Origin of the sequence: Paenibacillus oceani (assembly GCF_014705615.1) — a bacterium.
GTDB classification, from domain to species: domain Bacteria; phylum Bacillota; class Bacilli; order Paenibacillales; family NBRC-103111; genus Paenibacillus_AB; species Paenibacillus_AB oceani.
Genome location: NZ_JACXJA010000020.1, coordinates 57,672 through 115,342 on the forward strand (window position 1 = coordinate 57,672; position 57,671 = coordinate 115,342).

Sequence of the window (57,671 nt, forward strand, 5' to 3'; positions counted from 1 at the left end):
CGCAATCCATCGACAGACTCAGCTTGAAGCCGTGACGGTGGAGCGTATCGATAAACGTCAGCGTTCCTTGCTGGCCTTGCTGGGAGACGACGAAACGGCGGGGATCCCAGCTTATGGGAGCGGAACTCTCTTCACCCGAAGCCATCCATCCGCCTACGAGCCCAATCAGGTCGCACGGAATCCCCTCCTGGCGGAACTTCAGCGCATCCTCAAGTACTTGGCGTCCCCCGGTCTCCACCGAGCAATAATAATGAAGCCCGTACGCCCATATCGGCAAAAGACGCGGTTTACCGGCAATCCCAGTGTACCGGTTCAGCAGCTCCGCATACGTATCGCCGCTGATCAGATACACGTCCAGGCCGCCCTCGGGGCCTTCGATCCGGATCTCGCCATGCGCTTCGTGCGCGATGTCGATCGTATGCCTCCACGTCGTGTTCATCAGCAGCGCCCAGCCCCGGTTGCTCATCATGAAAGGAATCGGCGCATGATAGTTCGTGCCGGACACCCACATGTCCACCTTCTGCCCGCGCCGCTCGATCTGGTCGGGGGCGACGTCCCCCAGTCCGTATATACACTCGTCGCCGTCTAAGACGAGCCGCAAGCCAAAGCCGCCGCCCGGATGCGACCAGGGCGGAGACGCCGTCTCCGTGCGGACTCGCTCCCCGCCGCCCCAGCTAAACAAACCGTCTGCGAGCGCGACACGCAGCTCCGCTTCTTCGGTGCGGACGTGCACCGTCTCCCCGTCCATACTGGTCGTATAAGGACAGCGTTCCCCGGGCTGCCGAATCATCCCGTAACGAATCAGTCCCGACTCGGGAAACTGGCCGGAGCCGCTGTATTGAATCCGGAACGTATGGGGCGAGACCGGACTGATGCGTACCCAGCCGCCTTGATGCAATTCAAATAAAAAGCTGTTCGGTTGCTTGCCCAGCGTTCTCACCTCCGTTATCCCTCATCATACCATCGGGGACTCGGAAGCGGACGAAAAAGTTTCGAAAAGTCATGAAATTTGAAAAAGTGTTTATCTGAGTCCATGAAAAAGTCATCCCGCTCCCATATACGGCTTGTCGGAAAATTGTTAACCTGTTGTTGTAAAGAGAGTTAGCACTCTATCGGCTAAAGGGGGACGAAGAGCGACATGTCATTTCGGTTTGCGATTATCGGATGTCGCCACGGGCATATCTCGACATTTATTAAAGAGATGCTGGATGCCGGTCATACGTGCGTCGGTATATACGATCCGGAAGATTGGAAACTGGCGAACCGGTACGCCGAGCTGTACGGGATCCCGCTCGCGGGTAACAGGGAGGAGCTGCTGGCGTCCTCTGTGCAGATCGTAGGTTCCTCAGCGGTGAATAATGAGAAAATCGAGCTAATCGAAGCATGCGAACGAAGAGGCATCCATATCATGCTCGACAAGCCGGCCGTTACGGACCGGGATGGCTTGCAGAGGCTCGAGGCGGTCGCGGAGCGGGGAGCGATTCAGATCGGACTGATGCTGCCGAAGCGGTTCAGCGGAGCGATGACGGTGCTGAAGCGGGAGATCGTTGCCGGTACTTTGGGCAAAGTGGTTCATATCCATATATCCAGTCCTCATAAGCTGATGCCGTCCGCCCGGGATACGTGGCATTTCTCCAAGAAGCAGAACGGCGGCGTGCTGATCGACCTGCTTATTCACGATACGGACTTGCTGCGCTGGCTGACCGGGCGAGAGATCGTCTTGACGCAAAGCGTTCTGGCCAAAAATATATTGCCGGAGTATCCGGACTTTTATGACGTTGCCTCTGTGCAGGCGGTGCTGGACAACGGGACGACCGCACAGCTGTATGCGGATTGGCATACGCCGGATTGCAATACGGACGGGCGGTTTAGCCGGATCGTCGTGGCCGGTACCGAAGGATATGCAGAGTGGAGCGTAGGCTACGATGCCGCGGACGGAAAAAACAGGGCGCAGCTGCGGATTACCAGGGGAGACGCGTCGGATCAGCTGGGTACGGTCATGACGCCGGTTGCGGTGGCCGCGACTTCCGTATCCGATTTTCTCGATCGCGTGGCCGGCCGTCCCGGCACGTTTACGCACCGCGATATCATAGAGGCCAGCAAAGCCGTCATTGAGGCGGACGAGAGTGCCGTAGTCAGGAACAGATTCGGGTAAGTATAGTTTGCAATCCAGGCTTCACAGCCAGCCATTCCGGAGAGGAGAACACAATCATGAACAAAAAGCGCGATAAGTCCAATGTAGGCGCCGCGGTAGTCGGACTGGGGAGAGGTCAGACACACGTAAACGGGCTGCTGCGCGCCAAAGGCGCGGAGCTGCTCGCGGTATGCGACAAAAACAAGGAAGCGGCGGACCGGTTCGCCTCGCAGCACGGGATCGACGCGTATACCGATCTCAGTTCGCTGCTGGAGCGCGAGGATATCGATCTGATTCACGTCTGCACCCCGAGCGGGCTGCATACCGAGATGCTGCTGCAGATCGCCGAAGCGGGCAAGCATGCGATTACCGAGAAGCCGCTCGATATTACGCTCGAACGAATCGACATGGCGGTTGAAGCGTTCGCGAAGCGCAATTTGCAGTTCGGCTGCATATTCCAGATCCGGCTTATGCCCGCGATCCGCCATATGAAGCAGGCCGTCGACAGCGGACGTCTGGGCAAGTTGTTCATGGCGAACGCCCACATTCATTTTTACAGGACGCAGGAATACTACGAGCAAAACGGCGGCTGGAGAGGAACGTGGGCTTGGGACGGAGGAGGCTCGCTGATGAACCAGGCGATTCATACGATCGACCTGATGCAGTGGATGCTGGGGCCGGTCGAGTCGGTCATCGGACATACGCAGGTCAGCACGCACCGGATCGAGACGGAAGATACGGGAGTAGCGCTGCTGAAATTCGCAAACGGCGCCTGCGGAACGATTGCCGGTACGACCTCGGCGTATCCGGGCTTCGGCACGTCGCTGGACATCTACGGCGAAGACGGCGGAATCGGGATGAGAAACAATCAGATTACGAACTGGAAAATCCGCGGCGACCAGATGGCGGCGGAAGAAGCGGCCGTAATCGGAAACGTCGAGCTGAACGTGACAAACGATACGACCGGCGAGCAAATTCAGGATATGGTCGACGCCGTCCGCAACAACCGTCCGCCGCTGATTACCGGCAAGGAAGGCCGGGACGCGGTCGAGATCGTGCTCGCGATCTACGAATCTTCCCGCACGGGCAAGGAAGTCCGGCTGCGCTGACCAATCAGCGGAGGAGAAGTACGCCTACACGTAGCAGCAGAGATGCGGGCTTTAAAACGCAATACGGCTCTAAAGCACAATGTGGCTCTAAAGCATAATGCGGCTCTAAAGCATAATGCGGCTCTAAGACACACTGTGATCCTAAAACAAAATACAGCTCCATAACACCATGCGGCCCTAAACACAATAAGAGTCCCTGGCACCCTTTATTTTTTTCGGCATATTGGCACGATTGAAGCAAATAGGAGCGGTTTGCGCCTCTTATTTCATCCGTTGGGTTCGTTCTGTACCCGTTTCACGGATAATAAGGGCTTCAAACCGCTCTTATTTCTCTGTCCGAGCCGGTTCCAGGCAAAATAAAGGGTGCAAACCGCTCTTATTCAAACGAATTCTCGTCCAAGAGTGGGTGGCTCGGGCTCCGGACCGGACCCCGAAACCGGACCCCGAAGCCGCCCCCGAACCCGATCGCGGTCCCTGGCCCTACAACATCTCGATCTCAACCTGCCCGATGCTGGGGTCCTTTAGCACGATCCGCCCTTCGACAGGCGTGCCGGCCCGGTCGACCAGCTTCAGCTTGCTCGTGCGGCCTTTCTCGATCAAGCTTTTGATCATCGCAGGCGTGAGCGTTTTGCCGAGGCTTTGTTTCCAGATGACGAACTTGCAGCCGGTTTTATAGTTGCTGCAGCCGTAGCCTTTGTTGCCCATAAAGATACGGCCCCCGCAGTCTTCGCGCGGGCAGTCCGCGATATATTCGCGCTCGCCGGTCTGGGCTGCCGCGCCGCCGGACGCGCCCTGCGCGCTTCCGCCTGCGCCGCTGACGTTGCCGCTGCGCGCGGCACCACGCGTCTTCGCTCCCGCCGCAGCCGCAGCGCCGTTTTCACCGCCCGCCGCTTTCGCACCCCGGGCGGACTTGCCCTTGCCTTTGCCGCCGCCCTTGCTTCCGGCAGGCGGCTCGGGCGCTTCGAAGGCGGCTTTGGCCGCGCGCGGCTGGATGCGTACCTTCTCGACGATCGAACGGGTGAACTTCTTCACGTTCTCCATAAACATGGCGTCCGACGCCTGGCCGCGGGATATTTCGTGAAGCCGCCGCTCCCATTGCCCGGTCATCTCGGGCGAGGTGAGCAGCTCGATGCCCGCGCCGCGGATCAGCTCGACCGCGGACCGCCCTTTCTGCGTGATGGCGATCCGTTTGCCCTGCATCGTCACATAGCCGACGTTTTTCAGCCGCTCGATGATCGCGGCCCGCGTCGCCGGCGTGCCGAGGCCGCCGTCCTTCATCGCATCGCGCAGCTCCTCGTCCTCAAGCTGCTTGCCGGCGCTTTCCATCGCCTTCAGCAGCGTCCCTTCCGTATACGCCTTCGGCGGCTGCGTTTCCTTTTCCTTGGCCGCCGAATCGCGGCAATGCACCGGATCGTCCGCGTTCAGGACGAACGGAGTCTCGACCAGCTCTTCCTCCGGCTCGTTCGAATCGCCGCCTTCCCCGTCTTTTCCTTCGGCGTTTTTCCCGCCTTTGCCGCCCGACTTTTTGCCGGTATCCTTGGCGCTTGTTTTGTCGTCTTCGTAAATGACTTTCCAGCCGAGACTGAGCAGCTGCTTGATCGTCGTCTTGAACGTTTCCTTTTCGACCTCGGTTAAGATCGAATGCACCTTGTACTCCGCAGGCGGGTAAAAGTGCGACAGGAAGCGCCGGATAATAAGATCGTACAGCTTCTGCTCATCGGGGCTCAGCGAACCGGCCCGTTTGGCCGTCGGCAGGATGGCGTGGTGATCCTCGACCTTGGCGGGGTTGCAGACCGCCTTGTTGTTTTTGTGCACCAGCCGCTTCTCGGCCCCGCCGGCCAGCTTCTCGTACGGTGTGCCCCGCAGCGCGTCGAGCGCCCGGTGCATCTCGGGAATATTCTGCTCGTTCACATAGTTGGAGTTGGTCCGCGGGTACGTGATGACTTTATGTTTCTCATACAGAGCTTGGGCGATGTCGAGCGTCTTTTTGGCGGGGAAGCTGAATTTGGCGTTGGCCTCCCGCTGCAGCAAGGTCAAGTCGTACAGCCGGAACGGATATTCTTTCGTATCCTTGACCTCGTAGCTGGCGACAGCGCCGGGCTTGCCCTTCACCTTGGCGGCGAGCGCTTCCGCTTTCTCCCGGTCCGTAAGCCGAACCCCCTGCCACAAGCCGCGATAGGACGTCTCCTGCTGGTCGAAAAACGCCTCGACCTCGTAAAACTTCGCAGACGTAAACGCCTCGATCTGCTTTTGACGGTCATACAACAGCGCGAGCACGGGCGTCTGTACGCGTCCGACCGACAGCAGCTCGTTATGCTTCGTCGTGAAGGCGCGCGAGCCATTCATCCCGATCAGCCAATCGGCTTCGCTCCTGGCGCGGGCCGCCCGGGTCAGCGGCTCGTACTCGCTGCCGTCCTTCAGCTCCGCAAAGCCGCGGCGGATCGTCTCCGGGGTCAGGTCGGAGATCCACAGCCGCCGTACGGGCTGGCGCAGCTTCAGATGCTGCTGGATGTAAGCGAAGATCAGCTGGCCTTCGCGCCCGGCGTCGCATGCGTTGACGATATCCCCGCAGTCTTTGGCCAGCGTCTGGATGACCTTGAGCTGATCCTTGGTTCTCGGGTTCGGCAGCAGTTTGAACGAATCGGGTACGATGGGCAGATCGTTGAAGTTCCATTTCTTATATTTTTCATCGTAATGGTCAGGTTCCGCGAGTCCGATCAGATGGCCGATCGCCCAAGTAATGACGTAACGCTCTCCTTCGAGATGCGTGCGCTTGTTGGCCGCTTTCGGTTCGATGGCGGCGGCGATATTGCGGCCCATGTCCGGCTTTTCAGCGATAATTAATGTTTTCAATGCATGTCCTCCGGTACGGTAGTAGCTTGTCCCGTCATCTTCGATCAACCTCCATACTATCATAAACCGGGCGGATGCGTCAGGGGGAGATGAGCGTGCGCACGTGAAGACAAGCAGCCACAAAAAAATTTGCTGACAGGGATAAGAGGCCACTTCTGCCTGTTGGTTTCCGTGTACAATGAAGGGAGTCACTCGAAAGTCAGAGGAGGACGTCCTAGTGAAGCGGTACGATTACTTGATTGCAGGCGGCGGCATTATCGGACTGACGATTGCGCGGGAATTGAAGCGGCGTTATCCCGAAGCCCGGATCGCCGTGATCGAGAAGGAGCCGGATGTGGCGAAGCATTCCAGCGGGCGGAACAGCGGCGTTTTGCACGCCGGGTTTTATTATACGGCCGACAGCCTGAAGGCGAAATTTACCCGGGACGGCAATGAAGCGATGCAGGCGTATTGCCGGGAGCACGGTCTGAAGCTGAACCGGTGCGGGAAACTGGTTGTAGCGACGGACGAGTCGGAGCTGGCCGGACTGGAGGAGCTGAAACGGCGCGCCGAGCGTAACGGCGTCGAGCTGATCTGGGTCGATGAAGAGGAGACGGTGCGAATCGATCCGAACGTGAAGACCTTTAAGAAAGCTCTCTATTCGCCGAATACGGCGTCGGTCGACCCGGTGGAAGTGTGCATGTGCATAAAAAAGGAAGTTGCTTCGCAAGGCGTCGACTTTTTCTTCGATACGGCTTACGCGGGGCATAAAGGCGATACGATCCTGACGAACCGCGGACCGTTCGGCTGCGGCTATTTCATTAATTCGGCCGGCCTGTACGCGGATAAAGTGGCTCACGACTTCGGCTTCGGCAGGAAATATACGATTATACCGTTTAAGGGTATCTACTTGAAATACGCCAAAAACAAGTCGGATGTCCGCACAAACATTTACCCGGTGCCGAATCTGAACAATCCGTTTCTCGGCGTCCATTATACGAAGACGGTGGACGGAAGCATCAAGATCGGGCCTACGGCGATCCCCGCCTTTTGGCGGGAAAACTACAAAGGGCTTCACCGGTTCAAGATGTCCGAGTTTTTTCAAATTTTATTTTATGAAGCTAAGCTGTTTTGGACCAACTCGTTTCATTTCCGGAGGCTGGCGGTGGAGGAAATGAAAAAATATAACAAAGCGAACTTTATCGGGCTCTCGCTAAAAATGATCAAGCAGCTCGACCCTAAAGGGTTCGGAGATTTTCTGCGGCCGGGCATCCGCGCCCAACTGCTCGACAAACAAACGCTGGAGCTGGTTCAGGATTTCGTGCTGGAAGGCGACAGCCGGTCGATGCATATTTTGAATGCCGTATCGCCGGCCTTCACCTGTTCGCTGCCTTTTGCCGCCTACGTGGCGGATCAGATTGAAGAGAGACGGGCCGCCGCACCCGCTGCGCCGTCTTCACAAGGAACGCCTGTGCTGCGCTAGCGGTTTCGGTGTAAAGAAGAGGAAAGCGGGCTGCGGTCTCCGGAGCTCGGGTAATCTGGCGGCGGCATCCGGACAGCCGAGCACCGGCGTTACCGCAGCTTGTATATGTAATGCTCCGATCCGGCTTCCAGCTTCGGATACCGCTCTTCGAGCGTCCGTCTGAGCAAGCCGTCCGGATCCCCGTCGATGTAGCCTTTTAACGGCACGAAATAAACGGCTCCCTCCCTTACGAAGTAATCGAGCTCCGCGACCGTGTCGCCCGGGATCGAATTCGTCACCCGCCAGCCGGCTCTGTGGGAAGCGTTCAGCAGAGAAGGATCATCGGTACCGGTGACGATGAGATCGTCGGGTTCGGTCAGGCGCTCTACGACCTCGGCTTGGCGAATAAGCTCATCGTTCTGGATGCCGATGACTGGCGCGACCTGACGGTAACTTTCCGCGCTTATGACGGCTAAGACTGCCACCGCACACAAGCCCGCTGCGAGCCGGGAACGGTTGGAAAAACCTCTCCCATTGCCGCCCCGCCGCCTCCGGTTCGGGTCACGGCTGAGCGTGATCCATAGCTCCAGCACCCCCGCAGAAAGCAAGGCGATCAGCGGTCCGGCAAAAATCATATAATAAGGGAAGCGGATGACCGCTACAATCGTTGCGAGCTCGGCGGCGATCGCCAGTGTCCAGATGAGCAGGGGGAAGTCTCTTCTACGGACAAGGAGCAGGACCAGGCCGGCCGCAGCGACAACCAGACCGGTCCACGTAAACGCTTTCGGTATCTCGGTGGCAAAAAACTGCCGAGCTTCCGACGACCACGCCGCCGTCGCAAATCGCGGAACGATATGTTTGGAGGCGATGCCCGAGACGAACGTCGATTCGGCTAACGTTCCGAGCCATGCGTAATAGACGTATGGCGGCAGCAGCGAGAGCAGGGCAAAGCCCCATAGCTCCAGCCGCTTGAACACGCCGCCTCTGTACTTGGCGATCACCATAGCCAGCATCGGGACACAGACGAACATTGTCGGAATTTTCTCGCATATCGCAAGTGATGTGAACAGGGCGGCGGCCAGCAGCAGGCTCCGCTTTTCTTTGGCGATCCATTCCGAGAACCAGTAAAACGCCCCGGTATAAAAAAACAACGCCGCCGATTCGGGCATAATCGCCCGCGAATACAACAGATTCAGGGGCAGCAGTCCGTATAGCAGCAAAGCGAACAGAGCTGCTGCAGCCGAATAACGCCTCGCCGCGATCCGGTATACGAACCAGGCCGACCCGATGAAAAACGCGACCGGCACGATCCGGGCCGCAATATAACTGTAGCCGAACAGCTTGTACAGAATGGCGATCAGAAACGTCGTAATCTGCAGCTCCAGCTGCGCATAGTTGGGCATTGGCCCCTGGTAATTCAGTTGGGGATACAACACGTTAAATCGACGCTCGACGAAATTGCGGGCCATTGCTTCCGTATCGGATTGGCGCCAGGAATCGTAGCCGAACGGCGAGTCGCCGATGTGCGGCAGCCGGATCGCGAGCAGGAACAGAAGGACCATCACCGTCAAAGTCCGATGTGTGAAGAGCAGCTCCCATAACGAACGAACGTTCATTTGTTTCACGGTAGGACGAAGTGGATATTCCGCCGCTTTCAGCGCTTCCGAAGGAGCGAGGGACCGCCGGTCCGGATCAGACCTGGCGTCCGGGTAACGGATGGATGCGGCCTGTCCGGTATGTTCGGTATGACCGGTCTGCCTGGTGTGTCTGGCCTGCTTGGTGTATCCGGCCTGTCCGTCGTGTCTGGTTCCATTGGAAGGCAGTTTATGTTCGTTGTTCTCCACTTTGCTCCGGCACCCCCGTGAACTCCGGTCCGGTTTCGGCTGATGGCAGCCTGACGGCGCGCACAAGCCGGAAATAACCGGCGACGGTTTGCTTCACGTTCATTTTGCTGCGGCCTTCCTTCAAGAAATATTCCAGCGTAAGCGGCACTTCCCCGGCTTTCACCCCGACGCGGCCGAGCTTGGCGATAATTTCGGCGGTGCAGGCAAAACCGCTTAACGTAATCAGACGATCGTGATACTCCCGGATCGCCTTTCGAATGATCCCGGCTGTGTAAGCGCGGAAACCGCTCGAATAATCGTTCACTCCGTCGATCGGGAAGAGCAGCCTGAAAAAGAGCCGGGCTCCCCGGCTGTACAGCTTGCGAAGCAGCGGCAATCCGAGCTCCCGTCCTCCCGGGACGAATCTGGAGGCGACGACGAGATCGAGCTGCTCGTTTTTTAGCTTTCGGACCATCGCCATGATGAGATTCGGGTCGTGCGTATTGTCCGCATCCAGCGTCACGAGAATGTCGCGGTCTTCATAGTGTCGCACCATATGCCCGAACATCGTGTTCATCGCTTCGCCCAGACCGCGGTTGGCTTCGTGAACGAGCAGGCAAGCTCCCGGAAACTTGCCGGTGAAGTCGGACAGAAGCGTCCTCGTCTGGTCTGTGCTCCCGTCATCGACGAAGACGAGATGCAGCGAATCGCCGAGCTTTATATATAGCCGTTCCAATTTGACAAACAGCTTGGGCAGTGCTGAAGCTTCATTATAAACCGGCATGCCGACAACGATTTTACAGCTCATGTGCAGGGCTCCCGAGGTCGTTGATATGCCACAAACAAGCCGTTTCCTTAAGGCTGTAAACGTTTCATGGCATTCATAACCAGAGTTCCCCAATCCGGAAGGAACTAAACTTATCACCATCTTGCGTGGAAGTTCAACTCAACATGAGAGGCGCGCCAAACTACAGATCGAGCGTCAACTGCTCATGCGTGTTGCGATCTGCGTCTGGACGACGTACGTTTCCGTCGGCATCGATATTCAGCAGCTGCAGCCGGGTCAAGCGGACCGACAGCGCAGAGATCGATACGCGAAAACATTCGGCGAGCCCGTATAAATGGGAGAGGTGAATTTTCCCCATTTTGCGCAATTGACCGACGGTACGTTCCATCATCGGGCGCGGCATGAGCAAACATTCGGCGAATAGGTCGGCCTGGACTTCCTCGGGCGGTTTTCTGGAGGTGCTCCGGCAATAGTAGGGGCGGACCGGCTCAAGCCTTGCTGTCGCCGTTTCGTGTAACGCTCCGTCTGTGTTCAAGCTGCCGGACCGACCGGTCGGACCGGTGTCGCGGAGGCGGAGCCGGTAAGGCGTGCCCGAGGAGTGAAGCACCCAATGACCCAGCTCGTGGGCCAAGGTAAAGTGATAGGTGCCGATCTTGCTGTCGAACAGCTCGCGGTGCGTTTCGTTCAGCACGATTCGTCTCTCCGTCGGCAGGATGGCGGCCATCACGATTCCGTCCGGGTCGAAATGATCGATCGGTTCCCAGCAAATGTGCAGGTCGAAATGAAATTCGACGATTTCTTCAATCGGCACGTTTTGGACCCGCTTCTGGTGCGGATCGAAGCCGTAGTCGGTCAGGATGCGCTCGGTCAGCAGCTCCATCCGTTCCTGCGTAATATATTTCGCCGTCGTCACGAAGGTTCGTCCTCCTCCGGCTCGCTTATAATATCCTGAATTTTTTTCCATTGAGCGGGAGAGAGGTCGGAAGCTTTTCTAAGGAAGACGGGCACCTCTCTATTTTCTACGATGAGTTTTTGAAAGCTGGTAGGCACTTTTTTGGCGGTCAAAATAAGCTCTTCCGGTTCTGCGCCGAGCACTTCGGCGATGCGGATAATTTTATCCTCGGCCGGAGGGTCCATCGTGCCGCTTTCGATTTTGCTTATATACGTAAAGTCGATCCCTACCCAATCGGCGAGCTGCCGCTGGGTTACTTTTTTGTTCTTGCGCAATTGGCGGAGTAAAATGCCGAATTCGCTCATAGTCGCTACCACCTTTCGTTGCTTTTAATTGTACGGCCGTTGAGGAATATGTCAACAAAAAACAATCCGCCTTCTGCCCGGAGACGGGTTTTGAAGCGAGCCGGGGGATCGGGTCATTCGGGAGGGAAGGCCCGGTTTGTAATGGCGCTTTTGCACTGCTATAGTGGGGGGAAGAAAACGCGCAAGGAGGAGCCGCATTGTTTCAAGCAGACGGACAAGTCCGGATTACGATTGTGGAGACCAGCGATTTGCACGGTAGCTTGCTTCCCGTAAGGCTGGCGCTGAGCGAGCTGAAGTTCGACGCTGCGGTGATCGGCAACCACGAATTCAACTACGGTCTGGACGTGCTGAACAAAGCGATAGGGGAGTCCGCGTTTGCTTGGCTGTCGGCCAATATCGTCAGAGAAGGGACGGAGGAGCCGGCTTTCGGCAGGCCTTATGTGATCCGGGAGTTCGGCGGGGCGACTGTCGCGGTTCTCGGGCTGACGACGCCGTATATTCCGAACTGGGAAAATCCGAGCCATATTCAGGGACTCGATTTTATCGACGCGGTCGAAACGGCGAAACGGTGGGTCCCCTACTTGCGCGAGGAACGGAAGGCGGATGTCGTCGTTATCTCGTATCACGGCGGATTCGAATCGGATCCGGTTACGGGAGTAGCCTCGGAGAGGCAGACGGGGGAAAATCAAGGCTACCGGCTGTGCATGGAGGTGTCGGGCATCGATGTACTGCTAACCGGACACCAGCACCGGGAATTGGCTGGCCTAACGATTAACGGGGTGACGATCGTGCAGCCGGGCCATCTGGGTCAGCAAGCCGGAATCGTCAAGCTGACACTGGAGAAGTCCGGCGGCCGTTGGCGGGTAGCGGACAAAAGCTCGGAGCTGCTGAGCGTAAGCGGGATTGTGCCAGACCCGGATATCGTAGCATTGGCCGGACCTTATGAAGCGGCGGCCCAAGTCTGGCTCGATACGCCGATCGGCACGATCGAGGGGGATATGACGGTTCGCGACCCGCTGTTGATCCGGACGAAGGACAATGCGCTGATCGAGTTTATTAATAAGGTGCAGATGGAGACGTCCGGAGCGGCAATATCGAATACCGCGCTGTTCACCGACGATTCGCCGGGGTTCCCGGCTCAAGTGACGATGCGTCATATCGTATCGAACTACATTTACCCGAATACGCTGAAGGTGATCCGCATTACCGGACGGGATATGGCGGCGGCTTTGGAGCGGAATGCAACCTATTTTACGGTTGGAGACGACGGGGCGATCCGAATCAATCCGAAGTTTGCCGTGCCCAAGCCGCAGCATTACAACTATGACATGTGGGAAGGGATCGAATATACGCTGGACGTATCGCGTCCGGAAGGAAGCCGCGTCGTCAGACTGACCCATCGCGGACAGCCGGTCGACCCGGACGGCGAGTACGACGTGGTGATGAACAATTACCGCGCCGGGGGCGGCGGCGACTATACGATGTATGCCGGCAAGCCGGTGGTCAAAGATATTCCGATAGACATGTCCGAACTGATCGCGAGCTACATCCTTGAGCGCAAGACGGTGAAAGCCACGGTGGACGGAAACTGGGAAGTGGTGACGGGCTTCCGGGGGTGACATTCGCCCCACGCTCCCCTCATCCCAGCCTGGTCGCGTGCAGGCGATGGTAGGATGTGATGCCGCCGCCCGGCTGCCTGATGGTAGTCGCCTTGCCGCAGGGCAGACGCTGGGGCGGAAATGCCAGCATCACTTATTCATGCTGCCCGTCCGGAGGTTGGACACGCCGTGTGTGCTTGCACTTTACAGTGGTAGTCGCGCGTTGAGCGGAAAATACTCCTACAACCGGAAAATGACCGTTTTCCGCTTTAAGTCTTCCGATTCGCTGCGAAGAACGTCGGAGGAAGCGGCAATTTCCTCCATCACCGCAGTTTGTTCCTGGGTCGCCCCGGCTACCCGGGTGGCGCCAGCGGATATGGTCTCCGCAATGTCCGCAATCCCCTTTGCCTCCTCGAACGTTCGCTGGATCTGCTCCGCTTGACCGCTCATATAGCTGACGATGCTTTGCAAAGCTTGCGCCGTTTCTTGAGCGGAGGACGTTATTTCCGACAAAGCCCGGCCGGCTGACTCGCCCTTGGACGTCTCCGTACGGATCAGCCGCACCTGGTTGTCCGTTTCGCGGACGACGACGTCGGTTTGAGCTTGCATTTGCCGAACCAGCGTATGGATCTGCTCCCCGGCCTCCGAGCTGGTAGCGGCCAGCTTGCGGATCTGCTCCGCGACGACGGAGAAGCCGAGTCCGTGTTCCCCGGCATGAGCCGCTTCAATGGAAGCATTTAGCGCAAGCAGCTGCGTCTGTCCGGCGATTTCGCCGACGAGGGTGGAAATTTGTCCGATCTCCTTGGCATGCTGATCCAGCTTGCGGACGATGCTGAGCGTTCTTTCGCTAGTCTCGGATACGTCCTCCAAGCCTGCGACGAGCGAACGGAACGTATCCCCGCTGTCGGTAATCGTACGGACCATCGTGTCCGACAGCTCGATCGCATGCTCCGCCTGACGGTTCACCTCTCCGGCCGTTTCGGTTACCCGCTCCACCGAATGAAACATCGACTGCGCGGAACCGGCCTGACTGGAAGCTCCCTCCGCTACTTTATCGATCGTAAGGGCGATCGTCTCAATCTGTTGAGTCGCCTGACCGATCGCAGAGCTGAGCGAGTTCGCGCTCCGGTCCGCGATCGCGACGTTATCCGTCAAATCGGAAATGATCTGCCTCAAGTTCCCGAGCATCGTCCCGAAGGAGCGATGCAGGCGCATAATCTCGTCGTTGGACCTATATTCCGGGATCGATACGTTCAAATTCCCCGTCGCCGCTTCATCCACGACAGCCGTTAAACGAAGGAGAGGTTTTATTAACACTTGCGCGGCCAGCCAGCCGAGGAAGCTCGTCCACAAAATGCCCAAGACCAGAATGCTGCTGACGTAAAGCCAGTCGGCCATATTTGGCGCGATCAGAGGCTTTAGCACAAAGATGAAAAAGGCGCTTGTGCCGTATGTAATAATGGAAACTGCGGATATGCCGAGCACTAATTTTCGGACAAGACCGAACCTCATGACAGTTCCTCCCTCAAAATTGCGCGGATTTGGCGCATTATAGTTTTATTATACTAGAGCCGGGCGGGATGGAGTGTGATAAAAGTCACGAATTTCCGTCATTCGGGTGAAAAACGGATGATTTTCGACAGTATTCCTCAATAGTTGATCGGCATTATGCGACTAATTGTGGTAGAATTCCATTTGTGATAAACGTGCGTGAGAAGACGAAATGAAACGGAACTAACCCTTGGCGGTACTTGTGAGATACAGGGGGAAATAACCGACAAGGAAGTCCGGCAGGGGGCAGGCTGATGGAGAGACGGAACATGGAGGTGCGGCGTTTGCAAAGCGGGAGTACGGGGCCGATTATCATTCCTTTGGGCGATGCTTGTGCGCTTGTACGGTTTGGGGAGCGGATCGAGACCGAGACAATTCTAAATGTGCGCGGTCTGGCGGGCCGGCTGGAAACGGAGCCGTTTCCGGGCTTCCTTGAAGCGGTACCGGCTTATGCGGCTCTGGCGATTTATTACGATCCATGGATCGTATACCGGAATTGGAGCGAGCAGGGGGAACAAGGGAACATTAATTCGCCGTTTGAAGCGGTATGCGATGCCGTGCAAAGTTTGTTGGAAAGAGGCGGAATTGCCGATACGGCCGAGACGGAAACGATAGTTATCCCGGTATGTTACGGCGGCGATTACGGGCCTGATCTGGAGGCGCTCGCGTCTTGCCGCCAGTTAGGTGCAGAGGAGGCTGCGGCAGTTCATGCGGGTGCCGACTATGTCGTCGCCATGATCGGGTTTACGCCGGGATTTCCATATCTGGCGGGACTCCCCGATGAGCTGGCGACGCCCCGCCGGGATACGCCCCGTCCGCTAGTCGAGGCAGGCAGCGTCGGGATTGCCGGGACGCAGACCGGCCTGTATCCGCAGGCCACGCCGGGAGGCTGGAACCTGATCGGGCGGACGCCGCTGGCGCTGTTTCGCCCTCACGATCAGTTGCGGCCGTCTTTGCTGCGGCCGGGGGACCGGGTCCGCTTCGAAGCGATAACGCCGGAGCGGTTCGAGGAGCTGGCGGCGTCCGAGAATAAGCTAGGACAAGAGCAACCCCCTGCCGGCGGTTCGGCGGTTGTTATAAAATCCGGATTGCTCGCCACCGTGCAAGATGGCGGCCGTCTCGGTCATCAGCGCATCGGCGTCTCCGTATCCGGTCCGATGGACGGCTTCGCGCACCGTACGGCGAACGCGCTCGTCGGCAACGCTCCGGATGCGGCCGCGCTCGAGCTGACGCTCGCCGGCTTCGCGCTCCGGCTGGACGCCGACTCGCTCGTCGCCGTCACCGGCGGCGGCGCGCTGCCGACCGTCGACGGCCGCCCGCTGCCCGCGTGGCGCCCCGTCTTCGTCCGCCGCGGCTCCGTGCTCGCCTTCGCGCGAGTTGCGGACGGCTGCCGCGCCTACCTCGCGGTCGCAGGCGGCTTCGCCGTGCCTGCGGTGCTCGGCAGCCGCAGCACGCACGTCCCCGCACGCCTCGGCGGCCTGGAAGGACGTCCCCTGCAAGCCGGGGACGTCCTTCCGCTCGGCGCGCCGGGTGCGGCAGCCGCCGGATTGCTTGCGGCGCTGCGCTGGCAGGCCGGGAACGCGGCTTGGGCGCCCGCCCCATGGGGCGTCAGCCCCTACGCGCTTCCGGCATATAACGACCATCCGGTCGTGCGGATAACGCGGGGGCCCGAGTACGAACGATTTACGCCGGACAGCGCTGCGCGGTTTGGCGATACGGCGTTCGTACTGTCGCACCGCTCCGACCGGATGGGCTGCCGGCTGGAAGGGCCGCAGCTTCGCATGGGCCTTTCCGGCGGAGGGAGCATGCTTTCCGAGCCGGTGGCGGCCGGAACGGTGCAAGTGCCGCCGGACGGTTATCCGATCGTCCTCATGGCGGACCGCCAGACGACAGGCGGATATCCGAGAATCGCCCAGGTGGCGGAGGCGGATATGCCGGTGTTGGCCCAATTGCGGCCGGGCGAGACGGTCCGCTTCGAATGGATCAGTACGGACGAATCCCAACAGCTGCTGCTGATGCAGAGGCTGGAGGAAAACCTGATTCGCGCGGGTATCGCCCTTCGGATGCGGGAAGAAGCGTAAACAAGGACCGGGGATATCTGGACATTGACCGCGCTGTTCGCCTGTAAATTCCGCAAAGAGATACAAATTTCCGGGTTTGCGGAAAAAGGTGTGCGGCGTTTCTGTGCGAATGAGGCCTATAGCCGATCCTGTTACCCACGTAAAGGTTGGCACAACTAACGACCACAAGTTGCGCTCCATCCAAACCATAGCCCCGAGTCCGCCGTTTTTCCTATAGGGGAGCGGGATCTGTCCCATGAATGTTCGTAGGGTAAGGGAACGTCCCGATTTTCAAACTTGAGGACCTCAAATTTCACTGTGAAGTGGAAGCGGAGGTCTTTTTTCTCAAGGAAAACCGGTCCTAAAATGGGGCGCAAAAATCGCCAAAAAACTGTGTAGACAGACCTTTTCGTGAAATAGGATCGCCCCTCATCCGCTTACGTCCCTGGACAATCGACCGTATTCCCGCTAATCATCTTTACAGCCGGCTCACCTCTGACGGTCCAAGCTCCCTGCGTAGCTTGCCGCCTCCGCTCTCCCGCTCGCTCCAATCCCTTGCAACCCACCCCCACGTGAGGCTTGCCGCCTCCGAGCTCCAGCCCCCCACTCGCTCCCAGCTCCCGTTGTTCTCACCCCTCCCTTGCAATCGCTACGCCACTGCTGTGCCTCACAATTGGCACGATACTTGCAGCACCACTTTATGAAAATAAAGCGCGGCATCAGCCGCAAAGGAGGCGCAAACGGTGCTGAACAACCGGGTTGCATTTATTACAGGCGCAGCGAGCGGAATCGGGCTGCAGATAGGGAAAGCTATGGCAGAGGTTGGAGCCGATGTGGTGCTAACGGATATCGATGCAGACAAGGTGGAGGCGGCGGCGGAACAGTTGAGGCTGTCAGGGTTGTCGTGCGCCGGCATCCGATGCGACGTGACGATCGAATCGGACCTGATGCAGGCGATCGATGAAGCCGTCAAGCAATTTGGAAGGCTGGATATTCTAGTGAACAATGCCGGCATGCAGCATGTTGCTTTATTGGAGCAGTTCCCGACCGACGTGTTCGAGCGGATGGTCAAGCTGATGCTGACCGCTCCTTTTATGGCCATGAAGCAAGTGCTGCCTGTCATGAAGAGTCAGCGGTACGGACGCATTTTGAATATGGCGTCGATCAACGGCGTCGTCGGCTTTGCAGGCAAAGCGGCTTACAACAGCGCGAAGCACGGGCTGATCGGGCTCACGAAAGTAGCGGCGCTGGAAACCGCGGCGGACGGCATTACGGTAAATGCCCTCTGCCCGGGATACGTGGACACCCCACTCGTCCGCAATCAATTGGAGGATTTGGCGCGCAGTCGCGGTATCGGACAGGACCGGGTGCTGGAGGAAGTCATCTATCCGCTGGTCCCGCAGCGCAGACTGCTGTCAACCGACGAGATCGCTGACTATGCCGTGTATTTGGCCGGAGATAGAGCGGGGGCGATAACGGGGCAAGCGCTGTTAATCGACGGAGGGTATACCGCTCAATAATCGGCTGAGCTTGCTAGGTGTCTTTGAATCGGATTCCATATATTGAACTTATGCTCTTGCAAACAACTGGTGCGTTATTTTCGTTTCGCATAACATGACCAAAAAAGAAGTTGACCCTTGCTTTTCGTTTTCGTAAAATCAATATAATGATTATTGTTTAATATATTGAACCGAGGTAAGGGGAGAGCGTCTTGAAATTACGCAGCAGTGAATGGTTCGAAAATGATAACGCCGAATTGACGTTCCAACACCGCTCCGCCATGCGGGCGATGGGCCACAACCCGGAGTCGTTCGTCGGCAAGCCGATCATCGGGATCTTTAATGCATGGAACGACTTCAACAGCTGCAATTATCCACATAAGGAATTGGTGGAGCATGTCAAACGGGGCGTGCTGCTCGCGGGCGGATATCCGATCGAGATGCATACGATTTCTACGCCGGCGGATTTCATGAAGCCTTCCGATCTGATGTACCGCAACCTGCTCTCGATGGATATAGAAGAAAGCATCCGTTCTCAGCCGATCGACGGCGTCGTGCTGCTGTGCGAATGTGACAAGACGGTTCCGGGGCAGTTGATGGGCGCAGCCAGCTGTGACTTGCCGACTTTGCAGCTCGCGGCCGGTCATCGGTCTTCCGGCAGCTTCCGCGGGAAAACGGTCAATTATGGAACGGATCTGTGGAAATACTCGGACGATTACAAGGCCGGGCTGCTGTCGCATGATGATTGGAAAGAACTCGAGCAGTCGATTTCGTGCAGCCTTGGCGGATGTCCGGTCATGGGCACCGCTTCGACGATGAAAAGCATGTCCGAGATGCTCGGTATGATGCTGCCCGGAACGTCAAGCATTCCGGCGACGCACGCTTCCCGGAAAATGGCTGCGGAATCGACGGGCAAACGTATCGTCCAGATGGTTAAAGATCACCTGACACCTTCGAAGCTGATGACCGAATCGGCTTTTCATAATGCAATTAAATTGCTTGCCGCCATCGGCGGCTCGACGAATGCGGCGATCCACCTCACGGCGATAGCCGGACGTTTTGGCATCCGCATTCCCATCGAGCGTTACGAGGAACTGACGGAGGGCATCCCGCTGATGGTGAATTTGCAGCCGAGCGGAACGCACAGCATGGACGACTTCTTTCAGGCGGGCGGACTGCAGCGGGTCATCCGCAATCTGCTGCCGGTGCTGGACAGCGATTGCCTGAGCTGCACGGGAGAGACGATTGCCCGGACGTACGGCCGCGAGCTGCCGAGGTTCCAAGGGGAAGAAGAAGTAATCGCTACGCTTGAAGCACCGTTCAAGGAACAGTCAGGACTTGCCGTGCTTAAAGGCAACCTCGCTCCGCAAGGCGCGGTGATCAAAAAATCCGCCGTTTCTCCCGAGCTGTTCAAACACCGGGGGCAGGCGGTCGTCTTTAACGATTATGCCGACATGCTCGAGCGCATTGACCGCGATGATCTCGATGTAACGCCGGACAGTGTGCTTATTCTGCGCAACTGCGGACCGATCGCGATGGGAATGCCGGAGTGGGGGCAAGTGCCGATCCCGCAAAAGCTCCTGAAGCAGGGTGTCCGCGATATGGTGCGGATCAGCGATGCCCGGATGAGCGGAACGAGCTATGGTGCCGTTATTTTGCACGTCGCTCCCGAAGCAGCTATCGGCGGACCTCTCGCTATTGTGCAAGATGGCGACTGGATCACGACCGATCTTGAACACTCGACCCTCCAGCTCGAACTGCCCGATGAAGAGATCGCAAGCCGGATGGCGGTTTGGACGAAGCCGGAGCCGCAGCACAAGCGGGGATACCCGCGTCTGTTCGCCGAACATGCGCTGCAGGCGCCGGAAGGCTGCGACCTCGATATTTTGCGTCCGAACAGCAAGGAGGAGGCCGTCTTCGTTCCTCCGGTAGTAGGCAGAGGGTGAGACGGCTTATATTCGACGAGAAGAGGAGCGCTGCACCATGTCGGCACAATTGGATCAAGTCAACATCGACCGGGTGATCCGGGATACGCTGGAGCTCGTACGCATTCCGAGCAAGACGGGAAATTCGAAGGACGTAGCGGACCGGCTGGAGCAGATGTTAAAGGAAGTCGGCTGCTTGGTCGAACGATACGAGTTTTACCCGAACAACCCTACGCTGGTTGCCGTGTACGGAGAAGATAACGGCGGCAAAACAATCTTGTTTAACGGCCATATGGACGTGATCCCTCTGGATCATGCCGAGCCCGAGGTACGCGACGGCCGCATTTACGGCAGAGGCACCAATGATATGAAAGGCTCGCTCGCCTGCTTTCTGGAGACGATCCGGGTGCTTCAAGAGTCGGGAACGGTACTGCCGGGACGGCTGATGCTCGTATCCAACAGCCTGCACGAAAGTCCCGGAGGGCGCGGGGAAGACCTGATCGCCCTGACGGAGCGGGTTCCGCTGAGAGCCGACGCGGTTGTCGTTATGGAAGGGGCTACCACGGAATGTACCGTAGCCCAGCTCGGGTCCGCGACGTTCGAGATTACGATCGAGCGCGACGGGGAGCCGAGCCACCAGCTTCATACGGCGCCGGGGACGCCGCATCCGATCTCGGTCGCGGCCGAGGTGGTGGGGCTGCTGGACCGTTGGAACGTGGAGCTGGAGAACGACTATATCGAAGATATCGGGTACGCTTCGTATTTCGTCGGCTCGATTCATAGCGGACAGTTTTACAACCAGATGCCGAACAAAGCCGAAATCGTCGGCGTGAGAAGGTACAATCCGGTCCAGAAGTACGAAGACGTGGAAAGCATCATGCGGGGCGGTCTGGATGAGCTGGCGGCGCGTTACGGGGTGCGGATCAAGCTGGATCTGAAAAAAGTCCGCGACGGTTACCGGCTCGACAAGGACAGCGAGGCCGTTGCCGCTCTGCGCCGCGCCGTCGTGGCCGTACGAAACGTCGAGTTCCCTTCGGTCGGCAAAAAGCTCGTCACCGATGCCGGGATACTGGCGAACGCGCTCGGCGTCCCCGCCCTGTGTCACGGACCGGACCAGCTTACCGCGCATGGCGACGTGGAATATGTGGAGATCCGCGAGCTGGAGCTGACTGTGCAGGTGTACGCCCGGTTTGTCCGGGAGTTTATGGGCATTCTGGCTTAACTATCGGCAATAATTTAGACAGGCTTCAGCAATGACGGCCGCCGGGATGAATGGTTCCGGCGGCTTTTCTAAATTTATCAGAAGTATATCGTGGGAGTGGCTCTATATAACGGTAAACGCCAGCGTCAAAAGACACCGGTAGGCGTTTATCTTTGAAAGAAAATCAATGTTTAAGTATGATCACCGTGTTGAATCGTAGATGGGCCCTAAATGTAACCATACTCTAACGGACATGGTGGAGGCAATTTCGCTAAAAAACAGTGTTTAAAAACGTAACGGTCATCACAGCGCTTATATACTCCGAAGCACCTCCTAAAGTGACACTTCCCACCAAATAGCTGCATCAATGTCCGTTAGAAATCCAATTAATTGAATTCACCACAAAACGGCCGCTGTGTCCGTTAGAGTTTTTGTTCATGATTTCGATTGATGCGCAGCTGTAAGCGACGTTTCGAAAAAACATGTATTCCGTAAAGATTACTTCCTGCAAGGAGAGTATAGCTATAAATAATCTTTCCTGTTGCCGGGGTTGATGAAATAAGCCGTATCCCATATAATTGTAGTGTTACCAAAAGGGGATACATTCACTTAACCGCCGCCAAGCGGGTTCGGAGTGATGACGACCCTTGAAGTATCGACCAAAATCATCCTAGGTGAAAGGAGGCGTTCGGCAATGCAAAAGTTTGTCAACGAAAAACAAGAGGTGTACCGCTTTTAACCGAATACGACCTATCTTAACCTTCACCTGATGCGCATGTTATACATACGACGACACAGGCACGATGCGGGTTATCGTGTTTTTTTGTTCCCTTTTTCGGGACGAATCCGCCGCTCGCGGCTGATCGGACGGCAACGTACGATCCCATTCTAAATAGGAGGTGAGAAGATGAAAGCGCTCGTTAACGTTGGGTCGGTTCTGGAACCACACATTCAAGAGGAGGTTTTCATCAATGAGTTACAAAAACGGAAAGGATTTTCTTCCGCCTAGCTTATTGAAGGAATTACAAAAATACATTCAAGGCGAGCTTGTTTATATACCGAAAATCGGGCAAACCCGTGCAGGCTGGGGCGAGAATAACGGAACACGGACACTGATCGAGAAGCGCAACCGCGAGATTTACCAGCTGTACAAAAACGGCAGCAGCGTAGTCGAGCTGATCCAGCGGTTCCATCTGTCCGAGGACAGCATCCGTAAAATTATCGTCAAAACCCGGGATCTGGTGCAAAATGTAGCGAAGTAAAAGCAGGACGCTAGCCGTCTTGCTTTTCTTTTTTTTTGCCGCCCACATCGCGAAGGAAATGATATAATAATTCCAGAACTTATGTACTGGCAGAATGGGTGGGGAGAGCAGCATGACGGTCAAAACGATTTTACTTGCGGACGACGAAGCGTCGCTCCGCTTCTTGCTTACGGAGACGCTGGCGGATGAAGGGTATGCCCTCTCGGAGGCGGAGGACGGGCGGCAGGCGAAGGAATGGCTGGAGGCGGAGACGTTCGATCTCGTGATCCTCGATTATATGATGCCGGAGCTGACCGGGGTGGAAGTCTGCGAATGGCTGCGCGGCTCCGCTTCGCCGAATCGGGACATTCCGGTTATTCTGCTCACGGCCAAGGCGCTTGAGAAAGATAAAGAACGGGCCAAAGCGGCGGGCATTACGTCTTATATCGTGAAGCCGTTCAGTCCGCTTCAATTGATCGACGACGTCGGCAAACTGCTGGGCGACGGTTAACCGGCCGGGAAAGGGACAAGCCATGATTCCACTACCATCCAAAAGTGTAGCTTCCAAAGTGTCGCTTCTCATCGTGCTCGTCATGACGCTGTTCGCAGCTGTCGTGCTGTCGGCCGGATTGCTGATGAACAACCATATTACGGGGACGCGGGAGAAGCTGGAACTGGAGCTCCAGGATCAGGCGCTGGTCGAGAAGCTGCACAGCGAGTCGCAAGCTGTCGTTTCCGATTTGAGGGCTTATTTGGCGTTCGGCCGGGAACAATTTTTGAATGAATTTTTACATAGGCAGCAAACGTTCGGGGAGATGCTCGATCAAGTGTCCGGGCGATTCCAGAGCCGCGATTACGGAGAGAAGTATACGGATTCGTGGGACGCCATCCGCGAAGCGTGGTCGAACTACCGGAACTCCAGCGCAATCGTGATCGAACTGAAGAAGAACGGCGATATGGAAAAAATCGAGCAGATGTCCAGCACGACGACGACCGGAAGTGTAACCGAGATGAGCCGCAACTTCAATACGATTCTGGCTGCCCAGACCGAATCCGTCGAGCGTTGGCTGGACGACAACCGGAGACGGACAGACCTGCTCATCCTGCTTCCCTTGTTCGCCGTGGCAGGGGCGGCTGCTGCAGGACTGCTGCTTGTGATTTATTTGAGAAGCAGCGTCATTTCTCCGATTATCCGGGCGGATCGGGCTGTTAATCAGATCGCCGGAGGCGAATATGTGGAGCTTGCCGTCAGTTCGCGCCATGACGAGCTGGGGAGGCTGGAGCGCGGCATTAATATCATGTCCCGTGAGTTGAAGCAGCGGCATGATGCGCTGCAGGAGTCGAACAAGGAGCTGATCGACCAGCGGGACTTGCTGGAAGCGCAAAACGAGGAAATATCCGCCCAGCAGATCGAGCAGCAGGAGATGCTGTTCAAGCTGACCGACCGCGAGCGGGAGCTGGAACTGATCTCGAGCTACCAGGAGAAGCTGGCCGGCCATGTGGAGATGAGGGCGTTTCTGGACCATTCGGTTACCGCGCTGCTCCAGGCGCTCCATCAGGATTCGGCCGTGCTGATCGCGCCAAATCCGGAAACGTCCGAATACGACGTCATCTATGCGTACGGTTATCCCGAAGGCGCCGTTCCGGCTTCCTTCAAGGAACTGTTCGGCCCGAGCCGGCGTACGCTGGCGGAGAAGCAGCCGCTGTACCGCAACCGGCCGCTGGATTCGGACGAGCGGGGCATACATGGCGGTTACGCCTACGCCCGGGATCAGTATTATCCGCTGCTGGACGAGCAGTCGAGTCCGATCGGGCTGCTCCTGCTTACCGCCTACGGGGCAAACGAGGAGAACGATACGCAGCACCGGCTGGCGTACGGGCTCGTCCGTCAGTTTGCGCTTGCATTCACGGCTCAGATGACGAACGAAGAGCGCCGCAAACAGGCGTATCTGCTCGAGGAGCTGAACGAAGAGCTGTCCCAGGAGCGCGACGGTCTCCAGCAGCAGCGCGATCTCGTCCGCAGAATCGTCGAATCGATTCACGAGGGCATGGTGATGTGCGACCGGAATGGGCGGATCGTCTTCTCCAATGAGCGGATGAACGAAATGTTCGGGTTCGACCGGTTCGCCGGCTCGTCCGTGCTTGATTTTTGCCGCTACCTGGAAGCGGGGATGCCGGGCAAAACGCGGTTGTGCGACTTTACGGAAGCCGTCATGAACGGATCGATGGACGAGCTTCAGGAGCGCTTCACGATCAGCCGGGAAGACGGACGGGAACGGCATTACGAGTTGTATGTGAATGCAATCCCTGATCCGGTCGAGCATACGCCGAGCTACCTGTTCGTCTTCCGCGACCGGACGAGCGAAGAGATGGCCGACGAGATGAAAAACGAATTCATCAGCATTGTGTCGCATGAGCTGCGTACGCCGCTTGCGACCGTGCTCGGATTTATGGAAATTTTGCTGCACCGCGATATCGCCAAAGAAAAGCAGAAAAAGTATATGGAGACGATCTACAAGGAAGCGAACCGGCTGTCGAACCTGATCAATGACTTTCTCGACCTCCAGCGGATGGAGTCGGGCAAACAGACGTATCAGATGGTGCCGGCCAATCTGTCCGCCATCGTCCGCGATGTGGCCGAGCAGTGGCAGGGCAAGCATAATCACCGGGCCGAGCTCCACATCGAGCCGGATGTGTTCGTCACGGCCGATATCGACCGGATGACGCAGGTGATGCACAATCTGATCAGCAATGCCGTCAAATATTCGCCGGATGCCGACAAGATTGTCGTGAAGCTGCGGAAGGACGAGGAGCATGCGGTCGTCGAAGTGCGGGATTTCGGTCTCGGCATCCCGGAGGACGCCAAGGAGAAGCTGTTCTCCAAGTTTTACCGGGTGGATAATTCCGACCGCAGGCAGATCGGCGGCACGGGACTCGGACTCGCGATCGTCAAGGAGATCGTCGATTCTCATAACGGGACGTTATCGTTCGATTCGGAGCTCGGCCAAGGCTCGACGTTCCGGGTCCGGCTGCGGACGTACAGCGTCTCCGGCCTGGGAGGCAAGGTCGTCATCATAGAGGACGACGAGAACTTGTCCAAGCTGATCGCCGTAGCGTTCGAGAAGCTGCAGTCGCCGACGGTCCGCATCCGCAGCGCCGAGGACGCGATCCTGTCGCTGCGGGATACGTCCGACCGGGCGCCGCTGCTGTGCATCGTCGATATTCAGCTGGAGGGGGCGAAGTCCGGCTGGGACTTTATAACGGAGCTGCTCCAGCATCCGGTCTATAGCGGCACTCCGGTCATCGTATCTACGGTGCTGGAGCCGCCGAAACATTTTCTGGAGACGGAGACGGGCAAGTTTTTGCGCAAGCCGTTTACGATCGACCGTCTTCTGGAACTGGCATCGGGTCTTATGGAACGGACTCCGCACCAAGCGTCGGTCGTCTTCCCGGTTCAGGACGAGGCGGCGGTTGCCGCTGCGCTGGAGCAAAAAGGGCTGCGGGTAGCGGATCTGAAGATTAACCGGGACACCATTGAAGTGGAAGTGAAGAAACATGACAGAGACGAATAACACAGACAGTCTGGACAAAAAGCGTAAAAACGAACGGCTGATGCGCGAAGGGAAAACCCGGTTTCTGGCCGAACTGGATAAGCAGATCCGGGATATGGAACGGTTGCTCGAGCGGATTGACCTCGACTTTGACGAGAGCTGCCCGAACCAATTGTACCGGCATGTCCATACGCTCAAAGGAAGTGCCCCGATATTCGGCTTCGACAGCATCGGCGCCGTGGCGCAGTCGCTTGCCGAGGAGTGGGAGTGGACGCAGGAGGAGACGGAGCGGGAGCCGTCCACGCCGGCGGCCCACTTGGCCAAGCAAAGCGTACTGAACAGCAAAGCGAGCCTGATGCAGTTGAAGATGGAGCTGATCATCCTGCAGCGGCAGCAGCAGTTGACCGTGCAGCAGGAGCAAGGCTTCCGTCAGCTCCAGACGGGACTCGGCAGCAAGCTGCTGGTCATCGACGACGACGATCTGCTCCGCTCGTTTCTGGTCAGACGGCTGGAGCTCGACGGGTATACCGTCCATGAAGCGGATTCCGTGGAACGCGCCAAGGGCATGTTGCACGACGACGTCTACGATCTGATTTTGCTGGACCTGATGATGCATCCGCAGTCGGGTTACGAGCTGTTCGATCATTTGAAGGAAGATCCGACGTTAAAATGGCTTCCGCTTATCGTTCTCTCCGCGCGCTGCGACGTCCATGACAAAGTGCGCTGTCTGCTGCTCGGCGCGAACGATTACGTGACGAAGCCGTTCCAGTACGAGGAACTGGCGGCGCGCATCTACAGCCTGCTCTCCCGTACGAAAAGCTTCGAGCAGCTGGCGTTCCGCGATCCGCTTACGGGTGTGTACAACCGCCGCTACTTCGATCATCAGGTCGAGCTGGAACTGCAGCGGATCGCCAGATATCCGGTCCCGATCTCGCTCGCCTTTATCGATATCGACCGGTTCAAGACGATTAACGACAGCTACGGCCATGCGATCGGCGATCTCGTCCTGCAGGGGCTTGCGCATTTGCTTCAACAGCATTTGCGCCCGACCGATATTTTGGCCCGCTACGGCGGGGAAGAGTTCGTCGTCGTGATGCCGAACACGACCGGAGAGCAGGCAGCGCAGCTGCTGAACAGCGTGCTTCAAGTGACGAATAAGCAGCCGGTCGCGCAGTATGAAGGCCAGTCGTTCTCGATCACCTTCTCCTGCGGCGTATCCGAGTGGACCGCGGGTTTGCCTACGGCACATTGGATCGCGCTTGCTGATGAAGCGATGTACCGGGCCAAGCAGCAGGGACGGAATCGTGTTCTGCAATCTTGCGGCAGCATAGAGCCGGGCACCGCGTCAGTTCTGGAGGCGCCGCCGAAGCTGAGGCGCGTACTGGTCGCCGACGATGACAGCATACTCCGCTCCATTTTGGTAGCGCGTCTGAAGCAGTTGCCTGTCGAAGTCGCGGAAGCGAGCGACGGGGAGGAAGCGCTGGCATACTTGTCCGCGCACGGGGCCAATCTGTGTATCCTCGACGGGGTTATGCCCAAGCTGGACGGATTTGCGCTGCTGCGCAAGCTGAAGTCCGACTCCGGCGACCGGTACAGGCATGTCCGGATTCTTATGCTCTCGGGCAAGAAGCGCGAGGACGATATCGCTCTGGCATTGCGGCTCGGAGCCGATGAGTATATGTCCAAGCCGTTTTCGCTTGTCGATCTGGAGATGCGGGTGAAGCGTCTGCTGGAGCTGGAGAGCTGAGCCTTGCCGCCCGCGCCTGATCGAAGGTTGCGGGCGTCTGTTTTTTAGTTCGCGGTCTCTTCAACAATTTCCCTTTTCTTGTCGCGGGTTCCAGTAGTATGATGGGAGGGGAGGTTATGCTCTGCAGGTCTATCGCAAGCGGTCATGACCGATGAACAAAACCGACATTACGGAAGAAACGGGGGAATGGAATGATATACGTTTTGGCCATCTTCGGAGCTGTTGCCGTTTTAATCTACTTGTTCTACGGGACGATCCATGTGGAAGTGACGGAAACGAAGGTGAGCTCCGATCGTGTGAACGGAGAATTGCGAATTGTTCAAATATCCGATCTGCACGGTCGAACTAAATTTTGGAGCGGTACGGTCGGGGATATCGTCGACTCGCTTAAGCCCGACATCGTGTGCGTAACGGGCGATCTGTTCAACAAGCTGGAGCAGCTTCCGGAAGTGATGAGGGAGCTGACCGGGCTGCGGTGCACGTACGTTTATTTTGTACCGGGCAACCATGAATGGGAGGAGAAAACCGGATTTCGCAAGCGCAAGCTGACCGAGTCGGAGCATATCGACGTCTTGCGCAAAATCGGCACGCGCAACATTCGGGTGCTTGCTAACGACGGCGAGCTGGTCGAGATGAAAAACTCGAGAATCCTCGTCTACGGCTTCGATAATTCGGTATACGGACGGGAGCGCTACACCCCGCCGCAAGAGCAGCTGGAAGGGGCTTTCCGGCTTACGCTCGGCCATTCTCCGGGGATCGTCAGGTGGCTCGACCAGCGGTCGATCGGCTACGATCTGCTGCTGGCCGGCCATACGCACGGAGGGCAGATCCGCTTGTTCGGCAAGTCTTTATGGCCCTACAACCGCTACCACACCGGGCTTAAGGAAATGAAGCCGGATCAGCATGTCTATGTAAACCGCGGACTGGGAACGGTCCATCTCCCGCTGCGATTCGGATGCCGCCCGGAAATTGCGCTGATCCGGGTCACCGGCAAACCGTGATTGGATTCGCCTCCCTCCTTTTGGTACAATCGAAGCTGGGAGGCGATGGAGATTGGAGATGAAGTGGTTTACGCTGGAGGAAGCCAACGCGCTGCTGCCGACGATCCGCGAGGAGCTTGCGGCGGTTCAATCGATCGCAAAAGAGTATGAGGAGCGTTATAAGAGGCTGATTCAGTTGAAGGAGAAGGCGGGGGTCCGGCGCGATGAGCAGTCCGATCCGTTTTTTACATTAGAGTGCGAACTGGAATTCAGTCAGATTGAAGCGAGAGCGATCATCCGGAGCATTCACAGGAAGGGCGCCCAGTTGAAAGATCTGGACATGGGCCTGATTGATTTTCCGGCTATTCTGGACGGAGAGGAAGTCTTGCTCTGCTGGCGGCAAGGGGAAGACCGCATTACGCATTGGCACGGATTTAACGACGGATTTTACGGCAGAAGGCCGTTAAACGAATAGGACGAGATGGTCTTAGAGACAACGAGGGGATCGAGCAGCGACATGAATCTTATGAAGCGATGGCTTGTTGCAGCGGCGATTATGCTATTCGGCGCCGTTCTGTTGATTTCGCCGGAGCGGGTGTCCGCGCATGCCGTTTTGACGAAGGCGGTGCCGGAGGCGAACAGCCAGCTGAATACAGCGCCGGAACGAATCGAGCTTACGTTTAATGAACGGCTTGAAGCGGAATTGTATTACATCAAAGTTTTTGATGAGATCGGCAGGGAAATATCCGACCGGAAAGCGACGCTAAGCGGCGACCAGAAGGCGATGCAGCTGGAGCTGCCAAAGCTGTCGAACGGCCGCTATACGGTTACCTATCACGTCATCTCCGCAGACGGGCATCCGGTAGAGGGCACCTACGTGCTGTCGATCGGTCCCGGTTCGGAAGGAGCGCTGATCGCTTCGCCGGAATCGCTGCACGCCGGGCATTCGCTCTCGGCGGATATGAGCGTGTACGACATTTTGAAATACATATCCCGGATCGCCTATTTCTTCGGGCTGCTGGCCGTGGCGGGCTGGGTGTTCTGGGGAATCGCGGCCGGACTGAACCAATCCGCGGTTAGCGGATACTACCGCAACGGTTTGCTGAGCGTGCAGCGCACTCATTTTTTGGCGCTGATCGCGTTCGTTTATTTTCATTATCAGGATCTGCTTGGCGACCAAGGGTTTGGCGAGTTGATCGGACTGTTCACCGGTACGTGGGTCGGCCGTTCGTGGCTGATTGCGTTCGTGCTGTCTCTCGTCGGCTTTGCGATGCTTGGCCGGTCGAAGGCCGGGGACGCCGTATGGATCGTTCTGCTGCTTGCCGCCAAAAGCGTCAACGGGCATGCGATGGGCTATGAACCGCGGGTGTTGACTGTATCGCTCGATTTCATCCACCTGCTGGGCGCCGCCATCTGGGTTGGGGGGCTACTGCTGATCGTGCCGGCGTGGAAGAAAAACAGAACGTGGATCGACAGCTTCCTGCCCGTATTTTCGAGGTACGCCCTGATCTCGATTATCGTGCTCACTTTGTCGGGCACGGCGACGACGCTGCTGTATTTGCCGGGGCTGAACTATTTGCTTTATTCGCAGTGGGGCAAGCTGCTGATCGCCAAAGTCGTGTTTGTCGTGCTGGTTATTCTGATGGCTGTCGGAATCCGGATGGCGATGAGAGGCCGCAAGGAAAAAGATTTACGCGACATGGTGAGGATGGACTTCGGTGCGATGAGCATCATCGTCGTGCTCGTCGGGTTGCTTACCTTTATCAGTCCGGTGCCGCCGAATGAACCGCTATATTGGCACCAGATGGGCGAGAAGGTGCATGCGACCGTACAAATAACGCCGAAGGTGCCGGGGGACAACCGGTTCCAGGTGGACGTCTGGCTGCCGAAGGAGCTGGACAAGCCGAAGCGGGTTCAACTGAAGCTGCACAATCTGGACAATCCCGATATTGCGCCGATTGAAGTACCGCTTGCGGAGCACATCAACGATCAGGAAGATGCCGGATTCACGGCGGACGAGACGTATGGCCAGTTCAGCTACAAAGCCGAAGGACCTTACCTGCCGTTCGCCGGATTGTGGAAGCTGGAGTTCCGCCTGCTGGATAAGAATGACGACGAGACCGTATACACGGAACAAACGAGACTGTATTAATAGCGGAAACGACGGGGAAGCTCCCTTGCCTGCTGCGCCTTGGCGCGCCTCGCAAGGGAGCTTTTTAAGAAAGAAAGGGTAAGAGTGTTAAGTGAAGCTGAGCTCAGTTGAGCCCTAGCGCACAAGAAAGCTGCACGGCCAAGAGGGGGGACGCGTTTGTCGCTGCAAAGGCTGAAATGGTTTACGATTCTTCTTCCGGCGATCGTAATCGGCGGCTTCGAGCTGATCCGCCACGAGTTTATGCTCCATTATTTGTCGATGGAGGCCGGGAACTTTTATATCATCGCCTTGACCTTGCTGTTATCGTACTGGTTTTCCAACTGGATGTTCCGCAAGATCGAACGGATGAACGCTACGCTGGCCGAGGAGCAGTCGAGACGGGCCGTTTATGAAGAGAGGGAGAGGCTGGCCCGGGAGCTGCACGACAATATTGCTCAGGTGCTGTTTTTCCTGAACGTGCAGCTGAAGCAGGGCAAGACGGAGGAGGCGCGGTCGGCCGTATCGGAGATCGATCATCATTTGCGTCAGGCGATCTTTAATCTGCGCTCGCTCCCCGAGGACGGCGTGTCGTTCCCGGATCGTCTCGGCCGGTGGCTCCGCGAATGGAGCGTCCTATCGGGCGTCGAGGTGGACCGGCAGGGGGAATGGACGGCAGGGCTGTTCCACTCGTCCGAAGAGGTTCAGCTGTTCGCGATCGTCCAGGAAGCGTTCACGAACATCCGCAAACATTCCAAAGCGGACCGGGTGCTGCTTGTGTGGGAGTACGATTATGACGGTGCAGGAAGCTGGAGGCTGACTGTGCGCGACAACGGAGTGGGCATGAAACCGGCGGCTGCGGACTCCAGCAAGTACGGAATCCCGATGATGCGGAAACGGGCGGCCGAGCTGGACGCCGACCTGACCGTCCGGAGGCTGGAAAGCGGCGGGACGGAATTGCGGCTGGCAGGAAGAAAGGAGCGTGTGATGCCATGACGCCATACCGCGTATTGATCGCGGACGACCATCCGCTTGCGCGCAAAGCGATTCGCAGCCTGCTGGATGAGGATGACTGGTTCGATACGGTCGGCGAAGCTTCCGGGGGAGCCGAGGCGGTCGCCCTATGCGGCAATCTGCAGCCCGATCTCGTGCTGATGGATATCAACATGCCGGATATCAGCGGGCTGGAAGCGACCCGCCGCATCAAGCAGACGTACCCGCACATCCGCGTCGTTATGCTTACGGTCTCCGACCATGTAGCCGATCTGTTCACTGCGATCCAGTTTGGAGCCCAGGGCTATTTGCTCAAAAATATGGACCCGGACGACTGGATGCAATATTTGCACGCGCTGCTGGACGATAACTCGGAAGTGTCTCGCCAGATGGCGGACAAGCTGTTCCAGCATTTCCGGGGAGGGGCGAATCCGGTCTCGTCCGAGCCGGATGCGGCGGTGCTGACTCCGCGGGAGCGGGAGCTGGTCGCTTGCGTGGCGGCCGGCGAGACGAACCGGCAAATTGCGGAGCGGCTTGTTATCGCCGAGAATACGGTCAAAAACCACATTAAAAATATACTGGATAAACTAAGTCTGGAAAACCGGGTGCAGTTGACCGCTTACGCAGTGAGACAAGGGCTGACACATATCGGTCATAAACGTGCCGAAAAATAGCCCGGTCGAGTCATTCTCACCCGTCCGCTTTTTGGGTACAGTAAGAAGTGCTGACAAACATGCGGGAGGGGTTGTAGAAAGATGAAGAAGACAGGATCGCTGATCGCGGCGTGCCTGCTGGCGATGATGCTGTTTGCAGGCGTGGCCAGCGCGCATGTAACCGTGCTGCCGAACGAGACGGCGCAAAATAAATATGAAGTATTTACGGTGCGGGTGCCGAACGAGAAAGAGATTGCGACGGTTAAGGTGGAAGTGAGATTTCCGGCAGGAGTAACCGTTTCGCGCTTCGAGCCGAAAGCGGGATGGAAATACGACCTGACCAAGGACGCCTCCGGTAAGATTACGAGCGTCATCTGGACGGCTACCGGCGAAGGGCTTGGCGCTACCGAATTCGGCGATTTCAAAATGTCCGGCAAGGTGGAGAATGACGCCAAAGATTTGTCCTGGAAAGCGTACCAAACCTATAAGGATAACAGCGTGGTCGAGTGGGTGGGAGCGGAAGGCTCCGATAAGCCGGCATCGGTGACGAAGGTGAAGGCCGCAGCGGCGGGAGCCGACTCGCACGGTCACGACACGGGAGCCGCTCCGGCGGAAGAGACTGGAAGTGCTGGTTCCGAATCGAAGCTGCCGCTTTACTTGTCGATCGCGGCGGTCGTGCTGGGCGCCTTGTCGCTGCTCGTGTCTCTTATTAAGAAAGCGAAGTAAAGAAACTTGGTTTCGCATATAAGTTCCAATAAAACCCGTCCATCTCAAGCATCGCTTGCTTGAGCGGACGGGTTCTTAGGTAGAATATTCCGAATACGCCCTTGCGGGAACTGGAGCCCGAGAAAGTACCCGAGTTAGCGCTGGGCACTCGGTGTGTACGCTGGATCCCGTATCATTTTTGTAGCTTCTGTTGCTCGGCTTCTTTGATTTTCAGGTTCAGCTTCTCATCGGCTTCGCGCAATGCGGTGTTCACATCTTTCACTCCACTTGCCACCTGGATCATCGCTTGTGCGATAATACCGTGTCCGTCCGCATATTGATCGGTTTTGAGGCTGGGAATAGCCGATTTATTCGATACGAGCGCCTTCACGTTTCTGTCCTTGTACCCAACAACGTCTTGCCCGAACGCATCACGTACTTTATTGCTTGTAAGGACAGGAAGGACGCCTTCTTTCGCCTTCTCCAGCTGATACTCCTCGCTGGTCAAATAAGTCATGATGTCGAATACAAGTTCTTTGTGCTTGCTCATGCTGGTTGGGAAAAATGCCAATGGGTTCCCTTGGGTACCTATGCCAGGCGCATCTTTAAACACTGGTGATGTAACCATGTCCCAGTTCGCCGTAGAAGAAGGCGGTACGGCATAAAAGTTCATCGCTGCTACATGCTCGGTATGGAATCGTTTGCTAGGTGCGTCCCATGTCCAGCCTTTGCTTAAATCCATCCCCGAAGTTTGGAAAAACCGGGTAATGTTACTGGTTAAAGCTGTCCACTTCGGATCGCTGCTGAACATGGCTTTGTTCGTAGCCGGATCGATGTAGCTGGCTGAAAGCTGGTTGAACAACGAATAGGCAACGAAATCGGTTACTAGACCGTAGTATTGCACGCCTTCCTCCGTCCTGGTAAGCTTACGTGCCAAGTCGTATACTTCATCCCACGTCATGCCGTCTTTCGGATAGGCCACTCCAAATCGGTCGAATAGGTCTTTATTGTACATTAAGGCAAAATTACTTGTACTAACAGGCAAACCGTATAGCTTCCCTCCGGGTGTGAGCCCGCGCATTCCTTCGATGATGTTCGGCTGTATATGAGACAAGTCATATTTTTTTGTTTTGATTAGTTCCTCTATGTCATATTGCAAATCGAATATCTTTACTACATGATTGAAAGAAACCGCTTGTACGACTACGAAGTCGATGGTTTGGTTCGTACCCAGTACGGCGGGAATATCCACCCCCCATTTGGCCCCTCCTACATAATCGAACGATACGTGAGGGAATTTTTTTTGAATATCGCTTCCGAATTCTTTTGTAAACTGTTCCAACGATCCGTTTGAAGCTGGTGTGAACACCGTTAACGTCACGGGCTTCTGCTGCTGCTCGGGTACAGCTGGAGATTCGGTTGTCGTCTTCCCTTCGCCCGAACATGCCACAGAAAGTATGGCTAATAAACACAGGATAATGATAAGCTTGGCGGCTTTTTCGAACTTGCTCATTTTAAAACCTCCCTGATCGTTTAGACTGGAACTTCTCGAAAAGCAGATTACGTACCAATATTCAATTCATGGGACGCCGAGTATAATAAAGATAGAGCCGGAGAGAAGGAGGCAACGAAATGGCCCTGTATCCGTGGTATGAAGATGTGTCAACGGTATCCGATTCGGAAGAGCAGCAGCTTGCGTTCGTTATCTCAAAAAATTCGATAAAACGTTTCTATCCGCTGCACCATCATGATTGCATGGAGCTTTCCTTCGTCGTGGAAGGGTATGGGTACGAGAACGTAAACGGCAAGAGTCATCTTTTACAGCCCGGTACCGTCTCCATTTTGTTGCCCCATCATATCCATGAATTTCAAAACAACTCGAAAGTGCCAATGCAATTATACTGCTGCATGTTCGATATGAATCTTTTGTTCGGTTCCTCTTTCGACTCTGTGGTAGGCAGGTATGTATTAAAGACAGGAACGCTGCTCCCCTCGCACTATAAGCTAAATTCGTCTCAAACATCGGACGTGAAACGGATCTTGGATGAACTGCTCGAGGAGTATAACGGATTGGAATTCGGGAAATACACGCTGATTCGTGGCAAGCTGATCGAGATGCTTATCGTGATCTTGCGGACCCGGTTGCCTTATGAGCTGAATCACAACGACCCTCAGCTGATTTCCGATCTGAACGCGACTGGTAAAATCGTAGAGATTGTACAGTACCTTCATTTGAATTATCGAAAATCGATAAATTTGAAAGCGTTGTCTACCGAATTTGGGCTAAGCATTCCTTACATTAGCCGTCTATTTAAAGAACAGACCAGCCAAAATTTTATTGATTATTTGCACGCACTTCGAATTAAAAGAGCACTGAGTCTTCTGGCAATGACGAATATGTCGATACTGGAAATATCGATTGATGCGGGATTTGAGCACATAAGCACCTTTTCCCGGGTGTTTCGTGAAACGATCGGCATCCCGGCCAGCGAATACCGAGACCTCAAGCGGCAATCGATTCGCGACTGGATAAACGATACGACGATTGGGGCCAGCGAATAACCTCATACAAAGTCCGGTTTGTCCATGCAAGCGACCCCCCTCTTGATCTTGTATTATTGATGCATCCTCAATATAACAATTATGGTATAATTACATATTTCATTTTTTATTTCGAATGGGTCATTATTATCGGAATTCCATCCCAACCCGGTCCTGTATAAACGAAGCAAATCGGCATCCAAGGAGGTTGCATTTGCCCATGTACCCGATTTTTCAAGATGTGTTGATTGCAGATCATGCCGAAATTGATCGTCTTCCTTTTTTTATTAACAAAAATAGGATTTACGGTTTATGTCCCCTTCACTATCATGACTTTATGGAACTGTCCCTTGTATATGAAGGAACCGGAACCGAGATCGTGAATGGGAAGCGTCATCGTATGCAGCCGGGTACGGTATCCGTTTTGCTGCCGCATCATGTTCATGAAATTCATACGGAAGGAAACGCTCCGATTCGGTTGTATTGCTGTATGTTTGACATGAACTTTATTTTCGATTCGCCGTACGATGCGGTGTTCAAGAACTACTTGCTAAAAACGGGAACTCAGCTTCCATCCCATTATGATTTGAATGCTGAGCAATCAAAGCGTGTCGGACAGATTTTGGAGCTGCTTTACATGGAATATCGGGGCACGGCCTTCAGCAAACATTCGTATATCCGCACCAAATTGATCGAGGCGATTGTGTACATCATAAGAACCCGTATGGACCACATTAATCCGAAGCTCAAGGATGGCCAGACGATTCGCGATCCAGTAACGGCTAACAGTATAAAAGAAATGGTGCAATACGTTCATGTTCATTATAAGGAGGCGTTATGTCTAAAAGTGTTATCCGAGAAATTCAGTTTTAGCGTTCCGTACATCAGCCAGCTATTCAAAGAACAGGTGGGGCAAAATTTTATCGATTATTTGCACGCCTTGCGAATCAAAAGAGCGACCAGTCTTCTGGTCAGGACCCGGATGTCCGTACACGACATAGCCCTTGATGTTGGCTTCTCGCATATTCGCACGTTTACCAGAGTGTTTAGAGAGGTGACCGGTCTGTCAGCCCGGGAGTACCGCAATCAGAAGCGTCGAGCGATCGAGTCTAGTGAAGTTGATCGCTAAACTTCGGGGTAGCGGCTGGAGCCCGATCCCGTTCCCTTCATTCGAAAGAAGAGAAGCTTTTCTAAAAGAGTTGGCGGGGAAAGGGGGAGTGTAACGTTATATCACGAAGTTGGCGCGGAGGAGGGACTTAGCTTGTCTGCGTTAGTGGTGAGCCGCAGCGCATATTCCTTCGGGGAACAGCGGTTGTAGCGCTTGAATAGCTGATAAAAATGAGTCATGTTCGTTATGCCGACTTTTTCAGCAATTTCTGTAATTTTGGCCTGTTCAGTGAGAAGCAGCCGCTCTGCTTTTTTGATTCTTTGAATGTTGACATATTGGACGAACGACAATCCGATCGTTTTTTTGAAATATTTCGAGAAATAATGATAGCTCATGTTTGTCATTTTACTAATCGTGTCCATTTCGATTTTATCGGACAAATGCCGTTCGACATAGTCGAATACTTGGCGCAGATTGGAGGCGGGCGGCAGCTCGCGATTCTCCCCCTCTTCCTCGCTTTCGCTGCGAAGGACAGAAAGCAGCAGCTGCTTGACGTACAGGCCGATCGCTACCTCGCTGCCTCTTCGCCTGCAGTGCATTTCATGGTATATGCCGCTAATCGCTCGGCCTATGTCTTCCCGCAGTTGGGGCACAGTGTGGAACTGCTCGTTAAACCGGCTGAGGGGGCCGTCGATCTCATAAAGTGTCCGGTAATAAAGCATGACGGACGGGTCGGAATAAGCATTCAAATCGAAATGCAAGGTCAAATAAATAACCTTTTCCGATACAACGGTCCAAGTGGCATGCGGCTGGGACGAGCCGACTAACAAAACGCCCCCTGGCCCCAATGTGTATACCTGCTCCTGCACGCGTATTTGAAGGCTCCCCTCCTGAATGTACAGCCATTCCAATTCACGATGATAGTGCCACAACCGGAGCAGAGGCTCTCGGATTTTCATATGTTGATTCACTTTGATGCACAGCATAGCGTCCTGATAAGGAATACGCTCATCGTACATGATCCGCTCCCCCCCCTAATGTTGAGAACAAAATTTGTTATAAACCTGACAAACGCTGACATACAGCATTTCCTATACAAAGCTTATACTTGAATGTGTGGTGAGGTTCACTACGCTGAAAGTCCCCATGATATCTCCTGTCGCAGCATGTTTTGGCGTGAAATGGGTACGAAGTCAGACGAGTGTGGTGTGCACTATAGTCGAAAACGCTTACAACGTCTTACTTCATATTCCAACATGATCATGGATATGCAGTCATTATAAGCTGTTCAATGACAGAGGATCAACCCTAATGCGGACAGGCTTACAAGGAGGAAAAACTCGGACGTGATGCTGGGGCGATGGAATTCGAAAGCAAGCTTACGATTGGAAAGGGGTCTAGAGGAAGATGAATAAAACCGTTTTGATGAAGGGTGTTATGTGCGCATTTCTTACGATCGCTTTGACAGCATGCGCAGCAGGACAGAAATCGGCGGAGCCAGGACCAAGCGGAGGCGCCGCCGACGCGGAAGTCAAGCAGCCGAAACCGCCCGAGCCGGTGGACATTACTGTATTCAGTATTAACAGAACGACAGAGGACGCTTTTAACAAGCAGTACGGGGAGGCGATCCGAAGCAAATTTCCTCACGTAAATTTGAAAGTCGTAGTCAACGGCAAGGGAACGGGAATCCCCGAACTGATTGGCTCCAATACGCCAATCGACATTTTGTATGGATCTGTTGAAGGAATTTTTACGAACGTCATCGACTATAAGCTGCAATACGATATTACCGGACTGATCCAATCGCGCAAGTACGATCTTAACAAGCTTGAACCATCGATCGTAGAGTTGCAGCGCAAGCTTAGCGGCGGTAAACTGTACGGTCTGCCGGTATGGACGGCGACGTCGGGATTGTTCTACAACAAAGATTTGTTTGACAAATTCGGTCAGCCGTATCCAAAAGAGGGAATGACTTGGGATGAACTGGCGGAACTGTCGAAAAAAATGACACGGCTTGAGGACGGCGTCCAGTATTACGGGTATGTCACCGGCCCAGGGGCGCAAATGGCGACAAATCAGCTAGGACTCGATCCGATCGATCCAGTGACGATGAAGTCGAATTTCACTTCCGAGCCGTGGAAGCAATTTATGCAAAGTATCGTGGACATATACAAAGCCTCGGGTCTTGCGTATAAGGCTGACGAGCTCGATGTGGCGAAAAGCCGAGCAGCATTCGAGAAAGAATCGCGGGTAGCGATGTATACGAACTATAGCGGAGGAACGCCTCCGGAAACGATGAACTGGGACGTTGTCTCTGTGCCGAGTTATAAAAACGCTCCGGGCAAGGGGCCGCAGGTGTATCCGAACTACTGGTACGTATCGGGGATCAGTAAGCACAAGGAAGCGGCTTTCGACATTATCGCCTTCTTGAGCTCGGACGAGTTCCAGATTCCGCATAACCGGAAAGGCTATGCGACTGTACTGAAGGATGAGGCGATTAAGAAGCAATACGGACAAGATATGCCAAAATTCAAAGGTAAGAACGTTGCAGCGATGTTCCCGAAACAGCCGGCTCCGGCGATGAACTACACGCCTTATGTGCGGAACGCTCAGAATGTATTCCAGAGCGCATTTCAAAAGCATATGCTTGAGGGCATCGATCTGAATACGGTGATGCGTGAGGCGGCAGAACAGCTCGATAAACAGGTCATGGATGCTCAAGGCAAATAACAATAAGAAGTGCAGGCACCGCTGGAGACTAGACAATTACTTTGTCCAATTTCCGGCGGTTTTTTTTACAATAAGCTCGTAATGAGAGGGAGTGAACGATAGTGAAAGGTTTTCTGGGTACAGTTGCTGCCCTATCGGTGTTTTTGCTTAGTGTGGCGGCATTCCTTCCGGAGAAGGCTGAAGCGGCTTTGCAAAAAGTTACCTATCCATTCTCAGGCTTGACCTCCAATCCCGCCGATCCCAACTGGCGATTACTGGAGACCTATCCGTCCGACATGAGGATGGACGCGAATACGTTCCAGATGATCCGAAACTCGGCGGTAGAACCGGCTAATGGCGAATTTATGAAAATTCGTTTCTATGTGCCCGAGGAGGGGCGTTACGATTTGCGGCTGACTCCTTATCGGTTTAACATTCTGGGTGGTTATACGGATATATTAATTGACGGACAGCTGCTTGTTTCCGATTTCAGTTTTTATTCACCGACCGCGGTTATACCGGCTGAAGTCGTGTTAGCGGAGCAACTCTATTTGACCCAAGGGCATCATGTACTTGAATTCGCGGGCAAAAAGGGAGTGTTGTGGCCAACTTCCGGCACTTATCATTTGTACTTGTATTTGCGAAACTTCCAATTGGTGCCGCTGCCGGCGCTAGCCGATGTGCAGCTGTCTGCGGATGCCCAACAGATTATGGCGGGGCAGTATGTAAATGCGAACGTAGCTGCCACGATGAATGACGGATCACCCGCCGATTTGCGGCAGGCATCGATTCAGTACGGCAGCGATAATCCGAATGTGCTGAGATTCGTGTCGGCCACGGGATTAATAGAAGCCGTCGCCCAAGGAACGGCTACTATGACGGCGACGGTATACTTGGACGGAGTGACGCGTACGGGCAGCAGGACGATTCAGGTCGAACCGTTCCATATGACGAGTGACAAGACGAGAAGCACGATCTATACGCCAGCGAAGGTAACCAATGCGAGGGCTAATGCGGCTTCGTATGATTGGGCGAGAAGTATAAGGGATACTGCGGTAGCCAAGGCGGACAATTATGTAGCGCTCGGATGGGAGTTTCTTTGGATCAGTGTTCCGCCACAGACGGTGCCGAGAAGTTATGCGGTCAATCAGCCGCTTGGCAGTCCGATTACCGGACTTGAAATCGACAAGTGGGGCAACTATCCGTACGTCGCCGATCCGGTAAACGAGCCTTGGAAGCTTACCGATCCGAGCAGCGGCTATAAGTTTCCGACGAACGACTTCGGCGCTTATTATGCCAGCGGGTTGGATGAACGGGGCATATTCCGGCCTGAACTGGCAGATCGCAGCCTGCTTGTCAATGAATTGTACCCGGAGCGGGGGCCGACATGGGGTGTCGATGACGGGTACGGCTGGTATGACGAGAACGGGAATGCTTACACGTTTATCGCCTACTATACTCACTTTTATTTATGGTGGGGCAAGACGGGAATCGTTCAAGACGCGATAACGTCGCTGCGGGATGCTTACCTATACACAGGGGACAAACGGTATGCCCAGGCTGGAATCGTCCTGTTGGACCGGATCGCGGACGTCTATCCGTCACTGGATCTGAGCAAGTTCGACCGCAAAATATTTTGGCATTCGGATATGAACAATGCTAAGGGGAAGGCGGTCGGCTCGATTTGGGAAACGGAGCTGGTCAAGCATTTCATTAGCGCTTACGACGCGTTTTTCCCGGCAATGGACGATATTACAGTGATGGACGACGTCATTGATTTTCTGTCGGCTAAAGGCCAGCAATACAAGCTTTCATTTAAAAATACGGTCACCGGCTTGCGTAAAAACGTAGAGGACGGCATCTTGAGGCAAGTGTATCCGGCGGTAAAAAATATGAGCATTTTCGGCAATACCGGGTTCCATCAAAGTGCGCTCGCTATGGCGGCCGTCGTTCACGATACGCTGCCGGAAACGAGAGAATGGCTCGATTTCAACTTCCGGACCGGTGAGGTTTTGCGAAATCCGCTTCGTTTGACCGGCGGCAACATTCTGAACGGACTCGTCAATACCGTCGACCGTGACGGACACGGCAACGAAGGGGCCCCGAGTTATAATGCGGGCTGGCTGATGACGTATCTGGAGGCGGCTGACATACTGCGCGGATACGATAAGTACCCGGAGGGCGACTTATACGAAAATGTGAAGTTCCGTAAAATGTTCGGTGCGATGCACGAACTTATGATGTTGGACCGGTATACGCCATCGATCGGAGACTCGGCTTACACAGGCAATCCGCGTCTAATCTTGTACAAGGACCAGATGATCCGTGCGTTCGAAGTATACCGGGATCCGGTCTATGCGCAGCTGGCGTATTTCTTGAACGGTAATAAACTGTCCTCTGTGCACGGCGACATCTTCTCGGGCGATCCGGATGCGATACGTGCAGATATTCAGGCTGTAATTGAGGAGTACGGTCCTTATGAAGCGGACAGCACGAACTTGTCCGGCACCGGCTTTGCTGCTCTGCGTGATGGTGTCCGCCAGTCGTCGCAGACGGGGAGCGGTATCCGTATGCTGTTTCCGGATCTTCAAGTAACCGTATCGAGCGCCGTATACCGTTATTTTGAAGCGTCATCCACCATTCAACTGGAAGCAAACGATCCGGGCCATTCGATCGCTTTCGCGTTTCCGATAGAGACCGGCGGGACTTATAGGGTCGATTTTCGCCCTTTCCGCGCGAATTCGTACGGAATATACGATGTGCGAATCAACAATGAGTGGGTAAAGCAAATCGATTTCTTCGGCTCCGATAAGGAGTTGGAGACGCTAGCCGAGATGACGTTGCCTGCAGGAACTCACGTAATCTCCTTCCACAATGCCGGGAAATCTCCGTCCTCATCTAACTACAAGATGGGTGTGACCGAGCTTCGCTTGCTGGATACTTCCGAAGCGAACAACCCGCCCGATCAGGAAGCTGAGGATACGCAACGTGGGTTATGGATGTACTATGGCACAAGCCGGATACACGGACATAGTGACACGCTGAATCTGGGCATGCATGCTTTCGGTCTCGATATAGCGCCAGACCTGGGTTATCCCAAATATGCCGATGCGGTCGATACGCACCGTCACCAGTGGATGATCAATACGATCAGTCATAATACGGTGGTGGTCGATCAAACAAAGCAGCAGCTTCAGGATGGCGCACAGCCGAAACATTATGACGGGGACGGACGGGTAAAGCTGATCGATGTGGAAGCCCCGCTCGTGTATCCGCAGACGTCGATGTACCGGCGAACGACGGCGATGATTCAGGCAAACAGCGAGTTCTCTTATGCGGTCGATTTCTTCCGTGTACAGGGCGGAACCGATCACCGGTACAGCTTCCACTCGATGGAAGGGGAAGTGGCTGCCTACGGCTTGAATCTGATCCCCCAAAATGACGGTCTTGGCAGCCCCGTTGGTTCTTATGCCGGAGCGGACGTTCCGTTTGGACCGGCTGCTGGCATTACGCAAGGCAAAGGCTACACGGGAAGCGGGTTCCACTGGCTGAAAAATGTGGAACGAGACTCCCAGCCGCAGCCGCAGTTCAGTGTAGATTGGAATGTACGCGATACTTGGAATATATACGGCCAAGGGGCACATGCCCCGACCGATACGCACCTCAGGCTAACGATGATCGGCGAGCTGGACGAAGCCGCGCTGGCTGACGGATTGCCGCCGGACAATAAGCCGGGCAACCCCGAGAAGATTCGGTACTTCATCGGGAAGCGCAGCGGTGCTAATTTGAACAGCTTGTTTACGGCGGTGATCGAACCTTACAAGGGAAGCCGCTTTATCCAGTCGATCAACAGTGTTGTCGTGCGCCATGGCGGAGTCGTCATCGATTCGCCTGATGTGAGGGCGGTCAAGGTATTGCTGGCAAACGGACGGACGGACTATGTCGTGTATTCACTCGATCCGGACAAAGAGTATGAGATCGACGGCAAGATCCGGTTCCGAGGATTCTTCGGCGTCTATTCCGAGGAAGGCGGCGAAGAAATATACGGTTATGTGCACGACGGTTCCTATATCGCGCCGATTACTGCGACTCCGTTCGAAGCTGCGGTCCCCCGAGTGACGGGGACGGTAGTCGACTTTTCCCGCGGATTGTCGGTAAGCAATTATATCGATGTACAGATGTCCGTATACGGAGCGTACGAGCAAAGCTTGATCGGCAAATGGATATTTATCGACAACGACGGAGTTCGCAATGCGGCGTATGAGATTAAGGATATTATCCCGCTCGGAGACAGCCTCTACCGGTTGTCGACCGGCGACGTGACGCTGGTTCGCTCATTTGCAGATACGTCGGATTTCAGCCAAGGTTACTTATACGATGTGGCGGTCGGCCGTCCTTTCCGTATCCCGCTTTCATCGGAGCGTATCCTTGCTCCTCCCGTAACCAACTCTCCGGCTACCATTGCGGGGATGAGCGGGCTGGTGAATCGTTATACGGAGAGCCGCGACATTCAGAGCGTACTGGCCGGACAGCTTATATACAGGCTGGACATCATTGGTCTGCTGCTTACGCAAGGCCAGCAAGAAACCGCGCACATGTACCTGGACGATTTTCTTGCTTATATTCGGGATCCATCGGTGCTGCAGCAGGGCCTAATCTCAGCTGTAGCGGCCGAGGCGCTGCAGCAATATGCCGAACGATTGACTGGTGATTGGTCAGACTGATCCCCCTTCCGTATAATAATCGCCCTCCCGAGGATACTAAAAAGGATCATTTTGGTAAACGATAAGGGCGGTTTGCAGGAGGGATAATCGATGATAGATCAAAAACGGTTTCGGAGAGCCGTGCAGCTGTTTACAGCAGCTGTAGTCCTCGTTGGGACGTTGTTCGGAATGTCGGCCGCGTACGTCGGTTCCAGAGAGTCCAAGTCGGTCGTGCGGGCAGAGCTTCCCAGTGATGGGGAAGTTCCCTTGAAAGCAGCGTTTTTGCGGCAAGGCGATTTATGGCTGCAGTCGGGTGAACGGGAGCGCCGGCTAACGGAGGGAGAGCAAGCCCATCAGCCGCTCTGGTCTCCGGACGGGCATTGGCTGGCCTATACGTCCGGGGAACGGACCATTCGACTGCTTCATCCGGCGTCTGGCAAGCGAATCGAGGTCGGCAGCGGAATAAGCTACGAGTGGTCGCCGGTCGCCAATCTGCTCGCTTTTCAAGACGGAGAAGTGCTTCAAGTAACAGATGTGGCCAAAGCGGATGATGAGAAGTTTCAAAATGCGGCGCTCGGCGTAGGCAGCTACTCCTGGCTGCCGGACGGAAGCGGGTTTCTTGTTTCCACGGGGGCACAACTGCTGCCGGACGGATGGTCGGATTTATCCATCTACGAAGTGCCGTTCGTCTACGGGAAGGAGATGCAGAAGGCAAGGCTGGTCGTCCGGCTTCCAAGCCAGTCCAAATCGTTTTTTGCCGTGAGGACAAGCAAATTTAAATGGTCGGCCGATCGGAAATGGATCTCGTTCATAGCTGTACCGACCGCCTCGCTGTCGGCCGACAGCAACACACTGTGCGTCATGTACTGGAACGGCAGGAAGATCATTCCGGCTGGCGAAATGCTAAACTATGACGATTGGGTCGCGTGGTCGCCTAGGGGAGATCTGCTCGCCTTGATTGCAGGCAACGGTCGTGATGCGACGGCAGGCAAGAAGCTGACTGTCGAACGCCCGCCATTTCGCAAGCAGTCGGTTTATACGCCCCAAGGCTTTGCCGACCGCGACCCGGTGTGGGAGGATAGCCGGTATATCGTCGTATCCCGATTTCAGGAAAGCGCGGGCGGAGGCGCGACACCTCAGCCGGGTGCGCCGCAGCCGTTTCTGGCACGGGTCGACGTGCAGGACGGTACGTCCGCTGCCCTACCTTCTCTGCAAGGGGCGTACGGCGATTACCGACCGGTGTATATCCCGGCATCGCGGTATTTGTCTTGGATTCGCACAAATCGCGACACGTCTTCGGTCTGGATCAGCGGACCAGACGGCTCCGGTGAACGGGAGTGGATCGGGAAGATGGATGTCGCTCCCGATTATTACGGCCATTTTGACTGGGCGGAGACGATCGATTGGTACGGGGACCGGGAGAGCGGCGAGTAACGTACACGATACACAAGAAATGAGAAAACGGTCAACCCTTGGATTGGAGGGTTCGACCGTTTTTACTTTTTTCACTGTTAAAGATGCTGCTGAAGGACGGTAGGTGCGAAACGAATCAGCTACCTGGCAGCCAGCCTCACGTTATCCCCTTCCTCTACCGTCTGGTTTCTCTTATCGGGAAACAGAGGACGAGAGAGGAGAAATCCGAAGCGCAGCAGCGCGATCAGAGCGAAGCATGCCCACAAAGGCATAACGGACAGCATAGCGCCTGCGATTAGAGGGCCGGCCGCCATACCTAACTGCATCACGAGCTGGAAGTCGGAGAAGTAGGCCATTTCGGCTTTGTGCTTCCCGGCTTCTTCCATCATCATCGTTTGCGTCGTCACCTCGCTTACCGCCAGCATGAAGCCCGTCCATGCCTGCGCAGCGGCAAGCAGCCAGTACCGGTCGATTAACCCGTAGGGCAGCACGCTTACGATCATCCCGAGCAGGGCGGCGCGGTAGATGCGCACCGTGCCGAACCGTTCCATCAGACGGCGGACGAACGGAAGCGAGACTGCCGACAGGATGCCGGATGTGACGACGAAAAAGGCGATCTGCGAGTTGCTTAAGTGCAACATTTTGACGTGGTAGATCGTAAACAGCGGAGGGGTCATATAAATTCCCGCATTGTTGACCGCCATCCACCAGATGTTGCGGTCGCACTCCCGGAACAGCCGGATCGGCTGAAGTTTGATTTTCGTCTTCTCCCTCGGGGCAAGACCGGCGATCAGCGACATCCCGGCAAATGTGGACAAGCAGCCGACCAGCATCGAGACGACATAATTGTATGGAAAATAGGAATCGGTAGCATCCAGCGCAAAACCGATCAGCAGCCCTCCGGTCGTCGTGACGAACAGTGCGATCACCTTGATCCGGCTGAACAAGGAGGGGAACTGGTCCGGCTCGATAATGCGGCGCAATATCGCCGGCTGCTGGGCGGAGGTGACGATGACGGATACGGCGTTGATGCTCCAAAATACGAGCAGCACCGGGATCGGATTCGGCAGCAGGATGGAAAGCGCCATGCAGATAAAGGCGAACTGGCGGATGTAGCCGCTCGTCAAAAACACGCCGCGCGTCACCGGCAGCTGGCGGGTCAGAAAAGCTAGAGACAGGGCGCAAAACAAAGCCGGGAGCGAGTTCGACAAGGCGATTTCGAAGTCGGAGGCTCCCAGACGAGCGATCAGCACGCCGAGAAAGGTGAAAAACGCGACGCTTTTAATGTTTTGCAACATAGCATCTAAGTAAATGCGCGTGGTCGCCTTCATAGGAGGATGTCCTTTCCGATTATGCTGGTTCCTAAGGTGAATGAGGACAAACAAAGTTTAGCTTGTACCCGTAAGTGTACTCCCGCCAGATGTGAAAGCATATGGACATCTCTTGCAAAAAACATGGACGATCTGATCACCGGTTAATATGGATAACGGTAAGCAGTCGCCGGCATCGATTCCTTCATTCGATACTGCACGCGCAAATACGGCAAGGCGCCCGACGGAATGTGCAGGCAAATGGCCGCGGAGAGAGGCAGGGAACCGGACGCCGTGCTGAACGTATAACAAGACGTGGCCTGTGATTTGGCTCCCGCCTTGCAACTTTGCACAATATTGCATATAATACGAGTTAAATGCGACTTTCCCTTGCACGCAAGGTGAAGACGGACATATGCAAATGCGACGACGGAGAAAAGTAAGCAGACGCCTTCTTACAGGGAGGGAGCGCCGGAGATTGAGAGTGCTCCTATGGAATCAGGCTGCCGAAGTTCGCTCCCGAGCAGTCCTTTGAAACCTTCCGCCAGACGGCGCGATTCGCGCACCGGATATAGGCGGACGGGCAAGTAGAGGGAACCGGTCCCGGGCCGTTAACCCGGCAAAGCGAAGACGACTTCGCCTTACGGAATCCGGCTGCTTCACGCGGCGGATGCGGGCATCTGCCGATTAGCGGATGATGCCGAAGCCGAACGGCTCGTCTTAACAAGGGTGGTACCGCGGCACTTTCGCCCCTTACAGGGATGAAGGTGCTTTTTGTGTTTTTGCGAAAGTTTCCGATCGGCATCGTCCTCGTATGGCTGACTATTGGCCAGTCCGAACCGAATTGCCGTACACGACCCTGAATCATGGATGACCGTGCGGGGGCTATAAGAAGGAGGAGCTACTATGAAAGAACGATTGCTCGCGCTGAAGACGGAGGCGCTGCAGGAGCTGGAGCGGGTGGAGAACGCCCAACAGCTGAATGACCTCAGAGTCAAATATTTGGGGAAAAAGGGTCCGCTTACGGAAATTTTGCGGGGCATGGGCGCGCTAAGCGCCGAGGAGCGTCCGGTTATCGGCCAAGTGGCCAACGAGGTGCGCGGCGCTATCGAGGAAGTAATCGAAGCGAAGCAAGCCGAATATGCGCAGGCGGAAACGGCCAACCGCCTGAAGGCGGAGATGGTTGACGTGACGCTGCCGGGCCGTCGTACTGCCCACGGTGCGGTTCACCCGCTTAACAAGGTGATCCAGGAGATCGAGGACATTTTTATCGGCATGGGTTATTCGGTAGCCGAAGGTCCGCAGGTGGAGAAGGACTACTACAACTTCGAGGCTCTGAATCTGCCGAAGGATCATCCGGCGCGCGATATGCAGGATTCGTTTTATATTACCGACGAGATTTTGATGCGCACGCAGACGTCCCCGGTACAGATTCGTACGATGGAGAAACGCCAGGGCGCGGTGCCGATCAAGATCATCAGCCCGGGTCAGGTATACCGCCGCGACGACGACGATGCGACGCATTCGCATATGTTTACGCAGATCGAAGGGCTTGTGATCGACCGCCATATCCGGATGAGCGACCTGAAGGGTACGCTGCTCCAGTTCGTTCAGGAGATGTTCGGTCCGCAGACGCGCATTCGGATGCGTCCGAGCTTTTTCCCGTTCACCGAGCCGAGCGCCGAGGTCGACGTCTCCTGTATGATGTGCGGCGGCCAAGGCTGCCGGACGTGCAAGAAGACCGGCTGGCTGGAAATTCTCGGTTCCGGCATGGTGCACCCGCGGGTGCTCGAGATGTCCGGTTACGATCCGAACGAATACAGCGGATTTGCTTTCGGCATGGGCGTTGAACGCATTGCGATGCTGAAGTATGGCGTGGACGATATCCGCCATTTCTATACGAACGATATCCGGTTCCTGAAGCAGTTTGTGCACATTTAACGAGAAGCCGAGAAAGGGAGTGAACGGGACGTGAAAGTCTCTTATCAATGGTTGTCCGAATACGTCGATCTGAAAGGGTATACCGCCTCGGAGCTGGCGGAGAAACTGACCCGCAGCGGGATCGAAGTCGATATCGTGGAAAATCGGAACAAAGGCGTCACGAATGTGGTCGTCGGTTACGTCAAAGCGCGGGAGAAGCATCCCGACGCCGACAAGCTGAGCGTATGCACGGTCGACGCCGGACAGGGCGAAGATTTGCAAATCGTCTGCGGAGCCAAAAACATAGCGGCCGGGCAAAAAGTTCCGGTAGCGCTCGTAGGCGCCGAGCTGCCTGGTGATCTGAAAATCAAAAGAGCCAAGCTGCGCGGCGTCGAATCGATGGGAATGATCTGTTCGGCCAAGGAGCTCGGCCTGAATGACAAGCTGCTGCCCAAAGAGCAGCAGGAAGGGATTCTCGTGCTGCCGGAAGATACGGCGGTCGGCAAGTCGATCCTGGAAGTGCTCGGACTCGATGACGAGGTGATGGAGCTGGATCTGACCCCGAACCGGTCCGACTGCCTGAGCATGATCGGCGCCGCTTACGAGATTGCGGCGATCCTTGGCCGCAACGTCGAGCTGCCGAAGGATGAGATCGGTCTCCACCCGTCCCAGACGAAGGTGGCGGACCATCTGAGCATCGGCATTACGGCGGCTGAGCTTTGCAGCCGGTATGCGGCTAGACGGATTACCCGGGTAAAGGTCGGGCCGTCCCCGCTATGGCTGCAAAACAGGCTGATGGCTGCAGGCATTCGTCCGATCAACAATATCGTGGACATCACCAACTACGTGATGCTGGAGTACGGTCAGCCGCTTCACGCGTTCGACGCGGATCTGCTGGAGGGCGGGCGCATCGATGTTCGTCTGGCCGGCGAAGGCGAGAAGCTCGTCACGCTGGATGACAACGAGCGGTCGCTGGAGCCGCACATGCTGCTGATTACGGACGGTGTGAAACCGATCGCGCTTGCCGGCGTTATGGGCGGCGCCAATTCGGAAGTGTCGCGGGATACGACGACGATCGTGCTGGAATCGGCCAAGTTCGCGGGCGCGACCGTCCGCAAGACGTCCCGCCAGCTCGGACTCCGTTCGGAAGCGTCGCTGCGCTTCGAGAAGGAATCGAATCCGGAGGCCGTCATTCCGGCGCTGAACCGTGCCGCGTCGCTGATCGCCGAGCTGACCGGAGGCGAAGTGAACGAAGGGATCGTCGAAGCTGTAACGAAGGAAGCTGAGCCCGTATCGGTGCGCATCACACTGGAGAAAATCAACCGTTACCTCGGCACGGAACTGGCGATGCTGGAAGTCAAAGTGATTTTGAACCGGCTTCATTTCAATTTCGAGGAGCCGGGAGCCGGAGAACTGAACGTCCGCATTCCGATGCGCCGCGGAGATATTACGAGAGATGTCGATCTGATCGAGGAAATCGCCCGTTTGTACGGGTATGACAACATTCCTTCGACTCCGATTATGGGCGCGACGACCCCGGGATCGCTAACCCGCGAGCAGTCGTTCCGCCGCGTCATTCGCCGCTTGCTGACCGAAAGCGGGCTGCACGAGGTTATTACGTATACGTTCACGCATCCGGAGCAGATCGCGAAGTATAGCGGCATGTATCCGGAAGCGAAGCCGATCGCGCTGTCGATGCCGATGAGCGAGGAGCGCAGCGTGCTTCGGACGAGTCTCGTGCCTCACCTGCTGGATACGGCGGTGTATAACCGGAACCGCAACGTGGACGATGTATCGATCTACGAGCTGGGCAACGTGTTCGTCACGTCCGAAGGACAACTGACGACGCTGCCGCAGGAGAAGCTGATGCTGGCGGCGATCTGGACCGGCCGGCGCGCTCCGGCGCACTGGGGGCATAAAGGCGACAAGGTTGATTTCTATGATATGAAGGGCGTATTCGAGAAGCTGACCGATTACCTCGGGTTGGAGTCGGTCGGTTACAAGAGTGCCGCTCCGGAAGGATTCCACCCTGGGCGGACGGCCGAGATCACGATTGGTGAAGGGGCGGGAGCCCGCGTCATCGGACGGATCGGACAGCTCCACCCGGAGCTGCAGCAGGCCAAAGATTTGGACGATACGTATGTGCTCGAGGTGGAAGTGGAGCCGCTGATGGAGCGTGCTGATTTCCGCATCGAATACAAGCCGTTGCCTAGAAATCCGGCGATCGGACGCGATATGGCGATCGTCGTAGATTCGGGCGTTGCAGTAGGCGATATCCGGCAAACCGTCGAAGCGGCGGCAGGCGCCTTGCTCGAATCGATCGACGTCTTCGATATTTATACGGGAGAGCGTCTCGGACAAGGGAAGAAAAGCGTGGCGTTCGCGCTTCTGTACCGTCATCCGGAGCGTACGCTGACCGATGAAGAGGTCGGAGAGCAGCACGGCAAAGTTGTAGCCGCTCTTGAACAAACATTCGGCGCAGAACTGCGCAAATAGAAGGAAATAAGACCGTTCACATCGAATGATATAAGCGATGGGGACGGTTTTTTCTTTTTCCGCCGCAACCCGTCAATTTTCGACATGATCCGTGAACCTGTATAGGTTGGAAAGGGTGTGCCTATTATGAGTACGGGCGATAAAATTAGAGTCACGGTCGATATATACGGAACAGAATATAAATTGATGGGCAGCTCCAGCAGCGGTTATGTCAAGAAGGTTGCGTCTTATGTAGACGAGCAGATGCACAATACGGCCAAAGTGTTTCCGCGATTGGATACACCCCGGCTTGCCGTGCTTGCGGCTGTTAATATGGCGGACGATTTTTTTAAGCTAGAGTCGTCGCTGGAGCAGGTTCAGCAGCAGATGGAAGGACTTCGGGGAGCCGATCAGCGGTGCGCGGAGTTGGAAGAAGAGCTTCGCCTGCTGGAGCAGTCGTTTGAGCAGGAGACGAACAAGCTGCGGGAGCGCGAACGGGAGCTGGCGGCTGAAATCGGTCAGCTACGCGGGCGTGCCGAACGAAGCGAGCGCGAGCTCGAGTCGGAGCGGCAGAGCAGACAGGCGGCTGAGCAGAAAGCGGCCGGGCGGATTGCGCAGCTTCAGGAAGAGAAGCAGCAGCTGGAGGAAACGTTCCAGCTGAAGCAGACGTTGATGAAGGAGCAGGAAGAGCAGTTGCTGACCCAGATCGTAGCCGAACAGGAAGCGCACAAGCAGTCGGTTCAGGAGTTGAATGCGAAGGCGAAGCAGGCGCTCGATGCAGAGCGTCAGCAAAGTCGGGGCCAGCTTGAGGAGGAGCAACGCAAAGCACGGAAGGCGCTGGAGGAAGAGCGCGCCAAGGCAGCGCAGAAGCTGGAGCAGACGCTTGCGGAAGAGCGGGGCAAGCGGGAGCAGGCGCTGGAGCAGCTGCGCCGTCAAGGCCAGCAGGCGATCGAACAGGAACGTCTTCAAGGTCAGCAGGGGCTTGAACAGGAGCGGCAGAAAGCAGCGCAGGCGCTCGAGGAGGAGCGCAAAAATTCGCAGCAAACGCTGGAGGAGCAGCGCGGCAAGTGGCAGCAGACGCTGAAGCAGGAGGGCGAGAAAGCGCAGCAGTTGCTCGAAGCGGAGCGCCGGAAGCTGGAGCAGGAGCGCAAGCAAGTGCTGGAGGCTATGGAGGCCGCACGCAAGCAGTTCGAGCAGGAGCGTCAACAGGTGCTGGAGGAACTGGAAGCGGAGCGGCTTAGCGCGGCGCAGTCGCTGGAGGAAGAACGGAGCAAGTGGCAGCAGCAGCTTGCGCAGGCAGACGAATTGTCGCTGCAAACGTTGGAAGCCGAACGTCAGAAGGCGGAGCAGGAGCGTCAAAAGGTGCTGGACGAGCTGGCGGCGGAACGGGAGAAAGCCGAACGCGAGCGTCAGAAGGCTGAGCAGACGCTGCAGGAGGAACGCGCGAAGCGTGAGCAGCAGGTAGCGGAGGAAGTGCGCAAAGGCGAGCAGGCGCTCGTCGAGGAGATGCTGCGCGCCGAGGAAGCGCTGGAGCAGGAGCGTTACCAGGCGGCACAGTCGCTGGAGGAAGAGCGGAGCAAGTGGCAGCAGCAGCTTGCGCAGGCGGACGAATTGTCGTTGCAGGCGCTGGAAGCGGAACGTCAGAAGGCGGAGCAGGCGCGTCAGCAGTTGCTTGAAGCGCTGGAGAACGAGCGCAAGCAGGCCGAGCAGCAGCGACAGCAAGCTTTGCAATCGCTGGAAGCGGAGCGGCTTCAGGCGGAACAGGAGAAGCAGCAACTGCTGAAAGCGCTGGAGAACGAGAAGCTTAAATCGAAGGACGAACGTCAGCAAGCGTTGCAGACGCTGGAAGCGGAGCGTCGGAAATTTGCGAAGGAACGCCAACAGGCCGAGCAATTGCTGGAAGCCGAGCGCCAGAAGCGGGAGCAGCAACGTTTGCAGGCGGAGCAGGCACTGAAGGAAGAGTTGACGAAGCGTGAGCAGCTGGTGTCGGAGGAAGTGCGCAAGGGCGAGCAAGCGTTAGTCGAAGAGATGGTTCGTGCCGAGGAGGCGCTGGAGCAGGAACGGGTGAAGGCGAAGCAGGCGCTGGAGGAAGAGCGGAGCAAACGCCAGCAGGCTTTGCAGGCGCTGGAGGCGGAAAGCCTGAAGGCGGAGCAGGAGCGTCAAAAGTTCGAACAGGAGCGCCAACAGGCCGAACAATTGCTGGAAGCCGAGCGCCAGAAGCGAGAGCAGCAGCGTTTGCAGGCGGAGCAGGCACTGAAAGAAGAGCTGGCGAAGCGGGAGCGTCAGAAGGCGGAGGAAGTGCGCAAGGTCGAAGAGGCGCTGGAGGACGAAATGGTTCGCGCCGAAGAAGCGCTGGAGCAGGAGCGGCTGAAAGCGCAGCAGGCGCTTGCGGAAGAGCAGGGTAAATGGCAGCAGCTGCTAGCGCAGGAACGTCAGCAGGCCGAGCAGGCTCTACAGGAAGAACGGAGCAAGGGACAGCGGCTCCTGGAGGAAGAGCGTCGTAAAAGTGAGCAAATTCTTGTTGAAGAGATTATGAAAGCCGAACAGACGCTGGAAGAGGCGCTGCATAAAGGGAAACAGTCGCTGGAGCAGCAGTGGAGCGACAAGGAGCGGACGCTGCTGGAACGTATCGGCCAACTCGAACAGGTATACGAGGAAGAGCGGCGCAAAGCGAGCGAGGAACTGGAGCAAGCGCGTCTTCAAGCACAACGGGCGGTTGAACAGGAACGGCAGACTGCGGCAGCCTTTGCGGAGCAGGAGCGCCTGAAGATCCACGAAGCGCTGGAGGAAGAGCGTCTTCAAGGCATGCTCGCTCTGGAAGAGGAGCAGTTGAAAGCCGCTAAGGCTTTGGAGGAAGAACGTGCTAAAGCGGTTCAGGCTCTCGAAGCGGAGCGTCGTAAGGCGATGCAGGCCGAAGAAGAGCGCAAGAAGGCGGTACAGGCGCTTGCGGAAGAGCTGCGTAAAGCGAAGCAGGCACTTGCGGAAGAGCGTTCGATTCTTGAAGAAATGCTGGCAGAGGAACGTTCCAGAGCGAAGCAGGCTTTGGATGACGAACAGGACAGAGTCGGGCGGATTGCCGAGCAAGCGCGCGCTGAATTCGAACAAACGCTGAAGGAACAGCAAAGGAAGTTCGAACAGGCGCTTGCGGAAGAGCGGGCGAGAAGCGAATCGCTGCTGGCGGATGAACTTGCGAAAGCCAGACGAGCTCTCGAGGAAGAGCGCAGCAAGGCTAGAATGGCTCTCGAAGAAGAGCGCAGCAAGGCCAAGCAAGCGCTGGAAGAGGAGCAACTGGTCGGGGAAATCGCCCTGGAGGAAGAGCGGGATGCCGCGCAGCGCAAAATCGTTTCGTTGGAGGCAGAGCTGTCCGGACTGCGTTCCCGGCTTGAGGTTGCGGCGACTAGCGTGCGGGATGAGCTGACGGCGGAGCGTGAACGGGCTGCCAAGCTGGAACAGACGCTCCAGAATGAACGAGCGGAGTTCGAGGCGGAGCGGGACGATATGCGGCTTTCATTCGGCCGGGAGTGCGGCAGGCTGAAGCACGAGCTGGAGCAGCTGCAAGATGAACGGCTGAAGGATAGCGAGCTGGTGGTGCAGCATCGCAAACTCCAGGAGGAATACGCGAAGCTGCAAAACGAATTCAACGAATGGATTCAACTCGTTGAGAAGGATTAGTCGAGGGGCGCCGGGCGTATGAGTATGAATGAACTCAATACGCTGGACATTATCGCCGCCGTGCTGATAGTCGGGGCTCTTGCTCTTGGCTACCACCGCGGCTTGATCGCCCAGCTCGTTTCCATCGTCGGCCTGTTCATCGCCTATTTGGCGGCTTACTGGCTGTACGATGACTTGGCCCCGATCGTAGGACGGTTTATTCCGCTTGACAAGCTTAAGGGTTATCAAGAGTACGCGTTTCTGCTCGACAGTATCAATTGGAACGTCTACTTTAACAATGCCGTTGCTTTTGCGGTCATTTTTATAGTTGTCAAAATCGGATTTACGATCGTCGGGCGAGTGCTACACTGGATCGCTTCGATCCCGGGCCTCAAGAAGGTGAACAAATGGAGCGGCGCCCTGCTGGCCTTGTTCGAGGTAGTAGTGCTGTTTACGATCGCGGTGCTTATCATGAGCATCATCCCTTCGGACTCGCTGCAAAAGACTTTGTCGGAGTCCAGCGCCGCCACTTTCGTTATGGACCGGCTGCCCGAGCTTGCAGACCGGCTGCGGGAGTTGTGGAATCAAATTCCGGTGGATAGCGTCTAGACGCGGCGCGAGCGTGGTGTTTATGGAGGATCGCGGTGACCGCACAATAAGAGCTTCGAGCATCTCTTATTTGGCCCCGAGGCGCGGATTTCGGGGAAATAGAGGTGGCTGGAAGCTCTTATTTGGCTTGAACAGCCGGGAAATGGCCGGGTGGCCGCATAATAAGAGCTTCCAGCATCCCTTATTTGGCCCCGAGGCGCGGATTTCGGGGAAATAGAGGTGGCTGGGAGCTCTTATTTGGCTTGAACAGCCGGGAAATGGCCGGGTGGCCGCATAATAAGAGCTTCCAGCATCCCTTATTTGGCCCCGAGGCGCGGATTTCGGGGAAATAGAGGTGGCTGGAAGTTCTTATTTGCCTCCGTTGCTTAGCCTAAGCTGGCTTGGTTTCAGCCTCCAGCGGCGAGCGGTAAGCCGCCGACTTCGAACAGCTTGCCGTTCGGCCCATGTTTGGGCAACGAGGCCAGCGCTAGTATATCCGGCACCACGGCCGCCGGTTCTTGGCCGGTCGCGTGCATTTCCGTGCGGATTGTACCGGGGTTGTACATATTGGTCAAGATGCCGTGCGTGATTTCTTCTTCCGCGATCGTGCGGGTCAGCGTTTCGAGTCCGGCCTTGCTAACACTGTACGCGACGTAGCCGCCCGCTCCGTTCTCGGCGAGGCTGGAGGTGATATTTACGATCCGCCCGTATTTGCGTTCGCGCATAAGGGGGAGGCATGCTTTGGTCATCAGGAATGCACCGGTTAAGTTAACGGATATTTGGTAGTTCCACGAATCCAACGAAGTATCAGCTACCGAGCCGAGTTCGACTACAGCAGCGTTATTGATTAACAAGTCGATGCGGCTGTAAGCGGTCCGGACAAATTCCTGCATGCGAAGAACGTCGCACTCTGAAGCGATGTCCAGGCGAAGCGCCTGAGACCGGCCTCCGGCGGATGCGATCAGACGGGCCGTCTCTTCAAGTCTGCCGAGCCTCCGCCCGCACAAGATAACGATAGCCCCTTCCTCCGCAAATCGTAAAGCGGTTGCCCTTCCCAATCCGGAACCTGCGCCAGTCACAACTGCAACTTTCTCAGACAGTATTCCCATAATACCCACCTCTTTACTTTGTCTTTATCAAAATCATCTTAACAGAAATTTCCGGGTCCAGATAGACGTTTACGGTATAAAAATTTTTGATGAAAATGGAAACAATTGTTTAATAAAGGATCGTGGGATGAAGGCCGTCCACAGGGAGAAAATCAACTAAAAGTATGAGTGGGGACAGAGCGGGTGGTAAATGGGCTGCCCAAAAGCAAACGGAGAGGAAGTAAAGGGAAAGGGGAGGAGCTTGAGGGACGAAGAAAAAGCCGAAGGAACACAATAAAGAGCCGCAGGAGCAGGATATAGGGTCGAGGGGCGAAATAAAGGTCGAAGGAACGACGAGCAATAAAGTCGAAAAAAGAGAGATAAGAAATCGAAGGAACGAGATAAAAGTCGAATGAAGCGAGATCAGAAAAGTCGGAGGAACGGGGCAAAAGTCGAAGGAAAGGAGTTAATCAGTCGAGTGAAGTTAGTTGAAAAGTCGAAGGAAAGGAGATAAACAGTCGAATGAACAACCTGGGTAAGTCAAAAGAACGAGACAAGAAAGACGAAAGATAAGGAGGAACGAGGTAAGAAATTGCAGGAATGAGCTGAAAAGTTGAAATAGTCGAGATAATGAGCCGTCGAAGGAATGAGGTGAAAAGTCGAAGGAATGAGGTAAAAAGTCGAAGGAGAGAGGTGCGAAGTCGAAGTCGAAGGAACAAGAAGAATATTCGAAGAAATGTGACAAAAAAGACGAAAGATAAGAAGAAAAGAGACAAGAAAGACGAAAGATAAGAAGGAACGAGGCAAGAAATTGCAGGAATGAGCTGAAAAGTTGAAAGAGTCGAGATGATGAGCCGTCGAAGGAACGAGGTAAAAAGTCGAAGGAATGAGGTAAAAAGTCGAAGAGGGTGAGATAACAAGTCGAAGGG

39 protein-coding genes (1 of these 39 only partly in view) are annotated in these 57,671 nt (G+C 55.8%); 27 read left to right on the forward strand and 12 right to left on the reverse strand.

Annotation, left to right across the window (positions count from 1 at the left end):
• Positions 1–940, reverse strand: the 5' portion of a protein-coding gene (locus IDH45_RS15885; RefSeq protein WP_190929106.1) for a TIM-barrel domain-containing protein. Its footprint begins 2,006 nt before the window's first position; only the first 940 of its 2,946 coding nucleotides appear in the window; its start codon is at positions 938–940; the stop codon falls past the left edge of the window.
• Between the two features lie 198 nt (positions 941–1,138).
• On the opposite strand from IDH45_RS15885, the gene IDH45_RS15890 reads away from it, so the two are divergent.
• Both IDH45_RS15890 and IDH45_RS15895 read left to right on the forward strand, forming a co-directional pair.
• Positions 1,139–2,155: a Gfo/Idh/MocA family protein gene (locus IDH45_RS15890; RefSeq protein WP_190929107.1), complete on the forward strand. Its 1,017-nt coding sequence runs from the start codon at positions 1,139–1,141 to the stop codon at positions 2,153–2,155.
• 56 nt (positions 2,156–2,211) lie between these two features.
• Positions 2,212–3,243 carry a Gfo/Idh/MocA family protein gene (locus tag IDH45_RS15895; RefSeq protein ID WP_190929108.1) on the forward strand — a complete coding sequence of 344 codons (1,032 nt, stop codon included), beginning with the start codon at positions 2,212–2,214 and terminating at the stop codon, positions 3,241–3,243.
• A 480-nt stretch (positions 3,244–3,723) separates the two neighbouring features.
• On the opposite strand, the gene IDH45_RS15900 is transcribed toward IDH45_RS15895, so the two are convergent.
• Positions 3,724–6,096: a type IA DNA topoisomerase gene (locus tag IDH45_RS15900; RefSeq protein WP_190929109.1), complete on the reverse strand. Its 2,373-nt coding sequence runs from the start codon at positions 6,094–6,096 to the stop codon at positions 3,724–3,726.
• A 217-nt stretch (positions 6,097–6,313) separates the two neighbouring features.
• Here IDH45_RS15900 and lhgO point away from each other — a divergent pair, with 217 nt between their 5' ends.
• Positions 6,314–7,558, forward strand: a complete 1,245-nt coding sequence (gene lhgO / locus IDH45_RS15905) for an L-2-hydroxyglutarate oxidase (protein WP_317891216.1) — start codon at positions 6,314–6,316, stop codon at positions 7,556–7,558.
• 89 nt (positions 7,559–7,647) lie between these two features.
• On the opposite strand, the gene IDH45_RS15910 is transcribed toward lhgO, so the two are convergent.
• The 4 genes from IDH45_RS15910 to IDH45_RS15925 form a co-directional block, all read right to left on the reverse strand.
• The gene (locus IDH45_RS15910) at positions 7,648–9,381 is read right to left on the reverse strand and encodes an ArnT family glycosyltransferase (protein WP_317891217.1); all 1,734 of its coding nucleotides are present in this window, start codon (positions 9,379–9,381) and stop codon (positions 7,648–7,650) included.
• On the reverse strand, positions 9,362–10,168 hold the full coding sequence (locus IDH45_RS15915) for a glycosyltransferase family 2 protein (RefSeq protein ID WP_190929111.1): 807 nt from the start codon (positions 10,166–10,168) through the stop codon (positions 9,362–9,364). The genes IDH45_RS15910 and IDH45_RS15915 overlap by 20 nt, the downstream gene beginning before the upstream one ends.
• A gap of 160 nt (positions 10,169–10,328) precedes the next feature.
• Positions 10,329–11,060, reverse strand: a complete 732-nt coding sequence (locus IDH45_RS15920; protein ID WP_190929112.1) for an ImmA/IrrE family metallo-endopeptidase — start codon at positions 11,058–11,060, stop codon at positions 10,329–10,331.
• Complete coding sequence (locus IDH45_RS15925; protein WP_190929113.1) at positions 11,057–11,404, reverse strand: helix-turn-helix domain-containing protein; 348 nt, start codon at positions 11,402–11,404, stop codon at positions 11,057–11,059. The genes IDH45_RS15920 and IDH45_RS15925 overlap by 4 nt, the downstream gene beginning before the upstream one ends.
• Before the next feature lie 197 nt (positions 11,405–11,601).
• On the opposite strand from IDH45_RS15925, the gene IDH45_RS15930 reads away from it, so the two are divergent.
• Positions 11,602–13,023 (forward strand): bifunctional metallophosphatase/5'-nucleotidase, encoded by a 1,422-nt coding sequence (locus IDH45_RS15930; RefSeq protein WP_190929114.1) that lies wholly within the window; start codon positions 11,602–11,604, stop codon positions 13,021–13,023.
• Positions 13,024–13,242: 219 nt separating this feature from the next.
• Here the strand turns inward: IDH45_RS15930 and IDH45_RS15935 are convergent, their stop codons facing one another.
• Positions 13,243–14,514: a methyl-accepting chemotaxis protein gene (locus tag IDH45_RS15935; protein ID WP_190929115.1), complete on the reverse strand. Its 1,272-nt coding sequence runs from the start codon at positions 14,512–14,514 to the stop codon at positions 13,243–13,245.
• Positions 14,515–14,807: 293 nt separating this feature from the next.
• On the opposite strand from IDH45_RS15935, the gene pxpB reads away from it, so the two are divergent.
• Positions 14,808–16,634: a 5-oxoprolinase subunit PxpB gene (gene pxpB / locus IDH45_RS15940; protein WP_190929116.1), complete on the forward strand. Its 1,827-nt coding sequence runs from the start codon at positions 14,808–14,810 to the stop codon at positions 16,632–16,634.
• A 457-nt stretch (positions 16,635–17,091) separates the two neighbouring features.
• Here the strand turns inward: pxpB and IDH45_RS34690 are convergent, their stop codons facing one another.
• Positions 17,092–17,220: a hypothetical protein gene (locus tag IDH45_RS34690; protein ID WP_263364828.1), complete on the reverse strand. Its 129-nt coding sequence runs from the start codon at positions 17,218–17,220 to the stop codon at positions 17,092–17,094.
• 136 nt (positions 17,221–17,356) lie between these two features.
• On the opposite strand from IDH45_RS34690, the gene IDH45_RS15945 reads away from it, so the two are divergent.
• From IDH45_RS15945 to IDH45_RS16005, 13 genes are all read left to right on the forward strand, one after another.
• Complete coding sequence (locus tag IDH45_RS15945; RefSeq protein WP_190929117.1) at positions 17,357–18,133, forward strand: 3-hydroxybutyrate dehydrogenase; 777 nt, start codon at positions 17,357–17,359, stop codon at positions 18,131–18,133.
• A gap of 191 nt (positions 18,134–18,324) precedes the next feature.
• A complete protein-coding gene (locus IDH45_RS15950; RefSeq protein ID WP_190929118.1) occupies positions 18,325–20,058 on the forward strand; it encodes a dihydroxy-acid dehydratase in 1,734 nt (577 codons plus the stop codon).
• A 37-nt stretch (positions 20,059–20,095) separates the two neighbouring features.
• Complete coding sequence (locus IDH45_RS15955) at positions 20,096–21,259, forward strand: M20 family metallopeptidase (protein WP_190929119.1); 1,164 nt, start codon at positions 20,096–20,098, stop codon at positions 21,257–21,259.
• A 950-nt stretch (positions 21,260–22,209) separates the two neighbouring features.
• Positions 22,210–22,500, forward strand: coding sequence for a CD3324 family protein (locus tag IDH45_RS15960; RefSeq protein ID WP_190929120.1), 291 nt, complete (start codon positions 22,210–22,212; stop codon positions 22,498–22,500).
• Between the two features lie 112 nt (positions 22,501–22,612).
• Positions 22,613–22,990 carry a response regulator gene (locus tag IDH45_RS15965; RefSeq protein WP_190929121.1) on the forward strand — a complete coding sequence of 126 codons (378 nt, stop codon included), beginning with the start codon at positions 22,613–22,615 and terminating at the stop codon, positions 22,988–22,990.
• A 22-nt stretch (positions 22,991–23,012) separates the two neighbouring features.
• The gene (locus tag IDH45_RS15970) at positions 23,013–26,051 is read left to right on the forward strand and encodes an ATP-binding protein (RefSeq protein ID WP_190929122.1); all 3,039 of its coding nucleotides are present in this window, start codon (positions 23,013–23,015) and stop codon (positions 26,049–26,051) included.
• Positions 26,035–27,777: a diguanylate cyclase gene (locus IDH45_RS15975; RefSeq protein WP_223836707.1), complete on the forward strand. Its 1,743-nt coding sequence runs from the start codon at positions 26,035–26,037 to the stop codon at positions 27,775–27,777. The genes IDH45_RS15970 and IDH45_RS15975 overlap by 17 nt, the downstream gene beginning before the upstream one ends.
• A gap of 191 nt (positions 27,778–27,968) precedes the next feature.
• Positions 27,969–28,778 (forward strand): metallophosphoesterase, encoded by an 810-nt coding sequence (locus IDH45_RS15980; RefSeq protein WP_190929123.1) that lies wholly within the window; start codon positions 27,969–27,971, stop codon positions 28,776–28,778.
• Between the two features lie 58 nt (positions 28,779–28,836).
• A complete protein-coding gene (locus IDH45_RS15985) occupies positions 28,837–29,232 on the forward strand; it encodes a DUF2203 domain-containing protein (RefSeq protein ID WP_317891220.1) in 396 nt (131 codons plus the stop codon).
• 42 nt (positions 29,233–29,274) lie between these two features.
• Entirely contained in the window at positions 29,275–30,909 is a 1,635-nt protein-coding gene (locus IDH45_RS15990; protein ID WP_190929125.1) for a copper resistance CopC/CopD family protein, read from the forward strand.
• A 156-nt stretch (positions 30,910–31,065) separates the two neighbouring features.
• Complete coding sequence (locus tag IDH45_RS15995) at positions 31,066–31,881, forward strand: sensor histidine kinase (protein ID WP_190929126.1); 816 nt, start codon at positions 31,066–31,068, stop codon at positions 31,879–31,881.
• The gene (locus tag IDH45_RS16000; RefSeq protein WP_190929127.1) at positions 31,878–32,552 is read left to right on the forward strand and encodes a response regulator; all 675 of its coding nucleotides are present in this window, start codon (positions 31,878–31,880) and stop codon (positions 32,550–32,552) included. The genes IDH45_RS15995 and IDH45_RS16000 overlap by 4 nt, the downstream gene beginning before the upstream one ends.
• An 81-nt stretch (positions 32,553–32,633) precedes the next feature.
• A complete protein-coding gene (locus IDH45_RS16005) occupies positions 32,634–33,257 on the forward strand; it encodes a YcnI family copper-binding membrane protein (RefSeq protein WP_190929128.1) in 624 nt (207 codons plus the stop codon).
• 172 nt (positions 33,258–33,429) lie between these two features.
• On the opposite strand, the gene IDH45_RS16010 is transcribed toward IDH45_RS16005, so the two are convergent.
• Complete coding sequence (locus IDH45_RS16010; RefSeq protein ID WP_190929129.1) at positions 33,430–34,749, reverse strand: extracellular solute-binding protein; 1,320 nt, start codon at positions 34,747–34,749, stop codon at positions 33,430–33,432.
• A 119-nt stretch (positions 34,750–34,868) separates the two neighbouring features.
• Between IDH45_RS16010 and IDH45_RS16015 the strand changes: the two genes are divergently transcribed.
• Entirely contained in the window at positions 34,869–35,798 is a 930-nt protein-coding gene (locus tag IDH45_RS16015) for an AraC family transcriptional regulator (RefSeq protein ID WP_190929130.1), read from the forward strand.
• Between the two features lie 199 nt (positions 35,799–35,997).
• Positions 35,998–36,906, forward strand: a complete 909-nt coding sequence (locus IDH45_RS16020; RefSeq protein ID WP_190929131.1) for an AraC family transcriptional regulator — start codon at positions 35,998–36,000, stop codon at positions 36,904–36,906.
• Positions 36,907–37,007: 101 nt separating this feature from the next.
• On the opposite strand, the gene IDH45_RS16025 is transcribed toward IDH45_RS16020, so the two are convergent.
• Positions 37,008–37,904 carry a helix-turn-helix domain-containing protein gene (locus IDH45_RS16025; protein WP_190929132.1) on the reverse strand — a complete coding sequence of 299 codons (897 nt, stop codon included), beginning with the start codon at positions 37,902–37,904 and terminating at the stop codon, positions 37,008–37,010.
• A 388-nt stretch (positions 37,905–38,292) separates the two neighbouring features.
• Between IDH45_RS16025 and IDH45_RS16030 the strand changes: the two genes are divergently transcribed.
• The 3 genes from IDH45_RS16030 to IDH45_RS16040 all read left to right on the forward strand — a co-directional run bounded on the left by IDH45_RS16030 (position 38,293) and on the right by IDH45_RS16040 (position 45,731).
• Positions 38,293–39,615, forward strand: a complete 1,323-nt coding sequence (locus IDH45_RS16030) for an ABC transporter substrate-binding protein (protein WP_190929133.1) — start codon at positions 38,293–38,295, stop codon at positions 39,613–39,615.
• Between the two features lie 101 nt (positions 39,616–39,716).
• Positions 39,717–44,318 carry an FIMAH domain-containing protein gene (locus IDH45_RS34985; protein WP_190929134.1) on the forward strand — a complete coding sequence of 1,534 codons (4,602 nt, stop codon included), beginning with the start codon at positions 39,717–39,719 and terminating at the stop codon, positions 44,316–44,318.
• 90 nt (positions 44,319–44,408) lie between these two features.
• Complete coding sequence (locus IDH45_RS16040; protein ID WP_190929135.1) at positions 44,409–45,731, forward strand: WD40 repeat domain-containing protein; 1,323 nt, start codon at positions 44,409–44,411, stop codon at positions 45,729–45,731.
• A 119-nt stretch (positions 45,732–45,850) separates the two neighbouring features.
• On the opposite strand, the gene IDH45_RS16045 is transcribed toward IDH45_RS16040, so the two are convergent.
• Complete coding sequence (locus tag IDH45_RS16045; protein ID WP_190929136.1) at positions 45,851–47,041, reverse strand: MFS transporter; 1,191 nt, start codon at positions 47,039–47,041, stop codon at positions 45,851–45,853.
• Between the two features lie 885 nt (positions 47,042–47,926).
• On the opposite strand from IDH45_RS16045, the gene pheS reads away from it, so the two are divergent.
• The 4 genes from pheS to IDH45_RS16065 all read left to right on the forward strand — a co-directional run bounded on the left by pheS (position 47,927) and on the right by IDH45_RS16065 (position 55,675).
• Positions 47,927–48,961 carry a phenylalanine--tRNA ligase subunit alpha gene (gene pheS / locus IDH45_RS16050; RefSeq protein ID WP_190929137.1) on the forward strand — a complete coding sequence of 345 codons (1,035 nt, stop codon included), beginning with the start codon at positions 47,927–47,929 and terminating at the stop codon, positions 48,959–48,961.
• 30 nt (positions 48,962–48,991) lie between these two features.
• Complete coding sequence (gene pheT / locus IDH45_RS16055) at positions 48,992–51,436, forward strand: phenylalanine--tRNA ligase subunit beta (RefSeq protein ID WP_190929138.1); 2,445 nt, start codon at positions 48,992–48,994, stop codon at positions 51,434–51,436.
• Between the two features lie 126 nt (positions 51,437–51,562).
• The gene (locus IDH45_RS16060; RefSeq protein WP_190929139.1) at positions 51,563–55,087 is read left to right on the forward strand and encodes a hypothetical protein; all 3,525 of its coding nucleotides are present in this window, start codon (positions 51,563–51,565) and stop codon (positions 55,085–55,087) included.
• 18 nt (positions 55,088–55,105) lie between these two features.
• Positions 55,106–55,675, forward strand: a complete 570-nt coding sequence (locus tag IDH45_RS16065; RefSeq protein WP_190929140.1) for a CvpA family protein — start codon at positions 55,106–55,108, stop codon at positions 55,673–55,675.
• Between the two features lie 386 nt (positions 55,676–56,061).
• On the opposite strand, the gene IDH45_RS16070 is transcribed toward IDH45_RS16065, so the two are convergent.
• Positions 56,062–56,763, reverse strand: coding sequence for an SDR family NAD(P)-dependent oxidoreductase (locus IDH45_RS16070; RefSeq protein WP_190929141.1), 702 nt, complete (start codon positions 56,761–56,763; stop codon positions 56,062–56,064).
• Positions 56,764–57,671 lie beyond the last annotated feature (908 nt).

Coding starts and splice junctions, on each gene's coding strand:
- IDH45_RS15890 (WP_190929107.1), top strand. CDS start 1,139: ATGTCATTTCGGTTTGCGATTATCGGATGTCGCCACGGGCATATCTCG.
- IDH45_RS15895 (WP_190929108.1), top strand. CDS start 2,212: ATGAACAAAAAGCGCGATAAGTCCAATGTAGGCGCCGCGGTAGTCGGA.
- IDH45_RS15915 (WP_190929111.1), bottom strand. CDS start 10,168: ATGAGCTGTAAAATCGTTGTCGGCATGCCGGTTTATAATGAAGCTTCA.
- IDH45_RS15925 (WP_190929113.1), bottom strand. CDS start 11,404: ATGAGCGAATTCGGCATTTTACTCCGCCAATTGCGCAAGAACAAAAAA.
- IDH45_RS15935 (WP_190929115.1), bottom strand. CDS start 14,514: ATGAGGTTCGGTCTTGTCCGAAAATTAGTGCTCGGCATATCCGCAGTT.
- pxpB (WP_190929116.1), top strand. CDS start 14,808: ATGGAGAGACGGAACATGGAGGTGCGGCGTTTGCAAAGCGGGAGTACG.
- IDH45_RS15955 (WP_190929119.1), top strand. CDS start 20,096: ATGTCGGCACAATTGGATCAAGTCAACATCGACCGGGTGATCCGGGAT.
- IDH45_RS15960 (WP_190929120.1), top strand. CDS start 22,210: ATGAGTTACAAAAACGGAAAGGATTTTCTTCCGCCTAGCTTATTGAAG.
- IDH45_RS15965 (WP_190929121.1), top strand. CDS start 22,613: ATGACGGTCAAAACGATTTTACTTGCGGACGACGAAGCGTCGCTCCGC.
- IDH45_RS15970 (WP_190929122.1), top strand. CDS start 23,013: ATGATTCCACTACCATCCAAAAGTGTAGCTTCCAAAGTGTCGCTTCTC.
- IDH45_RS15975 (WP_223836707.1), top strand. CDS start 26,035: ATGACAGAGACGAATAACACAGACAGTCTGGACAAAAAGCGTAAAAAC.
- IDH45_RS15980 (WP_190929123.1), top strand. CDS start 27,969: ATGATATACGTTTTGGCCATCTTCGGAGCTGTTGCCGTTTTAATCTAC.
- IDH45_RS15985 (WP_317891220.1), top strand. CDS start 28,837: ATGAAGTGGTTTACGCTGGAGGAAGCCAACGCGCTGCTGCCGACGATC.
- IDH45_RS15990 (WP_190929125.1), top strand. CDS start 29,275: ATGAATCTTATGAAGCGATGGCTTGTTGCAGCGGCGATTATGCTATTC.
- IDH45_RS16000 (WP_190929127.1), top strand. CDS start 31,878: ATGACGCCATACCGCGTATTGATCGCGGACGACCATCCGCTTGCGCGC.
- IDH45_RS16005 (WP_190929128.1), top strand. CDS start 32,634: ATGAAGAAGACAGGATCGCTGATCGCGGCGTGCCTGCTGGCGATGATG.
- IDH45_RS16010 (WP_190929129.1), bottom strand. CDS start 34,749: ATGAGCAAGTTCGAAAAAGCCGCCAAGCTTATCATTATCCTGTGTTTA.
- IDH45_RS16015 (WP_190929130.1), top strand. CDS start 34,869: ATGGCCCTGTATCCGTGGTATGAAGATGTGTCAACGGTATCCGATTCG.
- IDH45_RS16020 (WP_190929131.1), top strand. CDS start 35,998: ATGTACCCGATTTTTCAAGATGTGTTGATTGCAGATCATGCCGAAATT.
- IDH45_RS16025 (WP_190929132.1), bottom strand. CDS start 37,904: ATGTACGATGAGCGTATTCCTTATCAGGACGCTATGCTGTGCATCAAA.
- IDH45_RS16030 (WP_190929133.1), top strand. CDS start 38,293: ATGAATAAAACCGTTTTGATGAAGGGTGTTATGTGCGCATTTCTTACG.
- IDH45_RS16040 (WP_190929135.1), top strand. CDS start 44,409: ATGATAGATCAAAAACGGTTTCGGAGAGCCGTGCAGCTGTTTACAGCA.
- IDH45_RS16045 (WP_190929136.1), bottom strand. CDS start 47,041: ATGAAGGCGACCACGCGCATTTACTTAGATGCTATGTTGCAAAACATT.
- pheS (WP_190929137.1), top strand. CDS start 47,927: ATGAAAGAACGATTGCTCGCGCTGAAGACGGAGGCGCTGCAGGAGCTG.
- IDH45_RS16060 (WP_190929139.1), top strand. CDS start 51,563: ATGAGTACGGGCGATAAAATTAGAGTCACGGTCGATATATACGGAACA.
- IDH45_RS16065 (WP_190929140.1), top strand. CDS start 55,106: ATGAGTATGAATGAACTCAATACGCTGGACATTATCGCCGCCGTGCTG.
- IDH45_RS16070 (WP_190929141.1), bottom strand. CDS start 56,763: ATGGGAATACTGTCTGAGAAAGTTGCAGTTGTGACTGGCGCAGGTTCC.